The organism is Leucobacter sp. Ag1 (genome assembly GCF_000980875.1).
Classification (GTDB): Bacteria; Actinomycetota; Actinomycetes; order Actinomycetales; family Microbacteriaceae; genus Leucobacter; species Leucobacter iarius.
This window is the reverse complement of sequence record NZ_LAYO01000088.1, coordinates 1-56,693: the sequence shown is the minus strand read 5'-3', so window position 1 is coordinate 56,693 and position 56,693 is coordinate 1. Positions and strand designations below refer to the sequence as shown.

General features: G+C 69.9%; 48 protein-coding genes, 2 tRNA genes and 1 pseudogene (1 of these 51 running past the window's edge). 32 read left to right on the top strand and 19 right to left on the bottom strand.

Translation table 11 applies throughout. From position 1 onward, the window contains the following. On the bottom strand, positions 1–386 hold part of the coding region annotated (locus tag XM48_RS06795) for a DMT family transporter (protein ID WP_046455049.1) (this coding region is incomplete at its 3' end). Its footprint begins 185 nt before the window's first position; 386 of 571 annotated nt are visible. 39 nt (positions 387–425) lie between these two features. Here XM48_RS06795 and XM48_RS06790 point away from each other — a divergent pair. After that, entirely contained in the window at positions 426–926 is a 501-nt protein-coding gene (locus XM48_RS06790) for a MarR family winged helix-turn-helix transcriptional regulator (RefSeq protein WP_046455048.1), read from the top strand. A gap of 143 nt (positions 927–1,069) precedes the next feature. On the opposite strand, the gene XM48_RS06785 is transcribed toward XM48_RS06790, so the two are convergent. Together XM48_RS06785 and XM48_RS17835 are read right to left on the bottom strand one after the other, a co-directional pair. Further along, a complete protein-coding gene (locus XM48_RS06785) occupies positions 1,070–1,642 on the bottom strand; it encodes a DUF1697 domain-containing protein (protein WP_046455047.1) in 573 nt (190 codons plus the stop codon). Between the two features lie 33 nt (positions 1,643–1,675). Further along, positions 1,676–3,184 (bottom strand): CBS domain-containing protein, encoded by a 1,509-nt coding sequence (locus tag XM48_RS17835; RefSeq protein WP_156174953.1) that lies wholly within the window; start codon positions 3,182–3,184, stop codon positions 1,676–1,678. A gap of 133 nt (positions 3,185–3,317) precedes the next feature. On the opposite strand from XM48_RS17835, the gene XM48_RS06775 reads away from it, so the two are divergent. Beyond that, on the top strand, positions 3,318–5,177 hold the full coding sequence (locus tag XM48_RS06775; RefSeq protein ID WP_046455045.1) for an ABC-F family ATP-binding cassette domain-containing protein: 1,860 nt from the start codon (positions 3,318–3,320) through the stop codon (positions 5,175–5,177). Between the two features lie 45 nt (positions 5,178–5,222). Here the strand turns inward: XM48_RS06775 and XM48_RS06770 are convergent, their stop codons facing one another. Beyond that, positions 5,223–5,588 carry a MerR family transcriptional regulator gene (locus tag XM48_RS06770; protein WP_046455044.1) on the bottom strand — a complete coding sequence of 122 codons (366 nt, stop codon included), beginning with the start codon at positions 5,586–5,588 and terminating at the stop codon, positions 5,223–5,225. Between the two features lie 66 nt (positions 5,589–5,654). Between XM48_RS06770 and XM48_RS06765 the strand changes: the two genes are divergently transcribed. The 3 genes from XM48_RS06765 (at position 5,655) to XM48_RS06755 (ending at position 8,167) form a co-directional block, all read left to right on the top strand. Then, positions 5,655–6,854, top strand: coding sequence for an MFS transporter (locus tag XM48_RS06765; RefSeq protein WP_046455043.1), 1,200 nt, complete (start codon positions 5,655–5,657; stop codon positions 6,852–6,854). A gap of 84 nt (positions 6,855–6,938) precedes the next feature. Further along, positions 6,939–7,577, top strand: a complete 639-nt coding sequence (locus tag XM48_RS06760) for a ClpP family protease (RefSeq protein WP_046455042.1) — start codon at positions 6,939–6,941, stop codon at positions 7,575–7,577. Next, entirely contained in the window at positions 7,574–8,167 is a 594-nt protein-coding gene (locus tag XM48_RS06755) for a ClpP family protease (RefSeq protein ID WP_046455041.1), read from the top strand. The genes XM48_RS06760 and XM48_RS06755 overlap by 4 nt, the downstream gene beginning before the upstream one ends. A gap of 6 nt (positions 8,168–8,173) precedes the next feature. On the opposite strand, the gene XM48_RS06750 is transcribed toward XM48_RS06755, so the two are convergent. After that, positions 8,174–8,500, bottom strand: coding sequence for a helix-turn-helix domain-containing protein (locus XM48_RS06750; RefSeq protein WP_046455040.1), 327 nt, complete (start codon positions 8,498–8,500; stop codon positions 8,174–8,176). Between the two features lie 61 nt (positions 8,501–8,561). Beyond that, positions 8,562–9,128, bottom strand: coding sequence for a nitroreductase family protein (locus XM48_RS06745; protein WP_052961342.1), 567 nt, complete (start codon positions 9,126–9,128; stop codon positions 8,562–8,564). Positions 9,129–9,285: 157 nt separating this feature from the next. Here XM48_RS06745 and XM48_RS06740 point away from each other — a divergent pair, with 157 nt between their 5' ends. After that, positions 9,286–9,777, top strand: a complete 492-nt coding sequence (locus XM48_RS06740) for a Dps family protein (RefSeq protein ID WP_046455038.1) — start codon at positions 9,286–9,288, stop codon at positions 9,775–9,777. A 70-nt stretch (positions 9,778–9,847) separates the two neighbouring features. On the opposite strand, the gene XM48_RS06735 is transcribed toward XM48_RS06740, so the two are convergent. After that, the gene (locus XM48_RS06735) at positions 9,848–10,276 is read right to left on the bottom strand and encodes a hypothetical protein (RefSeq protein WP_046455037.1); all 429 of its coding nucleotides are present in this window, start codon (positions 10,274–10,276) and stop codon (positions 9,848–9,850) included. Between the two features lie 134 nt (positions 10,277–10,410). Between XM48_RS06735 and XM48_RS06730 the strand changes: the two genes are divergently transcribed. Further along, positions 10,411–11,175, top strand: coding sequence for a 3-hydroxyacyl-CoA dehydrogenase (locus XM48_RS06730; RefSeq protein WP_046455036.1), 765 nt, complete (start codon positions 10,411–10,413; stop codon positions 11,173–11,175). A 16-nt stretch (positions 11,176–11,191) separates the two neighbouring features. Here the strand turns inward: XM48_RS06730 and XM48_RS06725 are convergent, their stop codons facing one another. Both XM48_RS06725 and XM48_RS06720 read right to left on the bottom strand, forming a co-directional pair. After that, on the bottom strand, positions 11,192–11,926 hold the full coding sequence (locus XM48_RS06725; protein ID WP_046455035.1) for a hypothetical protein: 735 nt from the start codon (positions 11,924–11,926) through the stop codon (positions 11,192–11,194). A gap of 9 nt (positions 11,927–11,935) precedes the next feature. Continuing rightward, positions 11,936–13,558, bottom strand: a complete 1,623-nt coding sequence (locus XM48_RS06720) for a PucR family transcriptional regulator (RefSeq protein WP_046455034.1) — start codon at positions 13,556–13,558, stop codon at positions 11,936–11,938. Between the two features lie 86 nt (positions 13,559–13,644). On the opposite strand from XM48_RS06720, the gene lysA reads away from it, so the two are divergent. From lysA to XM48_RS06695, 5 genes are all read left to right on the top strand, one after another. Next, positions 13,645–14,934, top strand: a complete 1,290-nt coding sequence (gene lysA / locus XM48_RS06715; RefSeq protein WP_231580825.1) for a diaminopimelate decarboxylase — start codon at positions 13,645–13,647, stop codon at positions 14,932–14,934. 50 nt (positions 14,935–14,984) lie between these two features. Further along, positions 14,985–15,917 (top strand): ABC transporter substrate-binding protein, encoded by a 933-nt coding sequence (locus XM48_RS06710; protein WP_046455032.1) that lies wholly within the window; start codon positions 14,985–14,987, stop codon positions 15,915–15,917. A gap of 8 nt (positions 15,918–15,925) precedes the next feature. After that, positions 15,926–16,891, top strand: coding sequence for an amino acid ABC transporter permease (locus XM48_RS06705; RefSeq protein ID WP_046455031.1), 966 nt, complete (start codon positions 15,926–15,928; stop codon positions 16,889–16,891). Further along, a complete protein-coding gene (locus XM48_RS06700; RefSeq protein ID WP_084821038.1) occupies positions 16,884–17,660 on the top strand; it encodes an amino acid ABC transporter ATP-binding protein in 777 nt (258 codons plus the stop codon). Before XM48_RS06705 ends, XM48_RS06700 begins: the two co-directional genes overlap by 8 nt. A 200-nt stretch (positions 17,661–17,860) precedes the next feature. Then, positions 17,861–19,099: an acyl-CoA dehydrogenase family protein gene (locus XM48_RS06695; protein ID WP_046455030.1), complete on the top strand. Its 1,239-nt coding sequence runs from the start codon at positions 17,861–17,863 to the stop codon at positions 19,097–19,099. 187 nt (positions 19,100–19,286) lie between these two features. On the opposite strand, the gene XM48_RS06690 is transcribed toward XM48_RS06695, so the two are convergent. The 3 genes from XM48_RS06690 to XM48_RS06680 all read right to left on the bottom strand — a co-directional run bounded on the left by XM48_RS06690 (position 19,287) and on the right by XM48_RS06680 (position 24,000). Then, positions 19,287–20,726: an amino acid permease gene (locus tag XM48_RS06690; protein ID WP_046455029.1), complete on the bottom strand. Its 1,440-nt coding sequence runs from the start codon at positions 20,724–20,726 to the stop codon at positions 19,287–19,289. A gap of 197 nt (positions 20,727–20,923) precedes the next feature. Next, a complete protein-coding gene (locus XM48_RS06685; RefSeq protein ID WP_046455028.1) occupies positions 20,924–22,366 on the bottom strand; it encodes an amino acid permease in 1,443 nt (480 codons plus the stop codon). 77 nt (positions 22,367–22,443) lie between these two features. Further along, the gene (locus XM48_RS06680) at positions 22,444–24,000 is read right to left on the bottom strand and encodes an aminotransferase class I/II-fold pyridoxal phosphate-dependent enzyme (protein ID WP_046455027.1); all 1,557 of its coding nucleotides are present in this window, start codon (positions 23,998–24,000) and stop codon (positions 22,444–22,446) included. A gap of 75 nt (positions 24,001–24,075) precedes the next feature. Here XM48_RS06680 and XM48_RS06675 point away from each other — a divergent pair, with 75 nt between their 5' ends. After that, positions 24,076–24,996 carry a LysR family transcriptional regulator gene (locus tag XM48_RS06675; RefSeq protein ID WP_046455026.1) on the top strand — a complete coding sequence of 307 codons (921 nt, stop codon included), beginning with the start codon at positions 24,076–24,078 and terminating at the stop codon, positions 24,994–24,996. Between the two features lie 22 nt (positions 24,997–25,018). Here the strand turns inward: XM48_RS06675 and XM48_RS06670 are convergent, their stop codons facing one another. Then, the gene (locus tag XM48_RS06670) at positions 25,019–25,582 is read right to left on the bottom strand and encodes a TetR/AcrR family transcriptional regulator (protein WP_046455025.1); all 564 of its coding nucleotides are present in this window, start codon (positions 25,580–25,582) and stop codon (positions 25,019–25,021) included. Positions 25,583–25,731: 149 nt separating this feature from the next. Here XM48_RS06670 and XM48_RS06665 point away from each other — a divergent pair. From XM48_RS06665 to XM48_RS06655, 3 genes and pseudogenes are all read left to right on the top strand, one after another. Continuing rightward, positions 25,732–27,414: pseudogene (locus tag XM48_RS06665) on the top strand (amidase); the annotation flags it as partial. A 517-nt stretch (positions 27,415–27,931) separates the two neighbouring features. Next, positions 27,932–29,911, top strand: coding sequence for a hypothetical protein (locus XM48_RS06660; RefSeq protein WP_156174952.1), 1,980 nt, complete (start codon positions 27,932–27,934; stop codon positions 29,909–29,911). A gap of 64 nt (positions 29,912–29,975) precedes the next feature. Continuing rightward, entirely contained in the window at positions 29,976–32,741 is a 2,766-nt protein-coding gene (locus tag XM48_RS06655; RefSeq protein ID WP_046455023.1) for an Ig-like domain repeat protein, read from the top strand. A gap of 104 nt (positions 32,742–32,845) precedes the next feature. Here the strand turns inward: XM48_RS06655 and XM48_RS06650 are convergent, their stop codons facing one another. Beyond that, positions 32,846–33,391: a MarR family winged helix-turn-helix transcriptional regulator gene (locus tag XM48_RS06650; protein ID WP_046455022.1), complete on the bottom strand. Its 546-nt coding sequence runs from the start codon at positions 33,389–33,391 to the stop codon at positions 32,846–32,848. A gap of 91 nt (positions 33,392–33,482) precedes the next feature. Between XM48_RS06650 and XM48_RS06645 the strand changes: the two genes are divergently transcribed. The 4 genes from XM48_RS06645 (at position 33,483) to XM48_RS16875 (ending at position 36,456) form a co-directional block, all read left to right on the top strand. Further along, positions 33,483–33,554 (top strand) — tRNA-Gln (locus XM48_RS06645). A 30-nt stretch (positions 33,555–33,584) separates the two neighbouring features. Further along, positions 33,585–35,015 (top strand): bifunctional UDP-N-acetylglucosamine diphosphorylase/glucosamine-1-phosphate N-acetyltransferase GlmU, encoded by a 1,431-nt coding sequence (glmU, locus tag XM48_RS06640; RefSeq protein ID WP_046455021.1) that lies wholly within the window; start codon positions 33,585–33,587, stop codon positions 35,013–35,015. Then, the gene (locus tag XM48_RS06635; protein WP_046455020.1) at positions 35,012–35,989 is read left to right on the top strand and encodes a ribose-phosphate diphosphokinase; all 978 of its coding nucleotides are present in this window, start codon (positions 35,012–35,014) and stop codon (positions 35,987–35,989) included. The genes glmU and XM48_RS06635 overlap by 4 nt, the downstream gene beginning before the upstream one ends. A gap of 155 nt (positions 35,990–36,144) precedes the next feature. Next, a complete protein-coding gene (locus tag XM48_RS16875; RefSeq protein ID WP_052961341.1) occupies positions 36,145–36,456 on the top strand; it encodes a hypothetical protein in 312 nt (103 codons plus the stop codon). A gap of 54 nt (positions 36,457–36,510) precedes the next feature. Here the strand turns inward: XM48_RS16875 and gndA are convergent, their stop codons facing one another. Further along, on the bottom strand, positions 36,511–37,962 hold the full coding sequence (gene gndA, locus XM48_RS06625) for an NADP-dependent phosphogluconate dehydrogenase (RefSeq protein ID WP_046455053.1): 1,452 nt from the start codon (positions 37,960–37,962) through the stop codon (positions 36,511–36,513). A gap of 330 nt (positions 37,963–38,292) precedes the next feature. Between gndA and XM48_RS06620 the strand changes: the two genes are divergently transcribed. The 3 genes from XM48_RS06620 to mfd all read left to right on the top strand — a co-directional run bounded on the left by XM48_RS06620 (position 38,293) and on the right by mfd (position 43,270). Further along, complete coding sequence (locus tag XM48_RS06620) at positions 38,293–38,874, top strand: 50S ribosomal protein L25/general stress protein Ctc (protein WP_046455019.1); 582 nt, start codon at positions 38,293–38,295, stop codon at positions 38,872–38,874. Between the two features lie 134 nt (positions 38,875–39,008). Further along, entirely contained in the window at positions 39,009–39,599 is a 591-nt protein-coding gene (gene pth, locus XM48_RS06615) for an aminoacyl-tRNA hydrolase (protein ID WP_046455018.1), read from the top strand. After that, positions 39,596–43,270: a transcription-repair coupling factor gene (gene mfd, locus XM48_RS06610; RefSeq protein ID WP_046455017.1), complete on the top strand. Its 3,675-nt coding sequence runs from the start codon at positions 39,596–39,598 to the stop codon at positions 43,268–43,270. The genes pth and mfd overlap by 4 nt, the downstream gene beginning before the upstream one ends. Before the next feature lie 149 nt (positions 43,271–43,419). Here mfd and XM48_RS06605 read toward each other — a convergent pair whose 3' ends face one another. Further along, a complete protein-coding gene (locus XM48_RS06605; RefSeq protein ID WP_046455016.1) occupies positions 43,420–43,956 on the bottom strand; it encodes a hypothetical protein in 537 nt (178 codons plus the stop codon). A 266-nt stretch (positions 43,957–44,222) separates the two neighbouring features. On the opposite strand from XM48_RS06605, the gene XM48_RS06600 reads away from it, so the two are divergent. After that, positions 44,223–44,969 carry a MazG nucleotide pyrophosphohydrolase domain-containing protein gene (locus XM48_RS06600; RefSeq protein WP_084821037.1) on the top strand — a complete coding sequence of 249 codons (747 nt, stop codon included), beginning with the start codon at positions 44,223–44,225 and terminating at the stop codon, positions 44,967–44,969. A gap of 25 nt (positions 44,970–44,994) precedes the next feature. Here the strand turns inward: XM48_RS06600 and XM48_RS06595 are convergent, their stop codons facing one another. Together XM48_RS06595 and XM48_RS06590 are read right to left on the bottom strand one after the other, a co-directional pair. After that, complete coding sequence (locus XM48_RS06595) at positions 44,995–45,357, bottom strand: GntR family transcriptional regulator (protein ID WP_046455015.1); 363 nt, start codon at positions 45,355–45,357, stop codon at positions 44,995–44,997. Then, complete coding sequence (locus tag XM48_RS06590; RefSeq protein ID WP_046455014.1) at positions 45,354–46,406, bottom strand: hypothetical protein; 1,053 nt, start codon at positions 46,404–46,406, stop codon at positions 45,354–45,356. Before XM48_RS06590 ends, XM48_RS06595 begins: the two co-directional genes overlap by 4 nt. A gap of 180 nt (positions 46,407–46,586) precedes the next feature. On the opposite strand from XM48_RS06590, the gene hisS reads away from it, so the two are divergent. The 6 genes from hisS (at position 46,587) to XM48_RS06560 (ending at position 52,927) form a co-directional block, all read left to right on the top strand. After that, on the top strand, positions 46,587–47,885 hold the full coding sequence (hisS, locus tag XM48_RS06585) for a histidine--tRNA ligase (protein WP_046455013.1): 1,299 nt from the start codon (positions 46,587–46,589) through the stop codon (positions 47,883–47,885). A 104-nt stretch (positions 47,886–47,989) separates the two neighbouring features. Next, the gene (gene eno, locus XM48_RS06580; RefSeq protein WP_197074161.1) at positions 47,990–49,279 is read left to right on the top strand and encodes a phosphopyruvate hydratase; all 1,290 of its coding nucleotides are present in this window, start codon (positions 47,990–47,992) and stop codon (positions 49,277–49,279) included. Between the two features lie 21 nt (positions 49,280–49,300). Continuing rightward, positions 49,301–49,852, top strand: a complete 552-nt coding sequence (locus XM48_RS06575; protein WP_084821036.1) for a septum formation initiator family protein — start codon at positions 49,301–49,303, stop codon at positions 49,850–49,852. Then, positions 49,849–50,343, top strand: coding sequence for a DUF501 domain-containing protein (locus tag XM48_RS06570; protein WP_046455011.1), 495 nt, complete (start codon positions 49,849–49,851; stop codon positions 50,341–50,343). The genes XM48_RS06575 and XM48_RS06570 overlap by 4 nt, the downstream gene beginning before the upstream one ends. 187 nt (positions 50,344–50,530) lie before the next feature. Next, positions 50,531–51,871, top strand: coding sequence for an NAD(P)/FAD-dependent oxidoreductase (locus XM48_RS06565; RefSeq protein ID WP_046455010.1), 1,341 nt, complete (start codon positions 50,531–50,533; stop codon positions 51,869–51,871). Positions 51,872–51,964: 93 nt separating this feature from the next. After that, positions 51,965–52,927 carry an isoprenylcysteine carboxylmethyltransferase family protein gene (locus tag XM48_RS06560; RefSeq protein WP_084821035.1) on the top strand — a complete coding sequence of 321 codons (963 nt, stop codon included), beginning with the start codon at positions 51,965–51,967 and terminating at the stop codon, positions 52,925–52,927. Between the two features lie 12 nt (positions 52,928–52,939). Here XM48_RS06560 and XM48_RS06555 read toward each other — a convergent pair whose 3' ends face one another. Beyond that, positions 52,940–54,409 (bottom strand): helix-turn-helix domain-containing protein, encoded by a 1,470-nt coding sequence (locus tag XM48_RS06555; protein WP_046455009.1) that lies wholly within the window; start codon positions 54,407–54,409, stop codon positions 52,940–52,942. A gap of 115 nt (positions 54,410–54,524) precedes the next feature. Between XM48_RS06555 and XM48_RS06550 the strand changes: the two genes are divergently transcribed. Both XM48_RS06550 and XM48_RS06545 read left to right on the top strand, forming a co-directional pair. Further along, on the top strand, positions 54,525–56,372 hold the full coding sequence (locus XM48_RS06550) for a phosphoenolpyruvate carboxykinase (GTP) (RefSeq protein WP_046455008.1): 1,848 nt from the start codon (positions 54,525–54,527) through the stop codon (positions 56,370–56,372). Between the two features lie 194 nt (positions 56,373–56,566). Beyond that, positions 56,567–56,640 (top strand) — tRNA-Leu (locus XM48_RS06545). Positions 56,641–56,693: the final 53 nt, after the last annotated feature.

Here is a 56,693-nt window from a genome sequence, read left to right as displayed (position 1 = left end):
ACCGCGCCGATGAGCGTGGGGAGGTTCAGCCGCTGCCCGAGCATGGCCCAGCCGAGCAGCCCCAGCACGAGGGGCGAGGCCGCCATGATCGATGCGGCCACGGAGGACGGGAGCAGCTGCGCCGCGACGTAGACGAGCACGAAGAACACGCAGAAGTTGATGAGGCCGAGCAGCGGGGCACGCCACCACCAGGAACCGGTGGGGAGCTTGCGCACGAACAGGAAGAGCAGGATCCCGGCGGGCAGCGCGCGGAGCGCGGCGCCCCAGAGCGGCGAGTCGGCGGGCAGGAAGTGGTGCATCACCGGGTAGTTCGAGCCCCAGGCGATCGGGGCGAGCGCGGTGAGCGCGATCCACTTCGCGTGCGATCCGCGGGTTTTTGCTTCCATGGAAGGGAGTATAGCTTCCGAGGAAGGTATGATCGACGCATGAGCGAGCCCGCGCCCGACCACGTCGACCGGATCCTGGCGCAGTGGAGCGTCGAGCGCCCCGACCTCGATGTTTCGCCCGTCGGCGTGATCGGCCGCCTGCACCGCCTCGCCGAGCGGCTGCGCGACGAGCTCGTCGCCCTCTACCGCGAGTACGGGCTGGGCGAGGGGGAGTTCGACGTGCTCGCGACGCTGCGCCGCACGGGCGCGCCCTACGAGCTCGCGCCCGGCGAACTCGCCGCGCACACCATGGTCACCACGGGGGCCGTGAGCAAGCGGCTCGACCGGCTCGAGGCGATGGGCTACGTGCAGCGGCGGTCGAGCGACCAGGACGGCCGTGGGCGAGTGGTGGGGCTCACCGCCGCCGGTATCGCGGCCATCGACGAGGCGTTCGCCGCGCACGTGCGCAACGAGGCCCGGCTGCTCGACGGCCTCGATCCCGAGCAGCGGGCGCAGCTCGTCGGGCTGCTGCGGACCTGGATGCGCGCGCTCGACGACTGAGCGCGTCTTCGACCTCATCCTGAGCGATGCGGTCACCGGCGTCATCCTGCGCGACGCTCTGCCACTCCCGTCATCCTGCGCGACGAAGGAGTCGCAGGATCCTGCGACTCGCAAGCTCGCGCAGGATGACGGGAGAAGCGGTCTCAGCCGAGCTTGCGCAGCGTGTTGATGTTGCGCGTCGTCGTGGAGGTCTTGAAGCGGGCCCGGGCGATGTGCTTCGAGAACGGCGTATCGGTGCTCCCGCCTCGCGGGCAGCGCCAGTAGACGACGCCGGGGCCCGCGGCGAACCGCTCGGCGTTCCCGGAAGCCTCGGCATCAGGATCCGCGGCGCCCGGATCCGCCCCGGGCGCGCCCGTGAGCACCGCGTGCAGCGCGTCGGCGTCGGCAGCGAACACGACGTAGGCGTGGTGCTCCGGATCCTCTGCGAAGGGGTAGCCCGCGATGATCCCGTCGAGCTCGGCCAGCGGCACGAGCACGATCCAGGCGTCGTAGCCGAAGCGTTCGCCCAGGGCCCGTTCGATCCTGGCCTTGAGCTCCGTGCGCGCCGCGTCCGACGAACCGTCGACCTCGTCGGCGTCGAAGCACACGTTCCCCGAGGCGAGCACGGTGCGCACCTGCCCGAAGCCGAGCTCGCGGAAGAGCCCCGCCAGTTCCGCGCTGCGCACCGTGATGCCGTTGACGTTCACCCCGCGCAGCAGCGCGATCCATCGAGCCATGCCGTCATCATAGGTGAGCTCTGTCTTGTGCGACTAGCTCCTTGCGTGGGGTTCTCTGTCGACTATTCGAAGGATGCGGAGGAGTCTCTCAACTGGCTCGATCTGGTCTTCTTCCAAAGGATCCTGGGAGAAATGCATGAGTTGGTTTCGGACATTTGCTGTCAGCTTAGTAAGCGAAAGGACGCGGTCCTGCTCAACCCCGACCCACCCGAGTTTCTTCCAGAGAGCTTCATCTTCGAGGAGGTATGGGTAAGCGCCGAGAGTGAGGTCCTTGAGCTTTGAGCCTCTTGCGGGCGAAGTTTCGACATCTGCGTCGGTTAGGTGCTTTTGTGTTGCCCGGCGGAGGCGAAGTTCCACTTCTTCGATCAGCATGATTGGACGACGATCGCGACCAAACTCCTGAGCTAGATCGCTGATTGTGATTATTCCGCCGATTTGTTGAGCTTCGTCGAGGACAAAAACGTATCCTTGCTGCTCTACAAGATCTACGACGTCGAGTACGTTTTGATGTAGGTGAATAATTGGGGGAGAATCGATCAATGCATCGGCGACAATTTGCGGTGTTCTTTTGAGGCCTGCGATCGCGATCGAAGTCCAGGTCAAAGCGCCTCGAAGCGCCCCATTGTCAACAACCGCAAGTTGAGAGTAGTTATTTTCAAGCATGATCGTTTGGGCGAAAGATAACTTGTCGCCTGAGGATACCGAGTCTGGTTCTCGGGTGGCGGATGGCACGGCCGAAACGGGGTGAGTCACGCTGCTGCTGTCCGCGACGGTTCGGTGGCTGCTTGGTGCTGATTCCGTGTCCACATCTGAGGCTGTAGAAGCGTCTTCCGCGGTCGCGACGTTGCGGATGATGATTTCATCATCAATGAGGCCCTCCTCGAATGGAGGTGTGGTTGAAAGTCCCAGCTCCGCAAGTTGGTCCTGGAGCGTGGAGACTGTTCCGCTGGTGCGGCGATGAAATCCAGCTATAGATAGAAGGGATCGTATTGTTGTTGTAACAGGGGCGGAGCCTGGGAGTTCTTCGAGTGTTCCGGGGAGGGAGGAATCTTTGCCGACTGGGCCCGGATCTGAGCCGTGAACAAGTATGTGATTGAATCGCTTTGCTGCAGAATTTCGTTCCAATTCGCAGACTGTTAGTAGGGAGCCGATCGATGCGCGGAGGTCGTGTTGGAGAATCTGCTTCTCCAGATTTGGTTTTTCCCAGTCCACCTTGCGAGTGTGGCGAAATCCGGGCTCATTTTCCGCGAGATATTCGTAGTCAGATTTGACTACTCCAAGAGCAAACTTTCCGTCTTCGAGCTTGCTGGGCATGACGATCAGATCGCCGATGTGAATCTTTGAGACAAAGCGATCAAGTTGCCCCGTCCAGTTGCCAATTACGTAGTTTGATTCTTCTGGATACGACTCCGCAACTATGCTTCTGATGCGTTCGCGCTTGGTCGCGTTTTTTAGAGACGGAACTTCTTCCCATCCCGCGACCGTTCGTCCTTCTGCGAGGGCAAACTTCTCTCGATCGCCTGAGGCTCCGGCGCGTACCATCCAAGCTCTCATTGTGGTCCTTGTTGTACGAAGATCTACAAAAATCGAATCGGCTGGGCAAAGGCAATTCTCACCCTATCAAACCGACGACTTGAAAACTGGGTCGCCCTGCGCCGCGTAGACTGGCCCGGTTATGGCGCATCTTCTGGGGGCTGAGGCCCTGCACCTCGAGGTTCCGGCCCGAATCATCTTCGACTCCGTCACGATCGGCGTCGCCGAGGGCGACCGCATCGGCATCGTCGGCCGCAACGGCGACGGCAAGTCGAGCCTGCTGATGATGCTCGCGGGGCGCCGCGATCCCGATTCGGGGCAGGTGACGTCGCGCGGCGGCACCCGCATCGGCGTGCTCGAGCAGTCCGACGCGTTCCCCGAGGGCGAGACCGTCGGTCACGCGATCGTCGGCGAGACCCCCGAGCACGAGTGGGCCGGCGTGCCCCGGGTGCGCGAGGTCATCGCGGGGCTCGTGACCGATCTGCCGTGGGACGGCCTGATCGCGGACCTGTCGGGCGGGCAGCAGCGCCGCGTCGCGCTGGCCCGGCTGCTCGCCGGCGAGTGGGACATCCTCGCCCTCGACGAGCCCACCAACCACCTCGACGTCGAGGCCATCGCCTGGCTCGCCGATCACCTGAAGCGCCGCTGGCCGGCGAACCAGGGCGCGCTGCTCGTCGTGACGCACGACCGCTGGTTCCTCGACGAGGTGTGCAACACCACGTGGGAGGTGCACGACCGCATCGTCGAGCCGTTCGAGGGCGGCTACGCCGCGTACATCTTGCAGCGCGTCGAGCGCGACCGCCAGGCGGCCGTGGTCGAGCAGAAGCGGCAGAACCTGGCGCGCAAGGAGCTCGCCTGGCTGCGCCGCGGCGCTCCCGCGCGCACGTCGAAGCCCAAGTTCCGCATCGACGCCGCCAACGAGCTCATCGCCGATGTGCCCGAGATCCGCGACCGGGTCTCGCTGCAGTCGATGGCCGTCGCACGCCTCGGCAAGGAGGTCGTGAACCTCCTCGACGCCTCGGTGAGCTTCGGCGATCCCGAGACGGGCGCCGAGCGCGAGGTGCTGCACGAGGTCGAGTGGCGGCTCGCCCCCGGCGAGCGCACCGGGATCCTGGGGCGCAACGGCGCCGGGAAGTCGACGCTGCTCGGCCTCATCGACGGCACGCTCGAGCCGACCTCGGGCACCGTGAAGCGCGGCAAGACCGTGCAGGTCGCGATGCTCACGCAGCGGATCGACGAGCTCGAGGAGCACTGGAACGACCCCGTGCGCGTCGTGATCGACGGGCTGCGCACGAGCTTCACGGTGGGCAGCGGCTCGAAGGCGCAGGACCTCACGCCGGGGCAGATGCTCGAGCGCATGGGCTTCACGAACGCGCAGCTCTCCACCCAGGTGAAGGACCTGTCGGGCGGGCAGCAGCGCCGCCTGCAGCTGCTGCTGATCCTGCTCGGCCAGCCGAACGTGCTGATCCTCGACGAGCCGACCAACGATCTCGACACCGACATGCTCGCCGCGCTCGAGGATCTGCTCGACTCGTGGCCCGGCACGCTCATCGTGGTGTCGCACGACCGCTACTTCCTGGAGCGTGTCACCGACCAGCAGTACGCGATCCTGCACCGGCGCCTGCGCCACCTGCCGGGCGGTGTCGACGAGTACCTGAAGCTGCGCGCGGCCGAGCGCGCCGCGGGGGAGCGAGCGGGATCCGCGCCGGCCGCGTCCGGCGGCTCGTCCGCGGCTCCGGCCTCGGCGGCGTCCGCCGCGGGATCCGCCGTCCCGGCGCTCGCGGGAGCGGAGCGCCGCACCGCCGAGAAGGAGCTGCAGTCGATCGAGCGCCGTCTCGCGAAGATCGAGACCGAGGTCGCCGCGGTGCACGCGCGCATGGCCGCGCACGATCAGAGCGACTACGCGGGGCTCGGCGCGATCGGCGAGGAGCTGAGCGCGCTCGAGGCCGAGGCCGCGGAGCGCGAGGAGCGCTGGCTGGAGCTGTCCGAACTGCTGGAGTAGCGGCGCGGCCGGGGCCCTCCGCGCACGGCTCCGGCGCACGGTCGCCTAGCGGCTCGCAGCCGGCGCCTGCTCGCGCACGAAACGCGCCAGCGCCTGTTTGCTCGTGGTCAAGCAGTCGATCCGAGACTCGAGCTCGGCGATCTGCTCGCGCACCATACTGGCGAGGATCTCGTCGCAGCGCTCGCTCCAGGCGTCGGGGGAGTCCTGCCGGTCGAGCACGATCCGGATGAAACGGGTCGGTACGCCTGCGGCGCGCAGGTCGCGGATCGTGCGGACTCTCGCGGCGTCCGATTCGCTGTACTCCCGGTAGCCGTTCGCGCGTCGTTCGGGCGTGAGCAGCCCCTCGTCCTCGTAGTAGCGCAGCATGCGCGCGCCGATGCCCGTGAGGCGCGAGATCTCGCCGATCCGCATGCGAGCCCTCCCTCCACCGGCACGGTGCTTGACCTTCACATTGATGTCAATGTTTAGCGTACTCTCATGCACTCCGAAACTGCGCTCGATCGCACGCGAACCGCCCCACCCAGCCTCCCGTGGGTCGCACTCGCGGCGCTCACCGCCGCCGCGTTCGGCACGGTCACCGTCGAACTCATGCCCTCCGGCCTGCTCCCCGAGATCGGGCGCGACTTCGGCGTCGATCCGGGCGCGGTCGGCGCGCTCGTCGGCGCCTGGGCGATCACCGTCGCGGTGACGGCGCTCCCGCTGGTGCGGCTGACGGCGCGGATCCCGCGCGTCCGCCTGCTCGGCGGAGCGGTGGCGGTGGTGGCCGTCGTCGCCCTGCTGACCGCGTGGGCTCTCGCATACGACTGGCTGGTGGCGGGCCGGGTGCTCTCGGCGGCCGCGCACGGCGTGTTCTGGGCGGTGCTCGTGCCGACGGTCGCCGGTCTCGTGCCCGCCGAGCGGCTCGGGCGGGCCCTGTCGTTCGTGCTGGCCGGTCCGACGCTCGCGGGACTGATCGGGCTTCCCGCGGTCGCGGCGCTCGCGGGCGCCATCGGCTGGCGGGCGGTCAGCGGGTTCCTCGCGATCCTGCTGGCCGCGGCGGTGCTCGGGATCCACCGGACCCTTCGCCCGGCCACGACCCGAACCGCGCCGAGCGAGGGGCCCGCCCGGTTCGACCGCAGCGCGGTGCCGGTCGGGCTGCTCGCGCTGGCCGGCGGCCTCGTGCTCGTCGGCCACTTCGCCGCCTTCACCTACGTGACCGCCCTGGTGGTGCGGCTCGGCGGACTCGGCAGCGGAGCGGTTCCCGCCGTGCTGCTGCTGTTCGGTGCCGCGGGTGCGGTGGGCGTCGCGCTCGCCGGCCCGCTCGCGGACCGAGTTCCGCGGGCGGCGCTGGTCGGGACCGCGCTCGGCGTTGCGTTCGGGCTGCTCCTGCTGATGCTCGGTTCCGGGCGGTCGGCGATCTTCTGCCTTGGCGTCGGGGTGTGGGGCGTCGCGGTCGGCGCCTTCCCGCCGATCCTGCAGGCCGCGGTGCTGCGGGCCTCATCGGTCCGGTTCCGTCCGCTCGCCGGCGGGGTGCTCGTCGTCGTGCTGAACGCGGGGATCGCGCTCGGGGCCTGGGCGGGCGGCGCCTTGCTGGGCGGAGGCGTCGCGCAGCTCGCGCTCGCCGCACTGCTCGCGGCCGGTGCCGGAGCGCTCGCGCTCGCGGGCGCCCTGACCGCCGACCGGGGCGGGACGAGCTAGGGATCCGGATCCGCGCCGCTCTCAGCAGTGCTGCCGAGAGCAGCATCCGCTCCGCGGGATGCCGCGCCGGAGCAGGCTGACGGCATGAGCGAATCACCGAAACCACCCGTGTTCACCGAGCCGTTCCGGCGCGAGTTGTTCGAGCGCCGGATCCTGGTGCTCGACGGCGCCCTCGACGACGACAACGGCGTGCTCCTCGCGACGCAGATCGCGGCACTGTCGGCCGCCGATCCCGTCGCCGACATCGCCCTCTGGATCCACTCGCCGGGCGGGTCCGTTCCGGCCATGCTCGCGATCCGCGACATCATGCGGCTCGTGCCGAACGACGTCTCGACCCTCGCGCTCGGCATCGCCTACAGCGCGGGCCAGTTCCTGCTCACCTCGGGCACGAAGGGCAAGCGGCGGGCGCTGCCGCACGCGCGGATCCTCATGCACCAGGGATCGGCGGGGATCGGCGGATCCACCGTCGAGGTCGAACTGCAGGCCGGCGACCTGCGCCACACCCGCGACACGCTGCTGCGCCTCACGAGCGAGGACACCGGGCAGCCGGTCGAGCGGATCTTCGAGGACTCGCTGCACGACCACTGGTACTCGGCTGAGGAGGCGCGCGACTACGGCTTCATCGACGGGATCGTCGAGAGCTTCGCCGAGATCATGCCGCGCGGGGCCGGAGCTCCGGGGCTCGGATTCGGCGCACCGGTCGGGGCGGAGGTCGCGCGATGAGCGGCAGCTACACGATCCCGAGCGTCATCTCCGAGAGCCCCCGCGGCGACCGGATCATGGACGTCTACTCGCACCTGCTCACCGAGCGGATCATCTACCTCGGCACCCCGATCGACTCGGGCGTCGCGAACGCGATCATCGCGCAACTGCTCTACCTCGATTCGTCGAGCCCGGGGACCGACATCCAGCTCACGATCAACTGCGAGGGCGGTGATCCGAGCGCGATGCTCGCCATCGCCGACACGGTGCAGTACCTGCGATCCGATGTGACCACGATCTGCGTCGGGCAGGCGATCGGCGTCGGCGCGGTGCTGCTGGCGTCGGGCGCCGCGGGGAAGCGGCTGGCGCTGCCGCACGCGCGCGTGGTGCTGCATCAGCCCGGCAATCAGGGGCGTCGCGGCACGATCCCGGATCTGATCCTGCAGGCCGACGAGGCGGTGCGGATCCGAGCGGAGCTCGAGGCCGTGCTCGCCGAGCGCACCGGGCAGTCGGCCGGGCGGTTGCGCACCGACACGGATCACGACCGGGTGTTCACCGCGAGCGAGGCGCGCGACTACGGCCTCGTCGACGAGGTGATCACGCGGCGGTGAGGGGGCTCAGGCCGCGAGCGCGAATGCGGTCCGGACGGAGACTCCGGCCGGTGCGGTCTCGGCCGCGCGCAGGTTCTCGGCGACCGCGGTCGCGAGGTCGATGATGGTGACGCCCAGCGCGCCGGCGACGGCGGCGATCATCTCGCTCGACGGATCCTTGACGCCGCGCTCCATCTCGGAGAGGTACTGCGGCGAGACCCCGGCGTCCGCGGCCGTCTTCCCGAGAGTCTCGCCCCGCTCGTGCCGGAGCCGGCGCAGTTCATCGCCGAGCATGTGCCGCCAGAGCGGCAGCGGGGCGGTGCGTTCGCGGGTCTCGGGTGCGTCGTCGCTCATGCCTGGATGCTAACCGTGGCAGGTGCGCGGAGCGCTGGTGTTCTGCTCTGAGCAGAATCGCTCAGCCGAGCCCGCCCAGCACCTCATCGACGCGCAGCGGCTTGCGCGGCTTCTGCTTGCGATCCTTCTCGGGGATCCCGCCGACGTAGAGCCAGCCGAGCAGGTACTCGTCGGGGGCCAATCGGTGCGCGCGGTGCACGGGCTCGGTCCGAGTGAGCGTGCCGGTGCGCCAGATGACGCCCCAGCCCGCCTCGTGCAGCAGCAGCGACAGCAGGTGGGCGACGCCCGAGGCCACCGCCTCCTGCTCCCAGACGGGCACCTTGCCGCTCGGTCGCGGCTTCACGACGATCGCGAGCACCAGCGGTGCGCGCCGCGCCTTCTTCGTGTACTTCTCGAGCTCCTTCTCGCCGCCGCCGTCGGCCGCTGCGAGACCGGTCGCGATCGCGTCGCGGTCGTCTCCGCGCAGTTCGATCAGGCGCCAGGGGCGCAGCCCCGAGTGGTCGGCCACGCTCGACAGCGCGGCCACCAGCTCGGCCAGCTCCGCGGAGCTGGGACCTTCCTCAGTGACGCTCGAGTGCGAGCGTCGATTGCGCACTGCTTCGAGCGCGTCAGCGCGTTGATCCGACACGGTTCCTCCTCGGTTCGAACGCCCGTTCAGGGCTGATCAGGCAAGCCTTTCCTTGCTTGTGGCGGCGCGAAATCTGAGTAGCGTGGTGGGCAACGGAGGGATCCGGACCACCGGATTCCCGCCCCGTGCACTCGGAGAAGGAAAGGACCCCGATTTCATGACTCCCACCCAGAACCCCACCGTCACCGTCGCCAAGGGCGACCTCGACCGCGCGGCGGGTGTCGAGCGCTACCTCGGCCCGGTCGTCCGCGATCTCGTGGCACTCGCCGTCAACGGTAAGCAGGCGCACTGGCACGTGCGCGGCGCGAACTTCATCGGCGTGCACGAGTTCCTCGACGAGGTCGTGGCGCACGCGCAGGACGGCGCCGACACCGTCGCGGAGCGGATCGTCGCCCTCGGCCTGCCGGTCGACGCGCGCATCGGTTCGGTCGCCGCTCAGACCACCACGCCCGAACTGAGCGCCGGGTTCCAGCAGTCGGCCGACACGGTCCGCGCGATCGTGGCGCAGCTCGACGCGGTCATCGCCACGGTCTACGCCGCGGTCAAGGGCCTCGACGACATCGATCCCGTGAGCCAGGACATCGCGATCGCGGTGGCGCAGGAGCTCGACAAGGATCGCTGGTTCCTGTTCTCCCACTACGCGGACTGATCCTGATCGGTGCCGCTCGGGCACCGTGCGACCTCGGGTCGCGCACACCACCGGAACGGCGGTCGATGCTTCACAGCGTCGGCCGCCGTTCTGCTGCGGAGGACCAGATCTCGGCGAGCTCGGCCTCGATGCGGGTCCAGAACTCGCGGACGTTCGGCAGGTCGCGACCGCCGGTCCACATGAGGAAGTGGCGGCCGCTCATCGGGTCGCCGCGCAGCCACTCGTCGAGCCAGGCGTCGACGGCGCCGGTGAGCGCAGCGCCGCGCACGGCCGCGGGGGAGAGACGGGTTACACCGACGCCGGAAGGAGCCGCGATGGGCTCGGCGAGGTCGGCGGGATCGGCCTCGACGAAGATGTGCCCGTAGCTGTTCTCGGGCAGCGCCGCGCACCACGCGCGGAGGCCGTCGAGATCGTCGCTGCCGCTCGCCCCGAGCACGCAGTCGAGGTAGTTGGGGTCGATGAAGATGAACTCATCGGAGGGCAGCGGGTCGAGGTTCACGTGTTCATCTTAGGTCACCCTGTACATCATCAGATGTTCTTCGGGCGAATGCCCAGTCAGTCGCTCCTCCCTACCGGCGCACCCTGCGCGGGAGTACGCTCCGAACAGGCCGCGATTCCGAAGGAGGATGCGTCATGCAGATCGAGAACGGGGTGGCGCTCGTCACCGGAGGGGCGTCGGGGCTCGGCCTCGCGACGACGCAGCGACTGCTCGCACAGGGCGCCCGGGTCGTGGTGGTCGACCTGCCCGGATCCGCTGGGGAGCGGCTCGTCGCCGAGCACGAGGGGCGCGTGCGCTTCGTCCCCGCGGACGTGCGCGACGAGGATCAGGTGCGCGGCGCGGTCGACGCGGCCGCCGAATTCGGCGCGCTCCGGCTCGTGGTCAACTGCGCCGGCGTCGCCGACGCCGCGAAGGTCGTCGGCCGCTCGGGTCCGTTCCCGCTCGAACTGTTCCGACGGGTCGTCGACATCAACCTGGTCGGCACCTTCAACGTGCTGCGGCTCGCCGCCGAACGGATGCGCGAGCAGGACCTCGCCGACGCCGAGGAGCGCGGGGTCATCATCAATACGGCCTCCGTCGCGGCCTTCGAGGGCCAGATCGGTCAGTCGGCGTACGCCGCATCGAAGGCGGCCATCGTCGGCATGACCCTGCCGATCGCGCGAGAGCTCGCGGAGCACCGGATCCGGGTTGTATCGATCGCGCCGGGCATCTTCGAGACGCCGCTGCTCGCCGGCCTGCCCGAGGAGGTGCGCGCCTCGCTCGGTGCCCAGGTGCCGCACCCCGCCCGGCTCGGACGGCCCGAGGAGTTCGCACTGCTCGTCACGCAGATCGTCGAGAACCCCATGATCAACGGCGAGACGATCCGGCTCGACGGCGCGATCCGCATGGCCGCGCGCTGAACGCGCCGCGCATCGCCTATTCCTCGATGATTCTCCGCGCGGTCACGTCGGCGGTGGGCAGGATCTCGACCTCGCGCTGCTCGGTGAGCACCTTGAGGAACCCCGGTTGCACCTCGAGCACCCAGCCCTCGATCGCACCGGATCCGGTTTCGATCCGCTCCTTCGACACCCACGGGGTGTCGACGAGCACGGCGAGCAGCAGCACGCCGATCACGGCGATGCCTCCCACGCTCCGCATGACGCCCGCGACGATCCGATGACCCACGCCCCGCGTCCAGATGAGCCGCGCGGCGACCAGGATCCCGCCGAAGGCGAGGGCTCCGATGCCCACCCACCACGAGTGGAAGGTGCGGATCCAGACGTAGGCCACGGTGACGAGCGCCACCGCCGCGAGCACCCGGCCGAGACTGGGGAGGCCGACACGGCCGCCGATCGGCCACAGCACGTGCAGCAGCGCGAGCGGGAGCAGGAGCGCGATGAGCGCCCCCGTCAACTCCGGACGTGCGAACAGCGTGCCGAACGCGATGGGCAGGGCGTCGCCGAAGTCGAAAGAATCGGCGACGGCACCCGCCGTGCCCCAGTTCCACTCCGAGACCGCGAGCAGGCGCAGCAGCAGGAAGAGCGTGGCGATGCCGGCCGTCGTGCCGACCACCGCCCCCGTCTTCGCGGCCGCGCTCGCCGCGGGCGATTCCGTCTCGGCCCGCGCCTCCGCCGCTCCCGGGTCGGCGGATTCCGTATCTGAGGCGGCCATGGGGGAAGCCTATCCCCGTCGATCCGTCGCCGAGGTGCGCAGCTGCACCCAGAGCGCGAGCGTGCGGTCGGCGTCGTCGAGGTCGAGCCCGTACCGGGCGACGGCCTGCCGCACCCGATAGCGCACGGTCTGCTCGTGCAGGTTCAGTCGCGCGGCGACCCGCGGGGCGCTGCCCTGCTCCTCGAGCCAGGCCAGCAGCGTCGTGCGCGCGTCGGTCGCATCGGGTTCGAACAGCGCGTCGGCGTCCTCCGTCGAGAGCCGGGCACCGCGCAGCGCCGTCCCGCACTCGTGCAGCACCAGCTGCGCCTGAACCTCTCGCGTGGTCGCGATCTCGAGCCCCCGCTCCCGGGCGCACTCCGCCACCAATCGCGCGCGCTCGTGACGCCCGGCGAGCGAGCGACGGAACCGGCGCGGCTCGTCGAGGCCGACCCGGCACTCCGCCCCCGTCAACCGCCGCAGCTCGGGCAGCAACCGCGCGAACGAACGCCCCACCTCCTCGGGCGATCCGCTCGGTACGAGCGCCATCACGGCGCCGTCGAGCGCGACGCACACGCTGCCGGGGAAGTACACCGAGAGGTGCCGCGCGGCCCCGGCCCGGATCTCGCCGAGTTCGGCATCGCTGGAGCGCGCACCGCTGGGCAGCAGCGCCGCGAGGACCACCTGCTGGGTCGGCCGGAAGCCGAGCACCGTCGGATCGTTCTCCTGCGGCGCACCGTGCAGCGCTCGCCGCAGCGCGGCCTCGCGCGAGCGGGTGTCGCCGTGGTCGAAGCGCCAGGCGTCGACGAGGTAGTCGGCCGCGAGCAGGGCGCCCTGCTCGAGCACCTCCTGCTTCGCCGGCGAAAGCGGAATGGAGAGATCCTCGCCGTCGGGGTCGATCGCCCAGATGGATCCGAGCGGGATGCTGCCCGCTCGGATCGCGATCGCCGCTCGCGGGGCCTCGGTGTCGCTGCGGGAGAACCTCGCGACGCCCTGCGCGGCGAACATCTGGCGGTAGCGCACCTCGTTGATCGACTTGTCGGGGACCCGGCGATAGAGGATCCCGTTGGCCCGCAGATCGTCGATGGCCTGATCGGGCATCGCCGAGTAGGCGAGGATGTTGCGCCGGTGATCCTCGATCGCCACCGAGCCGCGGAACACCCCGGCGATCGAGTTGGCGAGCGAGAAGAGCTTGTCGCCCGAGGTCGGGCCGAGCTGCAGGCCCGATCCGTGCTCACCGAGCAGGCGGCTCACGAGTGCATCGAACTGGCGCCAGTCGACCTGCGGGTGGAGCTCGAAGAGGGGGATCCCGTGGCGTGCGCACGAGGTGGCGAGCGGTGCATCGGCCGGGACCGTGCGGGCCACGATCCCGCTCGCGCGCGAAGCGGCGGCGGCGTCGCAGAGCTCCTCGACGCGGTCGTCGGGCAGCATCGCGTGCGAGGTGAGCAGGAGCAGCTGACCGGCGGACTGCTGCGCGACGGCGTCGGCGTCGAGGAACGCGACACCCTGCACGGGCGGGGCCGTTTCGCGTTCGGTGGGCTCCGGCTGGACGACCGGGCGCAGCGTCGCGGGCCCGAGCTGCGCGAGCAGCTCGGCGAGCGGCAGGCCGCTCGAGAACGGCGAGGTCGCGATGATGCTCGAAATCGATGATTCCACGTTCGTACTTTAGCGAATCCGATAACGAACCGACGGGTTCGCGCTCCTACATTCGTACCGTCACCGAAAACGAAGGAGTGTGGGGCGTGAGTGGTTTCTACGACCGGCGGATGGCGAGGATCTTCCCGAAGTTCTCGGAGGTACGCGTCGATGGAACGCTGGAGATCGGCGGTTGCTCCGTTCCCGAGCTGGCCGACGAGTACGGCACCCCGCTCTACGTCATCGACGAGCAGGGGCTGCGCGAGCGCATGCGGGAGTACCGCGACGGCCTCGCCGCGCGCTGGCCGAACAGCCAGGTCACCTTCGCCTCCAAATCGCTGCCGGTGCTCGCCGCCTACGGGATCGCCGAGGCCGAGGGTCTGGGCATCGACGTCGCCGGCGCGGGCGAACTGCTGCTCGCGCTCGAGGCGGGCGTCGATCCGAAGCTCATCCACCTGCACGGCAACGCCAAGAGCGACGAGGAGCTGCGGCTCGCGATCGAAGCCGGCATCGGTCTGATCGTGGTCGACGGCGAGGCCGACATCGAACGCCTCGACGCGCTGCTGGATCGGCCGCAGGACGTGCTCGTGCGCGTGATCCCCGGGGTGGATCCCCGCACCCACCGGTCGGTCTCGACGGGCGGCACGAAGTCCAAGTTCGGCCTGCCGATCCCGCAGGCGCAGGCGCTCATCGAGCGGCTGCGCGATCACCCCACGATCCGCGTCCGGGGCGTGCACATGCACATCGGCTCGCAGATCCTCGACCTCGAACCGTTCGCGCGGGCCGTCGAGGCCATCGCGGGGATCGGGGAGTTCGAGATCTACAACCTCGGCGGCGGGCTCGGCGCGGAGTACCACGACGGGCAGGAAGCCCCCTCGATCGACGCCTACCTCGATACGCTCACCGAGGTCGCGCGCCGCCTGCTGCCGGCGGAGAGCCGGATCCTGATCGAGCCCGGACGCTCGCTCGTCGCCCGCGCCGGCGTCACCGTGTACCGGGTCAACAACGTGAAGCGCACCGCCGCGACCTTCGTCGCGGTCGACGGCGGGCTCGCCGACCAGATGAACGCCGCGCTGACCGCGACGAAGTTCACGCCCGTCATCGCCGAACGCGCGGACCGGGAGCCCGACACGACCGCGCAGCTCGTCGGCCGGCAGTGCGAATCGGGCGACCTGCTGGTGGACGGTGCCCGCCTCGCCTCGCCCGAGACCGGGGACACCGTCGTACTCGCCGCCACCGGCGCCTACGGCTACACCCTCTCGAACAACTACAACGGCGCTCTCAAGCCCGCGGTCGTGCTCTGCCGGGACGGCGACGCACGCGTGGCCGTCCGCCGTCAGAGCTACGCCGAGTTCCTGGCCCCGCACCTCTCGGGCGGGCCCGGAGCCTGGGCCTGACCCCCTCCGATATTCATCACGCAACGATTCCCCGAGGAAGAGGAACCACCATGAAGAAGACCATGACCATGACCGTGATCGCCGCCGCGGCGGCCGCAGCCGCGATGCTCGGCCTCAGCGCATGCTCGGCGAGCGACGCGCCCGCCGCCTCCGCGAAGGCCGAGAAGCTCACCTCCGGTGTCGACCAGGCCGCCGCGAAGGCGCTGCCCGCATCGATCCGGAAGTCGGGCGTGATCCGCGCGGCCGCCGGGATCCCGTACCCGCCGTTCATCATGATCGAGAACGATCAGCAGGTCGGGCTCGATCCCGACCTCGCGCAGGCCCTCGGCGAGAAGCTCGGCGTGCGGATCCAGATCTCGCACCAGGCGTTCGAGACCGTGATCCCGTCGCTGCAGGCGAAGAAGTTCGACATCATCATGTCCGGCATGAACGACACCGTCGAGCGGGAGAAGACCCTCAACTTCGTCGAGGAGCTGCACGCCGGCTTCACGATCGTCGTGAAGAAGGGCAACCCCGCGAAGATCGGCACGCTGCTCGACCTGTGCGGGCACAAGGTCGCCGTGCAGAAGTCGGCGACGCAGGGACAGATCCTGCGCGACCTCGTCACCGAGTGCACCGCGAAGGGCAAGTCCGGGATCGAGGTGCAGGAGCTTCCGACCGCGCAGGATCCTCAGACCGCGCTCAAGGCCGGGCGCGTCGACGCCTACGTCACCGACGCGCCCGTCGCCGCCTACACGGTCGCGACCGCGGGCGACGGCAAGGACTTCGAGGGCGTCGCCGATCCCGAGAACCCGGCGGGCTTCAGCCCCGTCTACACCGGCATCGGAACGCTCAAGAGCAACACCGAACTGACCGAGGCGCTGCGCCTCGCCATGCAGGCGATCATCGACGAGGGCGTCTACCAGAAGATCCTCGACAAGCAGCACCTCGGCCACCTCGCGGTCGACCAGGCCATCGTCAACGGCGCCGGCGCGGAAGGCTGAACCGAGCCATGAGCACCCCCGCAACGACGGCACCGGAGCGCGACAGGAGCTTCGACATCGAAGCCCTGCCGCTCCGGCGGCCCGGCCGCTGGATCTGGGCGATCGTCCTGGTCCTCTTCGCCGCCTGGTTCACCCAGGCGCTCGCGACCAACAAGAACATCGACTACTCGGTCGTGGGCAAGTATCTCTTCGACCGCGACATCGTGCTGGGCGTCGGCCTCACGCTGGTCATCACCGCCGTCTCGATGCTGATCTCGACCGTGCTCGCCGTCGTGCTCGCCGCGATGCGTCTCTCGGGCAACCCGGTCATGGTCGTGTTCTCCTCGTTCTACGTCTGGCTGTTCCGCGGCACGCCGCTGCTCGTGCAGATCGTGATCTGGGGCTACTTCGGCCTCATCTTCGAGAAGATCTCGATCGGGATCCCGTTCACCGACGTGGTCTTCTGGCAGCAGGACACCAACACGCTGCTCACCCCGCTCGTCGCCGGCATCATCGCGCTGACGCTGAACGAGGCGGCCTACTCGGCCGAGATCGTGCGCTCCGGCATGCTGTCCGTCGACTCCGGGCAGAGCGAAGCGGCCGCATCGCTCGGCATGAGTCCGCTCGCCACGTTCGTGCGGATCCTGCTCCCGCAGGCGATGCGCGTGATCATCCCGCCGCTCGGCAACGAGCTCATCTCGATGGTCAAGAACACCTCGCTGCTGTCGCTCATCGCGGTCATGGAGGTCTACACGCGGGCCACCCAGATCTCCGCGCAGAACCTCAAGCAGGTCGAGCTGCTCATCGTGGTGAGCCTCTGGTACCTGCTCATCGTCTCGCTGCTGTCGATCCCGCAGTACTACTTGGAGCGTCATTTCGGCAGGGGAGTCGAGCGCAATGCACCCGCCACCCCGCTGCAGAAGGCGAAGGAGTTCACCGGTGCGATCGCCGTGCAGCTCCAGGGCAGGAAGAAGGGAGCGCGGAGCAATGGCTGAGCTCAACGATCAGGCGCTGGTGCAGCTGCGCGGAGTGCGCAAGCACTTCGGCCAGCTCGAGGTGCTGAAGGGCATCTCCATGGACGTCCACGCCGGACAGGTGACGGTGCTGCTCGGCCCGTCGGGATCGGGCAAATCGACGCTGCTGCGGTGCATCAACCACCTCGAATCGATCGACGGCGGCCGGATCACGGTCGACGGCGAGATCGTCGGCTACCGCGAGGCGGGGGACCACCTGCGCGAGATGCACCCCCGCGAAGTCGCGCGCCAGCGCCGATCCATCGGCATGGTGTTCCAACGCTTCAACCTGTTCCCGCACAAGACCGCGCTCGAGAACATCATCGAGGCCCCGCTGGTCGTCTCGCGGCGCGGTAAGGCGGAGGCGATCGCGAACGCGCGGGAGCTGCTGCGCCGCGTCGGTCTCGACGCCTGGGCCGACCACTATCCGTCGCAGCTCTCGGGCGGGCAGCAGCAGCGCGTCGCCATCGCCCGCGCGCTCGCCATGAAGCCGAAGCTCATGCTGTTCGACGAGCCGACCTCGGCGCTCGACCCCGAGCTCGTCGGCGACGTGCTCGACGTGATGAAGGAGCTCGCGGCCGAGGGCATGACCATGGTGGTCGTGACCCACGAGATCGGCTTCGCCCGCGAGGTCGCCGACGAGGTCGTGTTCATGGACGGCGGCGTGGTGGTCGAGAGCGGACCTCCCGCCCAGGTGATCGAGCAGCCCGAGCACGAGCGCACCCGCGGCTTCATCCGCAGCGTGCTGTAGTCGCGGGCGAGATCACGCCGCGAGAGGGGATCCCGCTCCGCACCGGAGCGGGATCCCCTTTGTCGGGAGTGCGACGAGGAATCGGGCGCGGAAGCACGTTCGGCAGTGCCGGACCTCCATCCCGCTTGCCCGGGCTCCTCGGGATTCGAGAGGCTGATCCCGTATCCGCGCCGCCGCGGGCGGCGCAGAAGGGAACACCGATGTCCGATCCGCGCCCCAACGCCCGCCCCGAACGCGTCTCCCTCGGCACCGCCGAGCCCGAGTACGACCTCTGGCAGCCGCTCGACCCCGACCAGGCCGGCGTCTTCACCGGGCTCTCCGCCGACGAGCAGTCCTACCGCGACCGCGCCCGCGCGTTCGTGCAGGACGAAGTGCGGCCCATCATCGACGACTACTGGAACCGCGCCGACTACCCGGTGCACCTGATTCCCCGACTCGGCGAACTCGACCTGCTGCGCGACGGCATCGACGTCCCCGGCTTCCCCGAGCAGAGCCTGCTCGCCGCCTGCCTGGTCACCATGGAGCTGAGTCGCGGCGACGGATCCATCGGCACCGTCGGCGGCGTGCAGGGCGGGCTCGCGCTGCGCTCCATCGCGATGCACGGCTCCGAGGAGCAGCGCGCGAAGTACCTCGAACCGATGGCCCGCGGCACCCTGCCCGGTTCGTTCGCCCTCACCGAGCCCACCCACGGCTCCGACTCCGTCAGCCTCGAGACCCGCGCGGTCTCCGACGGCGACGACTACGTGATCAGCGGCCACAAGAAGTGGATCGGCAACGGCAGCATCGGCGGCGTCACCATCACGTGGGCGCGCGGCGACGACGGCCAGGTGCAGGGCTTCATCGTGCCGCAGGACACCCCCGGCTACCGAGCCAGCACCATCGAGGGCAAGCTGTCACTGCGCGCCATCTGGCAGGCGCTCATCGAGTACGACGGCGTGCGCGTCGGCCCCGAGCTCAAGCTGCCCGGCGCCCGCTCGTTCCGCGACACCTCGAGCGTGCTGCAGGCCACGCGGCTCGGCGTCGCCTGGGCCGGGCTCGGCCACGCCACGGCCGTCTACGAGACCGCCGTCGCGTACGCCAAGCAGCGCGTGCAGTTCGGGCGCCCGCTCGCCGCGTCGTCCATCGTGCAGAACCGGCTCGCCGAGATGCTCAGCCAGCTCACCTCGCTGCAGACGCTGCTCGTGCAGCTCACCCGTGTCGAGGCCGCCGGCGAACTCACCGGGCCCAGCGCCTCGCTCGGCAAGTACACCTCGACCCGCACCGCGCGCTCCATGGCGGCGAACGCACGCGACCTGCTCGGCGGCAACGGGATCCTGCTGCAGAACCGCGTCGCCCGGCACTTCGCCGACATCGAGGCGCTGCACACCTACGAGGGCACGGAGACAGTGCAGGCGCTGATCCTCGGCCGCGAGATCACGGGGCTGTCCGCGTTCGCCTAGCCTCCGGGGCGCGATCGGAGTCCGCGGCAGAGCGGACTGCGTTCGCGCGCCGATCCATCCGCGTTCGAGCCCGGGCCCTGATGCTGGCGCATCGGGGCCCGGGCTCGAACGCTCCCGCCAGGCCCGGCCGGGCGCGCGACCCGCAGTCCGCTCCGCCGCGGACTCCGACCGCTTCAGCCTGCCCGTGTTACGCGTCCTCGCCCGTACCCGGGATCTCGACGGCTGCCGTCAGCGGGCGACCCTCGCGGGTGAGACGGCGCTTGGTGAGCTGCCACATCCCGGCGAGCACCACGAACCAGATCGGGGTGTACATCAGCGGCAGGCGTGTGTCGTCGGCGAGCGCGAGCGTCACGAGGATGAACGCGAAGAACGTGAGCACGACCCACGGCACCACGCGGGGGAGCGGCGTCTTGAACTTCGACGAGGCGTGCCGGTCGGGGTGCTTGCGCAGGTACTGGATGAAGCTGATCGCGATCATGCTCCAGATGAAGAGGATGAACGTCGACGCGACCGAGGTGACGAACGTGAACGCCTCGATGACGCTGTCGCCGAGGAGCAGGATCGGCACGGATGAGAAGACGAAGACGGCCGAGAAGAACACGGCGCGGCGGGGGACGCCGCGGTTGTCGGTGAGCGCGAAGGCGCCGGGCGCGTGGCCGTCGTGGGCGAGCGCGTGCATCATGCGCGTGCCCGAGTAGAAGCCGGAGTTCGCGCTGGATGCCGCCGAGGTGAGCACGACGAGGTTGATCGCGAAGGCCGCGGCGCCGAAGCCCGCGTACGCAAAGGTCGTGACGAACGGGCTCTTCTCGGGGTCGAGCTTGTCCCACGGGGTGATCGCCATGATCACGGTGAGCGCACCGATGTAGAAGATGAGCACGCGGACGACGATCGAGTTGATGGCGCGCGGCAGGTTGCGGTGCGGATCCTTCGTCTCGGCGGCCGCAGTACCGACGAGCTCGACGCCGATGAACGAGAAGATGCCGAGCTGGAAGCCGAGCAGGAAGCCGCTCGCGCCGAACGGGAACATGCCGCCGTGGTCCCAGAGGTGGGCGAGGGAGGAGCTGGTGCCGGTGTCGGGGTTCTGGAAGCCGGTGACGAGCAGGATGACGCCGGTGACGATGAGCGCGAGGATCGCGACGATCTTGATGATCGAGAACCAGAACTCGAACTCGCCGAAGAAGCGGACGGGCTGCAGGTTGAGGATCGTGAGCACGATCGCGGTGACGAGCGCGGGCACCCAGTTGGGGATGTCGGCGTTGATGTACGCGACGTAGCTCGTGATCGCGATGATGTCGGCGACGCAGATGACGACCCACGTGATCCAGTAGGTCCAGGAGACGAAGTAGCCGGCCCACGGACCGATGAGGTCCTTCGCGATGTCGCCGAAGGTCTTGTAGTTGAGGTTCGAGAGCAGCAGTTCGCCGAGGGCGCGCATGAGGAAGAACATCATGCAGCCGATCACGGCGTAGATGAACAGCACCGAGGGGCCGGTGAGGCTGATGACCTTGCCCGAGCCCAGGAACAGGCCCGTGCCGATGGCGCCGCCGATGGCGATGAGCTGCAGGTGGCGGTTCGTGAGCCCGCGTTGCAGGTTCTCGTGCCCGGCGCTCGTGGTGGTCTCCGACATTCGGTCGCTCCTCCGTGATCGGGTGGGACTCGGCCGTGCCCGGGGTCGGGGCCGGCGCCGGATCTGTTGGTACACGGATACCGGAAGTGGGCACGAGTGTACTCGGGGCCGGGGACATCGCCGACGCGACGGGCGAGGCGAGTCGAAATCGTTGCGGATCCCGACTCGCTCCGCCCGTCGCGTCGCGGGCCTGCGGCCTAGTGCTCTTCGTCGAGCGGGTGCGTCACCGTCGGAACCGACGCGGTGAGCGGGCGGCCTTCGCGCAGCAGCTTCCGCTTGCGCAGCTGCCACAGCACGGTGAGGAGCGCGAACCAGAACGGCATCGCGAGGAACGGCAGGCGGGTGTCCTCGCCGTAGAGCAGGGTGCCGGCGATGAACACGAAGAACGCGAGCACCATCCACGGGGCGACGCGCGACAGCGGCATCTTGAACTTCGAGGCCTCGTGGCGCTCGGGGAACCGGCGCCGGTAGACGATGTAGCTGACCACGATGGATCCCCAGGTGAAGAGGATCAGCGTCGCGCACATCGACGAGACGTAGGTGAACGCCGCCACCACGCCGTCGCCGGCGAACAGGAGGGGGATCGCGGCGAACAGGAATACGGCGGTGAAGAACACCGAGCGGCGGGGGACGCCGCGCGCGTCGGTGAGCGAGAAGCTCTTCGGCGCGTGCCCGTCCTTCGAGAGCCCGAACAGCATGCGCGTTCCGGAATACAGTCCGGAGTTGGCGCTCGATGCCGCCGAGGTGAGCACGACGAGCTGGATCGCGGCGGCGGCGATGCCGAAGCCGGCGAGCGCGAAGGTCGAGACGAACGGGCTCTTCGACGGGTCGATCTCGTCCCAGGGGGTGACGCTCATGATCACGGCGAGGGCGCCCACGTAGAAGATGAGGATGCGCACGACGATCGAGTTGATCGCCTTCGGCAGGGTCTTGCGCGGGTTCTGCGTCTCGGCGGCCGCGGTGCCGACCAGCTCGACGCCGATGAACGAGAAGATGCCCATCTGGAAGCCGAGCACGAAACCGCTCGCGCCCATGGGGAACATGCCGCCCCGATCCCAGAGGTGGGTGAACGACGCCTGGGTGCCCTCGGGCGAGGTGAAGTTCGTGAGCACGAGCACCACTCCGACGGCGATGAGGGCGAGGATCGCGACGATCTTGATGATGGCGAACCAGAACTCGGTCTCGCCGAAGTACTTGACCGGCTGCAGGTTGAGCACCAGGAGCGCCGCGGCCGCGATGAGCGCGGGGAGCCAGTTGGGGATCTCGGGGTTGAACCACTGCACGTACGCCGTGATCGCGATGATGTCGGCGACGCAGGCGATGACCCACGAGAACCAGTAGTTCCACGAGACGAAGAATCCGGCCCAGGGGCCGAGCATGTCCTTCGCGATGTCGCCGAAGGTCTGGTAGTGCAGGTTCGACAGCAGCAGCTCGCCGAGGGCGCGCATGATGAAGAAGACGAAGAAGCCGATCACCATGTAGACGAAGATGATCGACGGGCCGGAGACGCTGATCAGCTTGCCCGAGCCGAGGAAGAGTCCGGTGCCGATCGCACCCCCGATCGCCATGAGCTGCAGGTGGCGGTTCTTGAGACCGCGCTGCATCTCCTGCGGAGGCGGGTTCGAGGTGGTGGCGGACATGGCGGACACTCCTTTGTGATGGGGTGGGGAAGAGCGGTCGAGGGGTGGACCGTCCTTCCGGAGGTCCACCGGAGGGGTCAGCGGGCCACGACGCGGAAGGTGTCGAGCGCGGGGTCGTTCGCGCCGCGCACGTAGCCGGTCGGCGTGGCAGCGGTGCCGCGCAGGAACGCTACCGCATCCGCGCTCAGCACCTCGCCGGGGAGCACGTTCGGCACGCCGGGCGGGTAGGCCGCGAGCGAGTCGGCCGAGACGCGGCCGACGGCTCCGGCGGCGTCGACGACCTCGACGTCGGCGAAGAACGCCTCGTCGAGGCCCATGGCGCGCTCGCAGCTCGGCGGCAGCGAGATGGGGCGCTCCGGTTCGATCTCGGCCTCGGGCAGTGCCTGCAGCGCGGTCCAGAAGCGGTCCACGTCGAGGGGCGAGGTGGCGCCGACGAGCAGCAGCAGCGCCGACGGGGTCGAGAGCTCGCAGTAGATGCGGTGGTCGCGGAGCAGCTGGAAGTGGGCGTCGCCGCCCGTGATCCCGGCGCCGCGCGTGTCGATGGCGACCTTGAACGGATCGTTCGCGATCGCGTCGGGGCTCGCGAGGATGTCGGGCGTCGCGTCGCGGAAGCGGCGATCCGCCTTCACCAGGGCGCGCACGGCCTCGGCCGAGGCGATGGCCTCGGCGACCCGCTCGGGGTGGGTGACGATGTGGCGGCGCGCTTCGTCGAGCGAGGCGAGCAGCAGCGCGCTCGTGCTGGTCGACTGGTAGGAGCGCACGACGCGGTCGACGAGCGATTCGAGGGCCTCGGCGTAGGGGCCGTGGCCGAGCTGGATCATCGCCGACTGCGTGAGCGATCCCACGGCCTTGTGCGTGCTCGAGACGACGAGGTCGGCGCCGAGACGCGCGGCGTTCGTCGGCAGGCCCGGGTGCAGTCCGAAGTGCGAGCCCCAGGCCTCGTCGACGACGAGCGGGACGCCGTGGCGGTGGGCGACGTCGGCGATCGCAGCGATGTCGGCGACGGCGCCGAAGTAGCTGGGGGAGACGATGTAGACGGCGGCGCTCGCGGGGTTGGCGGCCAGCGCCTCCTCGACCTGCTGCGCGGTGACGCCGTGGTTGCAACCGAGGCCGGCGTCGACGGCTCCGTGCACGAAGTGCGGGGTGAGGCCGACGTGGGTGATCCCGTCGATCACGCTGGAGTGGACGCTGCGCTGCACGACGAGCTCGGTGCCGAGGCCGCGCACGACGGTCGTTGCGACGTGGTTGCCGCCGGAGGCGCCGGTCGTGATGAACCAGGTGCGCGAGGCGCCCCAGGCTTCGGCGGCCAGTTCCTGCGCCTCCATGATGGGTGTGCGGCGGCCGGGGGTGACGAGCTGCCAGGTCTGCTGGTCGACGCCGCTGAACAGCATCGGGAAGTCCATGCGGAGGGCCTGCTCTCCGACGATCGAGGCGACGCCGGGAGCGTTCTCGGCCCGCGCCTGGTGGCCGGGCACGTGGATCCGCTGCCAGTCGATCTCGGAGAGGCTGCGGAGCGCGTCGACGTAGGGGGCTCGCGACTGCCGTTCGGCGAACGACGGATCGACCGGCGCCTCTGCGGGGGCGGGGACGGTCGTGTCTGCGCCGGAATCGGCGGCGGGGGAGGTCGTGAGCATGATCTCGACCGTAGCCCCGCCGATGTCTCCGATGGAATATCAAGTATTCGCCCGCTGTGTCATAGTCTGTATGACATGCTGAGCCTCCAACAGATCCGGGTGCTGCTCGCGATCCGCGAGCACGGGAGCCTGACCCGTGCCGCCGAGGCGCTGCACTACGGCGTGCCGACCGTAGCGCATCACCTCGACGCGCTCGAAGCGCACCTCGGGCTCCGCGTGGTCGAGCGCCGGCGGGCCGGCACGGTGCTCACTCCGCTGGGCGTCGAGTACGCCGAGGAGGTCGAGCGCGCGGTCGTCCACCTCGATCGCGCCGAACGGATGGTCGCCGACCGGCGGGAGTCGGGCGTCTCGATCCTGCGGGTGGGCACGTTCGCCTCGGTCGGATCCCGACTGCTGCCGGCCGCGATCGCGCGCATGCAGCAGCGGCACTCCGTGCGGGTGGAGGCGGTCGAAGCCGAGCCGACCGAGGTCGTGCGCATGCTGCGCAGCGGCGAGGTGCACGCGGGGCTCATCTACGACTTCTCGGACGAGCCGGCGTTCATCTCGCCCGATCTGCGGCTCGAGCCGCTGCTGAGCGAGCCCTATCGCGTGATGGTCGGCCGGTCGAGCCCGTGGGCGGAGCACGCGGTGCTCGACTTCGCTGAGCTCGCCCAGGTGCCGTGGGTGTGCAGCCGCAGCAACGACGAGGCCCCCGACCGGGTGCTGCGCCGCACCTGCCGTGCGGTGGGGCACGAGGTGCGGGAGCTCATGCGCACGGACGACCTGTACATGATCCACGGGCTCGTGGCCGAGGGATTGGGGCTGGCACTCGCCACCGCGGCCGCGGTCGATGCGGACTTCGACGTCGCGCTGCGGCCCGCGGTGCAGGATCTCGGCGAGCGCCGCGTCTCCTTCGTGACCCGCAGCGAGCATCCGCCGGCGGCGACCGCGTGGCTCGGTGCCGAGCTCAAGCGCGTCGCGGCGCGGCGCGAGCACCCGGCCGGTCGGATCGCGTAGCGTCCCTCCGGCGGCCGCCGGCTCAGTCCGCGCGGATCCCGACCCGGGCGGCCGCGTCGCGCATGGCGTCCTGCGCCTGCGCGGCGGTGATCTGGCCGGTGAGCCAGCGCCCCGAGAGTCCCTCGACGAGCGCGGTGAGCAGCAGCGCGACGGGTTCCGGGTCGGCGCTCTCGGGTCCGAGCGATTCGCGCACCAGCTCGACGACGTGCTGCTGCCAGTCGGCGGTGGATCGCGCGACGGCGCGGGCCTGCCCGGCGTCGAAGACGGCGCTCGCGCGCAGTTCGTTCCAGGCCACGGAACCGTCGCGGATCCCCGCGTCGTCGCCGAACTCGGAGGTGAGCAGCGCGATCAGCCGCGCGGGGGCGGGCTGTTCACCCGGGGTCTCGGCGCGGATCGCGGCGCTCTCGTTGACGTGATCCAGCGCGGCCTCGAGCAGCCCGTCGCGGTCGCCGAAGTGGTAGGCGAGCAGGCCGATCGAGACACCGGCCTCGCGGGCGACCTCCTGCATGCGGAAACCGCGGAGCCCCGAGCGCGCGATGACCCGCTCGCAGGCGGAGAGGATCCGTTCGCGGGTGTCCTCGGCCATGATGCGCTCCTTCCGGTGCCCGGGACTTGACACGTTAGCAGCAGGAACTGAAAATGAATTCAGGACGCCCGGTGCGAAGCGCGGTGCGATCCGTCCGCACGTTCCTCCGCGGTGCCACCGCGGGAACCGACCGCAGAAACGAGGAAGTCATGCCGGCACCGTCGGACACGTTCGCCCTGCTCGAGGCCAGCATCGAGCAGGTGCTCGAAGCGCTCGCATCCGGGCGGATCACGAGCGTCGAGCTCACCGCCCGCTACCTGAGCCGCATCGGCGCCTTCGACCGCGACGGCGCGCGGCTGAACGCCGTCCCCCTGCTGAACCCCGAGGTGTTCGCGCAGGCGGCCGAGTCCGACCGCCGCCGCCGCGACGGCGAGGCGCGCCCGCTCGAGGGCGTCCCGTTCACCGTCAAGGACTCCTACATGGTCAAGGGACTCACCGTCGCATCGGGATCCCCGGCGTTCAAGGACCTCGTCGCCCAGTGGGACGCGTTCTCGGTCGCGAAGCTGCGCGAGGCCGGCGCCGTGCTCATCGGCAAGACCAACATGCCTCCCATGGCCGACGGCGGCATGCAGCGCGGCGTCTACGGCCGCGCCGAGAGCCCGTACAACCCCGACTTCCTCGCCGCGGCCTACGCGTCCGGCTCGTCCAACGGATCCGGGGTCTCGACCGCCGCCAATATGGCCGTGTTCGGCATGGGCGAGGAGACCGTCTCGTCGGGTCGCAGCCCCGCCTCCAACAACGGCCTCTGCGCCTACACCCCGTCCTGGGGCGTGCTGTCGATCCGCGGCAACTGGCCGCTGTTCCCGGCGCGCGACGTCGTCGTGCCGCACACCCGATCCATGCCCGACATGCTGCGCCTGCTCGACGTGCTCGTGCAGGACGACGACGTGACCCGCGGCGACTTCTGGCGCAACCAGCAGGTCGTCGAGCTGCCGAAGCCCAGCGCGCACCGACCGGCGTCCTACCTCGATGTGCGGGATCCCGACGCGCTGCGCGGCAAGCGCTTCGCGGTGCCCCGCATGTATCTGGGGGAGGACCCGAACTTCCCGATCGAGGTCCGCGCATCGGTGCTCGAGCGCTTCACGGCGGCCCGCGAGCGGCTCGAGTCGCTCGGCGCGATCGTCGAAACCACCGATTTCCCGCTCATCGAGCGCTACGAGGGCGACCGCCCCGGGCAGGAGAACGTCGGCGAACTCGGCGTGCTGCCCGAGGGCTGGATGGACACCGAGTTCAACCACTTCCTCGCCTTCGGCTGGGACGACTTCCTGCGCGCCAACGGGGATCCCGCGATCCCGTCGCTCGCGACGGTCGATCCCGACCGGATCTTCCCGCAGCCGGCCGGATCGATGCCCGACCGCTACGAGGAGGTCGAGGACTACGAGAACCGCTACCGCGTGACCGTCGGGCTCGCGAAGGAGGGCATCTCGGATCCGCGCGAGCGGAGCGACTTCGCCGACGGCCTGCGCGCCCTGGTGCGGCTGCGCGAGGACCTGTTCGAGAACTGGCTGACCGAACGCGGTTTCGACGCCGTGATCTTCCCGGCGAACGCCGACGTCGCCGCCTGGAACGCCGACATCGACCAGGAGGCAGCGGACCGCGCCTGGGCGAACGGCGTGTTCTTCTCGAACGGCAACTACGCGCTGCGCCACCTCGGCATCCCCTCGATCACGGTTCCGATGGGGCAGATGAGCGACATCGGCATGCCCATCGGCCTGACCTTCGCGGGGCGCGCGTACAGCGATCCCGTGCTGCTCGGCTACGCCGCCGCGTTCGAGGCGGCCGGGTCGATGCGGCCGGTTCCCGCGTTCGCGCCGGAGTTGCCCGCGGATCGGATCCCGGCGCGCGACGGCATCGACGCCGGCGCCTCGGCGCCCGAGTTGACGGTCGAGCTCGCGCTGGATCCCGAGCTCTACCACGAGGGCGCGCAGCTGCTGCTCGTCTCGGGCGAGGTCCGCGGTGCGCGCTCGATCGAGGCGACCGTCAACGGCCAGCCGGTGACCGTCGAGGTCTCGGGGGAGCGCTGGGCCGCCACCGCAGTGCTTCCCGCCGTCGTGCCAGTTCCCGAGATCGGCGGCAACCCGCGGGCCTCGCGCGCGCTCGTCGTCGCCGTCGCGCACGGTTCCGCGGGCGACGCCGCGGCCTACTCGGAGGTGTAGACCTCTCGGCGCGGAGCGCACAAGAACGGCATCGCCTTCGGGCGGTGCCGTTTTTTGCTGCGCCCGAATGCGGTGGGAGGTGTCGAGCGCGAGAATTCGCCAACATCGGATGTTTATTAGGTGAGCCTTATCTAGATATGATGAATCGCTCGCCACCGTCGGCCGAGCGAATCTGATCTCGAAGGAACCGGAAATGGTGAAGCTCCCAGGTGGTCGAGCGCGGCTGGAACGCCGCGAAGAACGGCGCGATCGGCGCAGAGCGATGCGGATCGCTCAGGGCCTCGTCTGCGCGTTGATCGCGTCGCTGATCGTGACGGTCGCGGTCCCTGTCGCGGCGAACGCCGCAGCTCGGCAGAGCATCGCCTCGATCAGCCCGACGGTGGGCTCGGATCGCGTCGTCGCGTTCACGATCACCTGCGGCGCCTCATCGACCTGCTCGGGCACCGCGACGGCGAAGCTCAGCACCGGAGGGTCGAAGCAGCTCTCGTACCGCATCGCGAAGAAGTCGTCGAAGACGCTCACGTGGACCCTCGGAACCGCGGACCATCGGAAGTTCGCGGCCAAGGGGCGGGCGACGCTCACCGTTACCGGACGCGCGGCGAAACCGGCGAAGGAGACCTTCTCGAAGAGCTCGACAGTGACGCCGGCGACCGCGCAGCTGACGCTGCTCAAGGCCTCTTACGACATCGCCGGCGATCGCGAGGTGCCCCTCGTGCTGAACTGCGCAGCGGCGACCGGCTGCACTGCCTCGGCCCGGCTCCTCCTCGGGAGCACGGAGGTCGCGCAGCAGACGATCCGGGCCAAGCGCGGTGCGGTCACGGCGAAGCTGCGCCTCCCCGCGACGAACTACGAGCAGCTCGCCGCCGACGGCGGACGGTACTCGATCCGAATCCTCGAGTCGGCGCCGAAACGGGTCGAGACGACTCGCGCGCTGTCGCTCCGCGTCGCTGAGAAGCCCGCACCCGAGCGCGGACTCTCCAAGGCCTACGTCGAGCGGAACTGGACCCCGACCGCCTACGACACCTGCCCGGCGAAGCTCCACGCCTCCTACCGGGTGGTCGGGCCCGACGGGAAGTACTACCCGACCTGGCACCCTGCTCAGGTGATCGACCCGGCCACGGGGCGGACCTGCACGTTCGGGCACGAGCACGGCGCCGACCCGGAATCGTCGGAGATCTTCGACTGGGTCTCGTCCTTCACCGCGCCGAAGGACGTCGTCCCGACCGAGCCGACCGGCCTGCCGTTCGGCTACACGAGCGAGGAGCTCGACAACTACGTGCAGCACGACCACGGCGACATGTCGATGCGCCACGAGGACAACGGCGGGCACAAGGTGTTCGTCGCGAACAACGTGAAGATGCTCGACGCGGATCGCAACTGGCTCCGTCTGGGTGACGGCACGCAGCTCACCTGCGATTTCCTCATCAAGCAGCACCAGGGGAGCTGGTCGCCCGACGCCATCTCGAACAACGCGCACGAGATCCTCTTCGCCGCGCGCTGCGACGACGGAACCGAGCTCATCACCTCGATGCTGTCGCGCTTCGGGAACGCGAACGAGATGTTCTCGACCTGCGCCCCCGACTCGCCGGTCCCGACCGTCGGCAGCACCCTTCCCGCCGGAGACGGCGGCAAGCGGATCATCCCGACGACCGAGTGCGTGAAGCGCAATCCCACGGACTGGTCGCTGTACGAACTCTGGGAGGGCGAGAACTCGCTCGTGACCGCTGACGGAGCGGTCCTCGCACGATTCGATCCCTGGTTCGGAGTGCGGAACCCGAGCCGCCTCTCCGATTCCCGGGTGAGCACGGCGACCTCCAACGGGATCAGCAGGCCGGTCGACCTCGCGTGGCTCACCGAGGGGGCGGTGACGGACTACCTCTGGGCCGGTCTCGCCGAGCAGGAGCGCTTCGATTACAGCGACCCGCGGTCGCCGTTCAACGGTGCGCGCCGAGATTTCTATCTCGGCGACCTGCAGGTCTCGGACCCCGGTACGAAGAACGGGATCGTGTTCACCGACCCCTACGGCGGATCGGCCGGTCCGGAGCGGCGGGTCGGGTCGATCGCTCAGCTGATCAAGCCGGGATCCGTGCTCGGAACCGTGAAGCTGTCCCGGCAGAAGTTCGACGTGAAGGCCGATTTCGGCAAGGACAACGGCGTTCACGCCCCCAACTGAACCGCGCAGCGCGCGGCCGGAGGGCCGCGGCGCGCCATACCCCCAGTACTACGAGAGGACCACTGTGGAAAGAACACTGACGAAGGCGGGAGCGTGTTTCAGCGCCGCCGCGCTGATCATCGGATCGGCGCTCGTCGCGACCCCCGCTTCGGCAACGGAACCCGCGTCGAAGGCGCCGGCCGTATCCGAACTGCGCTGGACCGGAGAGGCCGGCGGCGACTTCGGCGCGGCCGTCGGCCGGACGTCGTGCGACGTCAACGGGGACGGCATCGCCGATGCCCTGGTCGGCGACTGGTGGTGGAAGCGGGGGACGACCGCGAACGCCGGCGCCGCATACGTGCTGCTCGGCGGAGCCGCCCCCGTCGCCGGTCCTGTCGGCACCGGCGAGGCCGTCGGCGCGATCCGGATCGACGGCCCGAACACCGGCAACGCCTTCGCAGGAATGAGCGTCTCCTGCGCGAACGATGTGAACGGGGACGGGATCGACGACGTGCTGGTCGGATCCAACCGCACCCAACGTGTCTGGGTCGTGCTCGGCGCCCGCGACTTCGAGCCCGTCGACGTCGACGCCCTCGGAACACGAGGCTTCGAGGTCACCAATTCGGACGCCGTCGCCGAGAACCGCGCACCGGGAGGGAGCGCCAACTTCGGCTACGCCGTCACCGGCCTCGGCGACGTGAACGGCGACGGCCTCGCCGACTTCGCGATCGTCGACAACCTCTACGACCGCCCCGCGAACCCGGCGACCGGTGCGCCGGCGCTCAGCAACATCGGACGGGTCTGGGTGATCGCCGGCTCGCGGAACGTGAACACGATCGACGTCGCCGGTGAAGCGGCGGCCGGACGGGTTCTGCAGACGATCGACGGCAGCGGGGGACAGCTCATCTCGGCCGACGACGTCGGCGACGTGAACGGCGACGGCCTCGCCGATCTCGTGATCGGCAGCTATGGCGCGACCCCGTGGGGAGCTGCCGCGCCCGTGGCCGGTGCTGCGTACGCGATCTTCGGCTCCAAGGAACGGCAGCACATCGACGTCGGGGCTCTCGGCGGACACGGATTCGCGGTCTTCGGCGGGCAGCGGGGCCGCGACCGGCTCGGCACGTCCGTCTCGAAGCTCGGCGACCTGAACGGCGACGGCCTCGCCGACTTCATCGTCGGCGGCGACGGCGTTCCCAACGCCTCCACCGGGCCGCGCGCAGGCGGTGCCGCAGTCGTCTACGGCTCCGCGTCCACCCAGACGGTGTTCACGGCGCCGGGCGCTGCCGAGGGGGCCGTGTACAGCTGCTCCGACAGCGCCCCGAACACCACGGGGACCTGCGCTGCCGACCGGGTCGCGCGCGGGTACTGGATCGACGGCGCGGCCGACGGAGACAAGTTCGGCTGGTCGGTCGCCGGTATCGGGGATATCTCGGGCGACGGCGTCCCCGAGGTGATCATCGGCGCCTGGGGGCATGACTCGGGCGGATCCAACGCCGGGGCGATCTACGCCGTGTACGGCGCCCCCGGTTTCAACGGCACCCTGCGAGCGGGCTCGCTCGCATCGGCCGAGGGATTCCGCATCGACGGCGCGGTCGCCGGCGCCCAGCTCGGCCGGGCGGTCGGCAGCACGGCGGACTTCGACGGGAACGGCGTCCCCGACATCGTCGGCGGAGCCAACGGAACCGACTACGCCTCGGTGTTCCTGATCGGCGAGGCCGTCACCAAGCTCTCGCTCGAGGCCGGAGAGGCATCGGTCGCGTCCGGAGGGACGTTGACCGCGCGAGTCACCGCCCGGGCCGGCGCGGGCACGGTCGCCGGAAACGTGGCATTCACGCTCGACGGGACGGCGATCCCCGGGTGCGGTGCCGTTCCGGTGTCGGGCGGAACCGCGATCTGCGCGGCCGAGTCCTTCGCCGTGGGCGGATCCCGTACGTTCGGCGCGAAGTTCGCGGATCCGGACGGCGCGTTCCATTCCTCGTCCGCGGAACGCGCCGTCGACATCGCGAAGCTCGCGGCGAAGACGACGCTCGGCGGAGATAGGACGGGCGCGGTGCGCGACGAACTCGAGTTCACCGCGTCGGTGACTTCGGGAGCGACCGGCGAGGTGGCGTTCTTCGCCGGGAGCACCCGGATCGGCACCGCCGCCATCGAGGACGGCACGGCCACGCTCGATTACGTGCCGGAACAGACGGCGAGTTTCCTGCTGACCGCGAAGTACCTGGGCGACGATCGCTTCGCGCCGGCGGCCTCGAAGGCCAAGCGCGTCACAGTCTCGCCGGTTCCCGTGTACCTCGGTGCGGTGCGGCCGAGCCATTCCCGAGTCGTGTACGGGGTGCGATCCACGGTGACGGTGCAGGTCTCCGGCGCGACCGAGGGAACCGTGCTGTTCTCGGCCGGGAGCCGTGAGCTCGGCACGGCCAAGGTGCAGCGGAACGGCGCGGCAACGCTCGTGCTGCCTCGACTGAACGTCGGCGGCTATCGCGTCTCGGCGCAGTTCCTCGGGGACGACGTCTTCGCGGATTCCGCCAAGCGGACCGCAAGCCAGTCGATCGCCGTCGTGAAGGCATCGGTCTCGAAGATGACGGTCGTGACCAAGGCCGCGAAGAAGAAGTCGCGGCCCTCCGCCGTGATCACGATCGGCAAGCTGGACAACGGAACCTTCCCCTCGGGCAAGGTCGTCGTCGCGTTCGGCGCATCGAAGCGGACCGTCTCCATCGCCGCCGCTAACCGGGGCGTCGTCTCGGTGCAGGCTCCGAAAGCGCTGACGGCGAACACGAAGGTGACCGCGACGTTCCTCGGGAATGCGAATGTGAGCGCGAAGTCGGCGTCGACCACTCAGCGGGTCAAGTAGGCCGAAGGACGCGGGGCCGGTGCTCGGGAGTTCCCGGCACCGGCCCCGTCGTCATCTGCCGGCGGAACCGGCTGTCGCCGGCGGGACCGCGGTTCGTGGCTCCGTCAGACCGCGTCGCGCGCCGGATCCGCCTCGCCGCCCGCCGCGATCGGCCCGAAGCGGTCGACGCTGAGCGCGAGCCGGCGCAGCAGCGTCGCGAGCCGATCCCGCTCCGCGCGCGGCACGCCCCCGAGCAGCTGTTCCTCGGCGTCGCTCAGCCGGGTCATCGCCGCGTCGACCAGGGTCTGCCCCTGCGCGGTCATCTCGACGAGCACGCCGCGACCGTCGTTCGGGTCGGTGAGCCGGCGCACCAGGCCGCGCTCCTCGAGCCGGTCGATGCGGTTCGTCATGGTGCCGCTCGACACCATCGTGTGCTGCACGAGCAGCTTCGGGCTCTGCCGGTACGGGGCGCCGCTGCGCCGCAGCACGGCGAGCACGTCGAACTCCCAGGAGGCGAGCCCGGACCGCTCGAAAGCGTGCGCGCGGGCGCGATCCAAGTGCTTGGTGATGCGCGTCATCCGCGAGAAGACGGCCAGCGGGGCGAGATCCAGATCGGGGCGCGCCGACTGCCACTCGCCGAGGATGCGGTCGACCTCGTCCTGTTGCTTCATGGATCCATTATCGCGGTGCGGAGCCCGTGCGCCCGGCCGTCCGCGGGGCGTCGCCGCATCTGACAGAATCGAGGGGTGCCGCACGGCACGTTCCGCCTTGGTGTAATGGCAGCACGACAGCCTTTGGAGCTGTGAGGTCAAGGTTCGAATCCTTGGGGCGGAGCGGTGATTCGATCAGGAGGCCACCCATCTCATGACTAACCAACTCGCAGTCGTCATCCTCGCGGCGGGGCAGGGCACTCGCATGAAGTCCGCGACCCCGAAGGTGCTGCACCCGATCGGCGGCCGCTCGCTCATCGCCCACGTGCTCGACACCGCGGCGGGGCTCGATCCGCAGACGGTGGTCGCGGTGGTGCGGCACGAGCGCGAGCGCGTCGCCGCGGCGATCCTGGATCACGCGCCGCACACCCGCATCGTCGACCAGGACGCGATCCCCGGCACGGGCCGCGCGGTCGAGCAGGCGGTCGAGGCGCTGCCCGCCGACTTCGACGGCTCGATCGTGGTGCTCTCGGGCGACGTCCCGCTGATCGACGTGCCCACCCTGCAGCGCCTGGTCGACGGCCACGTCGGCGACGGCCGCTCGATGACCCTGCTCTCGGCCATCTACGAGAACCCGACGGGGCTCGGCCGGATCCTGCGCGGCGCCGACGGGCTCGTCACGGGCATCGTCGAGGAGAAGGACGCCGACGAGGCGCAGCGGCGCATCACCGAGATCAACGGCGGCATCTACGTCTTCGCGCGCCGCGCGCTCGAGCGGGCGCTCGCCGGCATCGACACGAACAACGCGCAGGGCGAGAAGTACCTGACCGACGCAGCAGCGGCGATCCTCTCCGAGGGCGGCGCGGTCGAGGCGGTCGCGACCGACGACCCCTGGCTCATCGCCGGGGTCAACGACCGGGCGCAGCTGTCCGACGCCGGCGTCGAGATGAACCGCCGCATCGTGCGCGCGCACCAGCGCGCCGGCGTCACGATCCAGGACCCGGCGACCACCTGGATCGATGCGAACGTCTCGATCGAGCCCGACGTCGAGATCCTGCCGGGCACCTTCCTGCGCGGAGCAACCTCGATCGCGACGGGCGCGATCGTCGGCCCCGACACGACCCTGGTCGACTGCGAGGTGGGCGAAGGCGCCCGGATCCGCCGCAGCGAGGCCACGCTCGCCGTCTTCGGCGCGGGCGTCGAGGTCGGGCCCTACTCCTTCGTCCGCCCCGGCACCGAGCTCGGTGCGAAGGGCAAGATCGGAGCGTTCGTCGAGACGAAGAACGCGAAGATCGGCGAGGCGAGCAAGGTGCCGCACCTGAGCTACGTGGGCGACGCGACCATCGGTCGCGAGACCAACGTGGGGGCGGGAACCATCGTGGCGAACTACGACGGTGTGAACAAGCACCAGACCGTCGTGGGCGACGCGGTGCGCATCGGATCGAAGAACGTGCTCATCGCTCCGGTTACGATTGAGGACGGCGTCTACACGGCGGCCGGCGCTCTGATCCGCAAGAACGTGCCCTCGGGCTCGCTTGCCATGACCGTGGCGCCGCAACGCAACATCGAAGGCTGGGTGGCGGAGCATCGCCCAGGCACGAACACCGCAGCAGCGGCTGAAAAGAACGGGGAACAGCAGGCATGAGCGCGATCGAGATGGCGGGGCAGAAGAAGCTCGTCCTCGTCTCCGGGCGGGCGCACCCGGAACTCGCCGAAGCGGTCGCCGCGGAGCTCGGGGCGAGTCTCGTCCCGACCGACGCGCGCACCTTCGCCAACGGCGAGCTCTACGCGCGATTCGATGAGAGCGTTCGCGGTTGCGACGCCTTCGTCATCCAGTCGCACACCAACCCCATCAACGAGTGGCTCATGGAGCAGCTCATCATGGTCGACGCGCTCAAGCGCGCCTCGGCGAAGCGGATCACCGTCGTCGCCCCCTTCTATCCGTACTCGCGCCAGGACAAGAAGGGCCGCGGCCGCGAGCCGATCTCGGCCCGCCTCGTCGCCGACCTGTTCAAGGCCGCCGGCGCGAACCGCATCATGACCATCGACCTGCACGCCCCGCAGATCCAGGGCTTCTTCGACGGCCCCGTCGATCACCTGTTCGCGATGCCGGTGCTGCTCGATCACTTCCGCAAGACCATCAACCGCGACGACCTCACCGTCGTCTCGCCCGACATGGGCCGCGTGCGCGTCGCCGACGTGTGGAGCGACAAGCTCGACGCGCCGCTCGCGATCATCCACAAGCGCCGCGACCCGCTGGTGCCGAACCAGGTGTCGGTGCACGAGATCGTCGGCGACGTGAAGGATCGCTGGTGCGTCGTGGTCGACGACATGATCGACACGGGCGGGACCATCGCCAAGGCCGCCGAGGCGCTCAAGAAGAACGGCGCGCGCGGCGTGACCATCGCCTGCACGCACCCGATCTTCTCGGGCAAGGCCGCCGAATACCTGTCGCAGGACTTCATCGATCAGGTCGTCGTGACCGACACGCTCCCCATCCCCGAGGAGAAGCGCTTCGAGAAGCTCACCGTCGTGTCGATCGCCCCGCTGCTCGCGCAGGCGATCCACGAGGTGTTCGAGGACGGCTCGGTGACGAGCATGTTCGAGGGCGCCGCCTAAGCGCCCCGAACGCAGAACGGGCCGGAACCCGCGAGGGTTCCGGCCCGTTCTGCGTTTTCGGGACGGTATTGCGCGCATTCAAGCCCGATCGCTTGACAGCTCAGAGCACACACCTGACATGCTGGCTGCGTACCCATCGAACCGAGGAGGAACGCATGACCGAACCCCAGCTCTGGACTCTCGCCGCCGGACTGCTGACGGCGCTGACGGCGATCGTCGGCTTCAGCGCGCAGACGATGCGCGCGATGTCGAAGACCGTCACGGTGCAGATGGAATCCGTGCGCGAGCTGATGGCCGAGCGCTTCTCGAACGTCGACCGGCAGTTCGATCAGGTCGACCGGCGCTTCGATCAGGTCGACCGGCGGCTGGAGCACCTCGACCAGCGCGTCGGCAGGGTCGAGACGCGCGTCGACGACATCGACCGCGATGTGCAGACCATCGCGAAGCGGATCTTCCCGAAGGACTGACGGGCGCCGGCCGATCCGGCGGAGGACGTCACTGTGCTCCGCCGGATCCGAGCCTCACTCGCCGGTCTGCGTCTCGCTGCGGTCGCCCGACCACTCGGTGTGGAACACCCCGGGGCCGTCGATGCGGCGGTAGGTGTGCGCCCCGAAGAAATCGCGCTGGGCCTGGATCAGCGACGCGGGCAGACGCGGAGCGCGGAGCGCGTCGTAGTAGGCGAGCGACGACGAGAAGCCCGGCGCCGGAACGCCCGAGAGCGCTGCCGTCGAGACCACCCGACGCCACGCCTGCTGCGCACGCCCGGCCGCTTCCGAGAAGAAGGGGGCGGTGACGAGCGAGACGAGCGACGGATCCGCCTGGTAGGCCTCGGCGATGCGTCCGAGGAACCGAGCGCGGATGATGCAGCCGGCGCGCCAGATCTTGGCGACCGCACCGCTGTCGATGTGCCAGCCGTACTGGGACGCCGCCGTGCGGATCACGTCGAAGCCCTGCGAGTAGGCGATGATCTTCGACGCGTAGAGCGCCTGGCGAACGTCCTCGACGAACGCGTCGCGATCCTCGAGCGCGATGGGGGAGCCGGGGCCCTCGAGGTGCGCGCCCGCGAGGCGCTGCTCGGGGTGCGACGACAGGCCGCGGGCGAAGACGGCCTCGGCGATCCCGCTGATCGGGGTGCCGAGGGAGAGCGCGGCCTGCACGGTCCAGGTGCCGGTGCCCTTCTGGCCGGCCTGGTCGAGCACGACGTCGACGAAGGGGCGCCCGGTGCGGGCGTCGACCTGACGCAGCACCTCGGCGGTGATCTCGATGAGGTAGCTCTCGAGCTCGCCCGTGTTCCACTCGGCGAAGATCTCGGCGATCTCCGCGGGCTCGAAGCCGGCGCCGCGGCGCAGCAGGTCGAATGCCTCTGCGATGAGCTGCATGTCGGCGTACTCGATGCCGTTGTGCACCATCTTCACGAAGTGGCCCGCGCCATCGGTTCCGACGTGCGTGACGCAGGGCTCGCCGTCCTCCTCGGCGCGTGCCGCGATGGACCTGAAGATCGGGCCGACGGTCTCGTAGGACTCGGCGGATCCGCCCGGCATGATGCTCGGTCCGTTGAGCGCGCCCTCCTCGCCGCCCGAGATGCCGGCACCGACGAAGTGCAGACCGCGCTGGCGGAGCTCGAGCTCGCGGCGGATCGTGTCGGTGTACTGGGCGTTGCCGCCGTCGATGATGATGTCGCCGGGCTCGAAGGCGTCGGCCAGCTCGGAGATGACCGCGTCGGTGGCCTTGCCCGCCTGCACCATGATGATGGCGGTGCGGGGCCGGGTCAGCGCGGCGGCGAAGTCGGCGACGCTCTCGGTCGCGACGAAACCGGCCTCCGGGTGCGCGGAGACGAGGGTACGGGTGCGCTCGGGGGAGCGGTTGTAGACCGCGACGCGGTTGCCCTCGCGGCTGGCGAGGTTGCGCGCGAGGTTGGCTCCCATGACCGCGAGGCCCACCACTCCGACGTTTGCCGATGGGGTGCTGGTCATCTTCTGGATCTCCATTCCGCGCGCGTACCCGACGCGCCGCGTTCGTCGCTCTACCGCCCGATCGGTCCGCGCTCGGGAGCGCGGAACCGGCTGCGCCGATGGTCCGTGGGCGGACTCCAGACTACAAGGCGCCCCGCGCGATGCCCCGCGCCGCGTGCGAATTCCGTGTAAACTGTGGAGCTGTACTTCGGCGAGGGATGCGCGAGCATCCGTGATCGACGCGGGACGGACTGCCTTGCGGGCCTTTCTGACGCGCCATTCGGCGAGACATGACCATTCCGGCGGCCCAGCCCGCCTCGAACGGGCGCGAGCCCGCAAAGGAGAACCACGATGACCGAGGCGAACGCCCTCGTCGGCACCCCCCGCGACAACTTCGGCAAGGGTGCGGCCCGCAAGCTGCGCGCTGCCGGCCAGACCCCCGCCGTGATCTACGGCCACGGCACCGAGCCGGTGCACGTCTCGGTCGAGACCCACCCGCTGAGCCTGATCATCCGCCAGGCCAACGCGCTCATCAGCCTCGAGCTCGAGGGCAAGAAGACCCTCGTGCTCGTCAAGGACGTGCAGAAGGATCCGGTGCGCCAGATCATCGAGCACGTCGACCTGGTCATCGTGAAGAAGGGCGAGACCGTCGAGGTCGAGGTCCCCGTGCACGTCGTCGGCGAGTCCTTCTCGGGCACCAACGCCCTGCAGGAGCTCAACACGCTCCGCCTGAGCGTTCCCGCGACCTCCATCCCCGAGAACGTCGAGGTCTCGGTCGAGGGTCTCGAGGCCGGCACCCAGATCCTCGCCGGTGCGGTCGAGCTCCCCAAGGGCGCCAGCCTGCTCGACGCTGCCGAGCAGCTCGTCGTGCACATCGTCGCACCGCGTGGCCCCAAGGGCGACGACGAGGGCGCAGACGAGGCCGCCGAGTAATCTCGGTCTCTCTCCAGAGCACTGCGAGCCCGCTCGGGCCGCCCGCGTACGCGCGGCGGCTCCGGCGGGCTCGCGCCGTTCTCCGCGACCGGCGGGGCACGGGACACACCCAGAACACCTAAGGAGCAGCAGCGGTGGCGCAGGACAACTGGCTGGTCGTCGGCCTCGGCAACCCCGGAGCCCAGTACGAGGCGACGCGCCACAACGTGGGCCAGATGGCGCTCGACGTGCTCGCCGCCCGCATCGGTGCGGGCTTCGGGTCGCACCGCAGCAACGCGCGCGTCGCCGAGGGCTGGCTGCGACCGGGCGGGCCGAAGCTGATCCTCGCGAAGCCGAACAGTTACATGAACACCTCGGGCGGCCCCGTCTCGTCGCTCGTCTCCTACTTCGGGATCGAGCCGGATCACGTCATCGTGCTCCACGACGAGCTCGACATCCCGTTCGACACCATCAAGCTCAAGCAGGGCGGCGGCCACGGCGGCCACAACGGTCTGCGCGACATCGCGAAGGCGCTCGGTACGCCGGAGTTCCTGCGCGTGCGCATCGGCGTCGGGCGACCGCCCGGGCGCCAGGATCCCGCCGACTACGTGCTGAAGCCGTTCGCCTCGACCGAGCGCGACGCGCTCGCCGTGCTGCTGGAGGACGCCGCCGACGCGGCCGAACAGCTCGCCGACGAGGGGCTGCTCGCCGCCCAGCAGCGCTTCCACGGGAGGGATGCGAAGTGACCCTGCACGGGATCGATCGGCTGCTCGAGCACGCGCCGTCGTTCGCGTCGGCGCTCGACGCGGCGAGCGGCGACGCCGAGTTCTCGGTGGTCGAGGGGCTGCGCGCCCCGCTGATCGCCGGACTGCTGCGCCGGCGCCGGGTCGCGGGCGACCGCGGCGCGCTGCTCGTCATCGCGGCGACGAGCCGCGAGGCGGACGCCCTGCGCACCGCGCTGCAGTCGATCGTCCCCGATGCGGTCACCGCGGAGTTCCCGGCCTGGGAGACCCTGCCGCACGAGCGTCTGAGCCCCAGCGTCGAGACGGTGGGGCGCCGGGCGCTCGCGCTGCGCCTGCTGCGCGAGCACGACGATTCGCGTCCCCTGATCCTGGTCGCGTCGATCCGCGCCGCGCTGCAGCCGGTCTCGCCGCACGCGGCCTTCGCCGAGCCCATCGTGCTGCGCGCCGGTGCCGAGCCCGAGGTCGCCGGTGCCCGCGGGCTCGAAGCCATCGCCCGCGAGCTCGTCGCCCGCGCCTACACCCGGGTCGACATGGTGACCCGGCGCGGCGAGTTCGCCGTGCGCGGCGGGATCCTTGACGTCTTCCCGCCCACCGCCGAGCAGGCGGTGCGCGTCGACTTCTTCGGCGACGAGGTGGATCAGATCCGCCGCTTCGCCGTGTCCGATCAGCGCAGCGCGGGCGACCCGCTGCCCGGGATCGAGCTCTGGCACGCGCGCGAGCTGCTGCTCACCGACGCGGTGCGCGAGCGCGCCGCCGAACTGCTGCCGAAGTTCCCGGCGCTCGGCTCGCTGCTCGAGAAGATGAGCCAGGGGATCGCGGTCGAGGGCATGGAGAGCCTGCTGCCGCAGCTGGTCGACGGGCTGCGTCCGCTGACCGCGCTGCTGCCCGAGGGCGGATCCGTGCTGGTCGCGTCGCCCGAGCGGGTCGCCGGACGTGCGGTCAGCCTCGCCGACACCAACCGGGAGTTCCTCGAGGCGGCCTGGTCGGCGGCGACCGCGGGCGCCGACGCCCCGGTCCCGGTCGAGGACAGCGGGATGCTGTCGGTCGCCGAGCTGCGGGCCGCGGCCGGGCGACGCCCCTGGTGGACGGTCTCGAGTTTCGTGCAGGGGCCCGAGGATCCGGGCGCGGGCGTGCTCGACGGCGGGGCGGCCGAGGCCGGCTCCGTCGATGGCGCCGATCCGTCCGTCATCGCCGTGCACGGAGCCCCGTTCCCGCGTGCCGCGGGGTCCGCCGATCCCACCGGCGCGGCGATCCGCCTGTTCGCGGAGCGCCTGCGGGACGGCTGGACCGTCGTCGTGACCGCGCAGGGTGTCGGCCTGGTCGAACGCGCGCGCGACATGCTCTCGGAGGCCGGAGCGGCCGCCCGCATGCTCGACGAGCTGCCCGAGCGTCCCGAACCGGGAGTGATCCACCTCGTGCCGGGCACCGCCTGGACCGGGTTCGAGAGCGCCGAGGCGAAGCTGCTGCTCGCGACCGAGGCCGAGTTCTTCGGTCGGGCCGTGTCGAGCCAGGCGGCGAGCGGGCAGAAGCTCGCGAAGCGGCGCGGCAAGAACGTCGTCGACCCGCTGAAGCTGGTGGCCGGCGACTACGTGGTGCACGAGACGCACGGCATCGGCCGGTTCGTCGAGCTGACGCAGCGCATGGTGCCGACCGGCATCGGCCGCGACGCGGTGAAGGCGCTGCGCGAGTACCTCGTGCTCGAGTACGCCTCGACCAAGCGCGGCATGCCGAAGGACAAGCTCTACGTGCCCACCGACCAGCTCGACCAGCTGTCGCGCTACGTCGGAGGCGAAGCGCCCCCGCTGTCCAAGATGGGCGGCAGCGACTGGGCCAACGCGAAGAAGAAGGCCCGCAAGGCGGTGCGCGACATCGCGGTGGAGCTCGTGAAGCTCTACTCGGCACGCGTGGCGTCGAAGGGGCACGCCTTCTCGCCCGACACCCCGTGGCAGCACGAGCTCGAAGAGGCGTTCCCCTACGCGGAGACCCTCGACCAGCTCACCACGATCGACGAGGTCAAGCGCGACATGGAGCGCGAGATCCCGATGGATCGCCTGGTCGCGGGCGATGTGGGCTTCGGCAAGACCGAGGTCGCGGTGCGCGCCGCGTTCAAGGCGGTGCAGGACGGCAAGCAGGTCGCCATGCTCGTGCCGACGACGCTGCTCGTCAGCCAGCACCTCGAGACGTTCCAGAACCGCTTCGCCGGCTTCCCGGTGCGGATCCGCCCGCTCAGCCGGTTCCAGAGCGAGAAGGAATCGAAGGACACCATCGAGGGTCTCGCCGCGGGCACGGTCGACGTCGTGATTGGCACGCACCGGCTGCTCGCCGAGGGCGTGGCCTACAAGGACATCGGCCTGCTCATCATCGACGAGGAGCAGCGATTCGGCGTCGAGCACAAGGACGCGCTGAAGAAGCTCAAGACCAACGTCGACATCCTCGCGATGAGCGCGACCCCGATCCCGCGCACGCTCGAGATGGCGGTCACCGGCATCCGCGAGATGTCGACCCTCGCGACGGCGCCCGAGGACCGGCACCCGATCCTCACCTTCGTCGGCCCCCGCAGCGACAAGCAGATCACCGCGGCGATCCGACGCGAGCTGCTGCGCGAGGGGCAGGTGTTCTTCGTGCACAACCGGGTGCAGTCGATCACCCGCGTCGCGGCGCAGATCTCCGAGCTCGTGCCCGAGGCGCGGGTCGCGGTCGCGCACGGCAAGCTGAGCGAGCACCAGCTCGAGCAGGTCGTGCAGGACTTCTGGGAGCGCAAGTTCGACGTGCTCGTCTCGACCACCATCATCGAGACCGGCCTCGACATCGCGAACGCGAACACGATCATCATCGACGCGGCCGACAAGTACGGTCTGAGCCAGCTGCACCAGCTGCGCGGTCGTGTGGGGCGCAGCCGCGAGCGCGCCTACGCCTACTTCCTCTACGATCCCGACAAGCCGCTGACCGAGCACGCCCATGAGCGCCTCGACACGCTCGCGACGAACAACGAGCTCGGTTCGGGCATGCAGGTCGCCCTGAAGGATCTCGAGCTGCGCGGCGCGGGCAACCTGCTCGGCGGCGAGCAGTCGGGCCACATCGCGGGGGTCGGCTTCGACCTCTACCTGCGCATGATCGGCGAGGCCGTGAACACGTTCAAGGGCGAGGAGACGACGGGGCCGAGCGAGCTGGTGCTCGAGCTGCCGGTCGACGCGCACATCCCCGAGGAGTACGTCGAGAGCGAGCGCCTGCGCCTCGAGGCCTACCAGAAGTTCGCGGCGTCGGCCCACCCGCAGGCCCCCGAGGACCACGTGGCGCTCGTGCTGGAAGAGCTGACCGACCGCTACGGCGCCCCGCCCGAGGAAGTACAGCGTCTCGCCTCCGTGTCCGCGCTGCGTCGCCGGGCCGCGAAGCTGGGCCTCGCGAAGGTTGTCGCGGCCGGTCCGAACCTGCGGATCGAGCCGGTCGAGCTCCTCGACTCGCGCCGCATGCGCATGAACCGCATGTACCCGGGGTCGCGCTACACCGAGTCGACCAAGACGCTGCAGATCCCGCTGCCCGGCGGGACCGCCTCCTCGCGCAGCCCGCTCGCGGGTGTGGGGCAGAAGCGCATGGGCGACGAGGGTGACATCGTCGCCTGGACGGGCCGCGTGCTCGGCACGCTGCTCGAAGCGGATCCGCCGGCCGCCGGCTGAGCGGGTTCGTTCGATCCGTCGGCTGAGCGAGCTCGCGCGTCGAAATCCGACTACGTTCGCCGGAAACGCGGAACGGGCGCCGCCGGGAGGAATCCCGTGCGGCGCCCGTTGCGGGTGCGGCGAGGCCGGGGCCTCGCTCGGCGGCCGGATCAGCCGGCGTTGCAGACCTTGTTGATCTCGGAGACGGCGCCGGTCATGTCCTTCTGCGAGGCCTCGAGATCCTTCTGGACCTTCGAGAACTCGGCCTGGGCGGCCTCGCTCTTCTTGCGGAGCTCCTCGATCTTCTGCATCGAGGCGGGGTCCGACATGTCGAGGTTCTTCAGGTCCGCCAGGCCGGCGAAGACGGACATGTCGATGCCCGCGAGCGACTTCTTCACGGATTCGAAGCCGGCCACCATCTTGTCGTACTGCGGCTTGACCTTGTCGTTGGTGATCTTCGACTGGGTGTCCTTGAGTGCCTTGGACACCGGATCGAGCGCGGCTGCGAAGTCGACCTTCTCGCCCTCGGTGAGCTTCGACATGCTGTTCGCGATATCCGAGTTCGACTCCGAGATCTTGCTGTCGGTGGTCTTCACCAGCTTGCAGGCGTCGGCAACGCTCTGGCCGCCGGCGCAGGCCGCCATGCTCACGGTGAGCGCGATCGCTGCGGCGATGCCGCCGATACGGGGAAGGATGGCCTTCGTCATCAGGTGACTCCTGTCTGGAATGTCTGCGGGGGGATGAGCGCGAGATCGCCTCGGCCCGGACCGTTTCCGGCCTCTGCGAGCCTAAGTCATGTGAAATCCCCGGATGTGGGATATCGCTGCTGGGGTCAGGGAATTGTGACCGCAATGAAATGTTTGTTTTCACATAAATGATCAATTGAATATTCAATCTTTTGTGGGCATGCCCTGATCAGTGCGAAGAATTCGGGACTCGGTGGCGCTCCGGTGCGCCGCGATAGGGTTCGAGCATGAGCGAGAGCGGAGCTGAGGTGTTCGGCACGGATGGGGTCGAGGCGGCGGAGGCAACGGTGCCGGTCCCTGCGTCGGATCCGGTGGCCGCGGTGCGGGAGACCGTCCGCAGGCTCGTCGCCGACGGCGGGTGCGCCTGGCACGGAGTGCAGACGCACGCCTCGCTCGTCCCGTTTCTCATCGAGGAGAGCGCCGAGGTCGTCGATGCGATCGAGCGCGAGCTGCCGGCCGACGAGGTCCGCGGAGAACTCGGCGACGTGCTGTACCAGGTGCTGTTCCATGCGGCGCTCGCGGAGCGGGACGGCGAGGGGTACGACCTGGACGCGATCGCGAGCGGGCTGAACGAGAAGCTCATCGCGCGGCACCCGCACGTCTTCGGGGATCGCGGATACCTGAGCGTCGAGGAGCTGCACGCCGAGTGGGAGCGGCTCAAGGAGGACGCCGCGGGGGAGCGGCGCGGCTCGCGCGGGGCGCTCGAGGGGATCCCTGCCGGGATGCCGACGCTGGCCCGAGCGGCGAAGGTCGTGGAGCGGCTGAAGCGCGCCGGTGCGCTGGATCCCGCGGCGGAGCACCCGAATGGTCGAGTGCGCGCGGAGGAGGCCGTGAACGGTGCCGAGGCCGAGGCGGAACTCGGTGATGCACTGATCGATCTGGTGGTGCGCGCGAACGCGCTGGGTGTGGATCCGGATCGCGCGCTGCGTCGCGCGGTGGACCGACTCGCCGCTCGGGCTCTGCCGGGGGAGTGAGGCGCGGACGCGCCTCCTCGTCGGCTCAAGCGTTTCCGGCGCCGGGTTCCTCGGGGTCGGCCCAGAGCGTGCGCAGCACCGCGACCGCGTCGTCGAGCGAGGTTCCCGCGCTCTGGCCGGCCTCGGCGAGACGCCGCGCCGCCTCGACCACGGGCTGCGGCGCCCGTGAGGCGCCCGGAGCGACGCGGGTGCCCGCGGCGGTGCGCGTGATGACCAGCCCCTCCGACTCGAGCTGCTTGTAGGCCTTCGCGGCGGTGGCCTGCGCGAGGCCGAAATCGCGCGCGGTCTGCCGCACGGTCGGCAGCCGCTCGCCGTCGCCGAGCCGGCCCGAGCGGATCGCTCCCCGGAACAGCTCGGCGAGCTCGTCGGCGGTTCCCGGCGCGGTCATCGCTGCTCGCCTTCCGCGCGGACGGTTCCTCTGTGGACGCCGACGGGGCTGCTGGCAACCGCCCTCGCTTCCGCTCGCCGCCCCGAGACGAAGGATCGAGCGAGGTCGACGGTGAGGCGCATGAGCACCGCCGCACCGATTCCCTGCACGATGTAGCCGGCCCAGTGGAGCGGTCGTGCGACATCCCGGTAGCCCGTGCCGATGGTGACGAGCTCTCCGGGGGAAGCCGCGAGACCATCGACGCCGACGATGATCTCGCCGACGAAGCCGACGAAGGCCCAGACTGCACCGAGCGTCAGAAGGATCCCGCCCAGCGCGAAGAGCGTCATGGTCCTGGCCGCGGCCTCGCGCGATACGCGAACTTCAGCAGCGAGGGCATCGACGGGAGCCGGACGGTTGGCCCCCGCGCCCAGTGCGAGCGGTAGCGCGATCGCGCAGAGCAGGAGGGCGACCAGGGTGAGCAGGTGGTTCGGCCAGCCGGCTCCCCAGTAATAGCCCATGCCATCCTGGAACCGGCCGAATGCCGGAAGATCGGTTGGGATGGAGCCGATGCCGTAACGGTCCCCGTCGCTCGGGACCGACACTCCGATCAGGATCTGCCACCCCGCGGTGAGGAATCCGAGCGTGCCCGTGATCGCCGTGATCCAGAGCAGGGTCCTCGGCGTGAACTCCCACCAGCGGCGGCGAGGGGTGATCGCGCGGTGGCCTGGCGCCGGCACTCCGGCCAGGCGGAGGGGGAGCACCACGACGAGCAGCAGGGCGGCGGTAGCGAAGAGCGGGAGCGGGCGCTGCCACCACGCGTCCCAGTCGACGTGCATCGGGTCGCTCGCGGCGATCCAGCTGGTCGTCGTTCCGATCCCGAGCACCAGGAGCGCTGAGACGATGCCCCACAGGAAGAGGGGCAGCGCCGCCTGCTTCCGGGAGGGGAGCTGGACCGTGCTGCGCGGGCGGATCCATGACAGGGCGAAGAAGGCGGTGCCGAGCGCGAGGGCGACCTCGACCGGGAAGAGTTCCTTGGCTGAGTGGAGCAGCTGGATGAGCGTGTCCATATCGGTCCTTTCGGGGCGGTCCGCGAGCCGGAGGTGCTCGTTGATCGTCTTGTGCTGAGAAAGTAGCACAACTTGTGCTGCCTGCGCAGATCAAGATTTCGCCCAGAGTCTCCTCGCGTCCCGACCGCCCGCAACACGCCGCGACGCGGAAGCCCGCGCCGAGATGGAAGAATGGTCCGTATGGCCTCACAGGTGAACCCGCCCCGCGGCATGCGCGACTTCCTTCCGGCAGACAAGGCGAAGCGCGAGCACGCCTTCAGCGTGATCAAGCGCGTCTACCGCGATCACGGCTTCGACGAGATCGAGACGCCCGTCGTCGAGGATCACGCGCGCCTGCACGCCGGACTGGGCGGCGACAACGAGAAGCTCAGCTTCTCGATCCTCAAGCGCGGCCTCGGCGCCGAGGCGCTCGCCGCCGCGGCCGAGACCGGCGACGCCGAGCAGCTGGCCGATCTCGGCCTCCGCTTCGACCTGACCGTGCCGCTGTCGCGCTTCTACGCGAGCCACCGCGCCGAGCTGCCTCCCGTGTTCCGCTCGATCCAGATGGGTCCCGTCTGGCGCGCCGAACGTCCGCAGAAGGGGCGCTACCGCCAGTTCGTGCAGGTCGACATCGATGTCATCGGCGAAGCCGGCCTGCTCGCCGAGGTCGAGCTGCTCTCGGCGACCTCGCGGGTGTTCGCCGAACTCGGCCTCACCGGCTGCGTGTTCCGCGTGAACGATCGCCGGATCCTCTTCGGTCTGCTCGACCACTGCGGCTTCGCGCCCGAGACCCACGACCGCGCACTGATCATCGTCGACAAGCTCGACAAGATCGGGGCCGAGGGCGTCATCGGCGAGCTCCGCGAACTCGATCCCGAGGCCGCCGAGCGACTCGGCGCCGTGCTGGCCGCGGTCGAGCCGCGCCTCGCGGGCGACGGGATCCCGCTCACCGCGGAGGCGATCTCCGCGGTCCTGCCCGCGGGAGCCGCCGCCGAGGGCGTCGCGAACCTCGCCGAGATCGGCGCCGCGCTCGAAGGCGTGCTGCCCGAGGGCGTCGAGCTGCGCTTCGACCCGACGCTCGTGCGCGGCATGGGCTACTACACGGGCACCATCTTCGAGGTGGCGCACCCGGGCTCCGGCAGCTCGGTCGGCGGCGGCGGACGCTACGACGGCATGATCGGCCGCTTCCTCGGCCAGGACGTGCCGGCCGTCGGCTCGTCGATCGGCTTCGAGCGGATCGTCGACCTCATCGAGCTGCCCGCGTCGACCGGCCCCGAGGCCGTCGCCCTCGTGCACGACGCCGACGCGGCTCCCGCCGACCTCGCCTCGCTCAAGGCCGCGCTCGTCGCGCGCGGCCACCGCGTGCGGCTCGAGCGCCGGCAGAAGAACATGAAGACGCTGCTGGCCCGCGTGGCCGAGCAGGGCTTCACCCGCTTCGCGAACGTCCGGGCGGGGGAGCGCGACGTCGACGCGCTCGAACTGCGCGAACTCTCCGCGTAGCCACAGCATCTCCGGCGCGTCCCGGCGGGGCTCGCCGGTAGACTCGATCCCGGTGCCGGCTCCCGGTACCGTTCAACCCCCACGGCGAATGCAAGGAGTGCATGGTGGCATTTATCGATGCGGTGATCGCACGCGAGATTCTCGACTCGCGAGGCAACCCGACCGTCGAGGTCGAGGTCGGCCTGACCGACAGCTCCGTGGGGCGCGCAGCCGTCCCGTCGGGCGCATCGACCGGGGCCTTCGAGGCCTACGAACTCCGCGACGGCGACGCCGATCGCTACCAGGGCAAGGGCGTGCTGAAGGCCGTCGACGCGGTGTTCGACCGCCTCGGCCCGGCCATCGACGACTTCGCCGCCGACGACCAGCGCCTCATCGACATGGCGCTCATCGAGGCCGACGGCACCGACAACAAGAGCGCCCTGGGTGCGAACGCGATCCTCGGCGTCAGCCTCGCGGTGGCGCACGCCGCCGCCGAGTCGGCCGGTCTGCCGCTCTACCGCTACCTGGGCGGCCCGAACGCGAGCACGCTCCCCGTGCCGCTCATGAACATCATCAACGGCGGCGCGCACGCCGACACCGGCGTCGACATCCAGGAGTTCATGGCGGTGCCGCTCGGTGCCGAGACCTTCTCGGAGGGGCTCCGCTGGGGCGTCGAGGTCTACCACGCGCTCAAGTCGCTCCTCAACGAGAAGGGCCTTTCGACGGGCCTGGGCGACGAGGGCGGCTTCGCTCCCGACCTGCCCACCAACGCCGAGGCGCTCGACCTGATCGTCGAGGCCATCGAGCGCGCCGGCTACGTGCCGGGCCGCGACGTGGCCGTCGCGCTCGACGTGGCGTCGTCGGAGTTCTACGAGAACGGCGTCTACAAGTTCGAGGGCCAGGATCGCACCGCGGCCGAGATGAGCGCGTACTACGCCGATCTGCTCGACCGCTACCCGCTGGTCTCGATCGAGGATCCGCTCGACGAGAGCGACTGGGACGGCTGGAAGCACCTCACCGACGAGATCGGTGCCCGCGTGCAGCTCGTCGGCGACGACCTGTTCGTCACCAACCCGGCGCGTCTCGCCGAGGGCATCGAGAAGGGCACCGCCAACTCGATCCTCGTCAAGGTCAACCAGATCGGCACGCTCACCGAGACCCTCGACGCCGTGCAGCTCGCGCAGCGCTCGGGCTACACCGCTGTCATGTCGCACCGTTCGGGCGAGACCGAGGACGTCACCATCGCCGACCTCGCCGTCGCGACCGACTGCGGCCAGATCAAGACCGGTGCACCTGCCCGCTCCGATCGCGTCGCCAAGTACAACCAGCTGCTCCGCATCGAGGAGGAGCTCGGCGGCGCTGCGCGCTACGCCGGCCGCGCCGCGTTCCCCCGCTTCACCGCGGACGCGAACTAAGCACCCGGACCGGATCCTTCCATGGCGAAGCGCGAAGCCCAGGGGGCCGGGGACTGGTCCTCGAGCCTCCGCTTCAGCGCCTTCACCGTGATCAACATCGCGCTCGTCGTCATCGGCGCGTTCGCGATCAGCCCCATCCTGTCGACCTTCGTGCAGCAGCAGCGCCAGATTTCGGAACTCCGGGAGAGCGTGAAGCAGCATCGCGAAGCGGTGAACGAGATCGATGCGGAGCGGGCCAAATGGAAGGATCCGGTCTACGTGCGCTCCCAGGCGCGCGGCCGACTGTTCTACGTGATGCCGGGGGAGACCCAGCTGAGCGTGATCAGCGACGTCGTGCTGCCCCCGGAGCGCACCGACGGCACCAGCTCGAAGCTCACCCGGATCGACCGGAACTGGGCGAAGTCGCTGGTGTCGTCGACCCTCGGGGCCGGAACGACCGCCGCGACCCCCGAGCAGCTGAGCCCCGATGCGCGGGCGCAGCAGAAGTCGGGCACCGGCTCGAAGCAGACCGCTCCGAGCCCGACCGCCAAGACCACCGAGACCCCCGAGACCCAGGAGAAGCAGGCACCGTGAGCAGGCCCCCGTACCCCGCACCGACCGAGGCCGATATCGCTGCGGTGAGCGAGCAGCTGGGCCGCGAAGCCCGAGGCGTCGTCGGCATCGCCGCGCGCGCGGCCGACGGCAGCCCCGCGGTCGTGGCCACCTCGCCGCGACTGCCCGACGGCTCCCCGTTCCCCACCTTCTACTACCTGTGCCACCCGGAGGCGGTCGCCGCGGCATCGCGTCTCGAGGCGACCGGCGTCATGGTCGAGTACAACGAGCTCCTCGCCGAGGACGAAGCGGTGCTCGCCGCCTACGGCGAAGCGCACCGCGCCTACATCGAGGATCGCGACCAGCTGGGCGAGGTGCCCGAGCTCGCCGGCGTCAGCGCCGGCGGCATGCCCAACCGGGTCAAGTGCCTGCACGCCCTCGTCGGCCACGCGCTGGCCGCGGGCAAGGGCGTCAACCCCATCGGCGACCTCGCGCTCGAGCGTGCGGGACTCGCTCACTGGCAGAACACCTGAACCTTCTGCGGCGCAAACGCTGATTCGCACCCGCTTCTGTGCCTTCCGCGCACGAAAACAGCAGAAAGCGCACCACCCACCCGTTTCCCGGGAGTAGACTGAAAACATCGGGCGGACGTCGCCCGGTTTTTCTGTGCCCGTTTCTACTCGGGTGCTCATCAGCTATGCGTCCCAAGGAGACTGCTTCGTGGCGAAGAAGATTCTGATCGTCGGCGGCGGCTACGCCGGGTTCTACACGGCATGGAAGCTCGAGAAGATGCTCCGTGCCGGTGAGGCCGAGGTCACCATCGTTGACCCGCTGCCCTACATGGCGTACCTGCCGTTCCTCCCCGAGGTGGCATCGGGCTCCATCGAGCCCCGTCACGCGGTCGTGGCGCGTCGCCGCCACCTGAACCGCACCGCGAACATCGCGGGCAAGGTCACGGGCATCTCGCACGCCACGAAGACCGCCACGGTCACGCCGACCGAGGGCGAGCCCTTCGAGTTCGCGTACGACCACATCGTGGTCACCACCGGTTCGGTCTCGCGCACCTTCCCGATCGCCGGCATCGCCGACAACGCGATCGGCATGAAGACCATCGAAGAGGCCGTCGCCGTGCGCGACCGCATGGTCGGCAACTTCGAGCGCGCAGCGTCGCTGCCCGCCGGCAGCCCCGAGCGCGCGAAGCTCCTCACCGTCACCGTCGTGGGCGGCGGCTTCGCCGGCATCGAATCGATCTCCGAGCTGCGCTCGTTCGCCACCTCGCTGCTGCGCCGGTACCCCGAGATCACCTTCGACGAGACGAAGTTCCACCTCATCGAGGCCATGGGACGGATCATGCCCGAGGTGTCGCAGGAGACGGCGAACTGGGTCGTCAAGGACCAGACCCGCCGTGGCGTCGATATCCACCTCGACACGCAGCTCAGCTCGGCCGTCGACGGCAAGATCGAGCTCTCGACGGGCGAGAACTACGAGTCCGACCTCATCGTCTGGACCGCGGGCGTCATGCCCCGCCCGTTCCTGCGCGGCACCGACCTGCCGATCGGCCCCCGCGGCCACGTGATCGCGAGCCCCAACCTGCGCATCACGTCCGAGGACGGCTCGGAGCTCGACGGCGCATGGACCGCCGGCGACACCTCGCAGGTCCCCGACATCTCGGCGACCCCCGGCCCCGGCGGCTTCTGCGTGCCCAACGCGCAGCACGCCGTGCGCCAGGGCAAGCTGCTCGCCAAGAACATCGTCGCCGACCTGCGCGGCGAGGGCGTGCGCGAGTACAACCACAAGAACGCCGGCGCGGTCGCGGGCCTCGGCCTGAACACGGGCGTGTTCCAGTCGGGCAAGTTCGCGATGAAGGGCTACTTCGCGTGGCTCGCGCACCGCTTCTACCACGGCCTCGCGATCCCCACGTGGGAGCGCAAGTGGCGCGTGTTCGGCGGCTGGGTCGGGCACTTCTTCCTGGGTCGCGATGTCGTGAACATCGAGGCCGTTCAGGAGCCGAAGGCGATCTTCCAGGAGTTCGCGAGCCGTCCGAAGCCCGCAGCAGAGTAATCCTCAGCTCCACCGCAGCGCCCCGCCGAGCCATTCGCCCGGCGGGGCGCTGCCGCGTCCGGGGGTGCTGCGCGGACTCCCTAGACTGAACTCATGAACCAGGCTGCCGGGGCACTGCTGGGCTCCGGGCGGTGGGTGCGTGAGAACGCCGCCTCGCGCACGATCGGCCGCGCGTACTTCGGGCTGCAGGCGATCGCCGGCGCGGTCTGGTGGATCGCGGTGTTCGCCGTCCCCGCGGTGCGCCGGGCGACGCTGGGCAGCATCGATCCGGTGCTCATGGCGGCGGCCGACGTGCCGCTGTTCGTGCTCGCCTCCGTGCTCGTCGCGCTCGGGGCCCGCTGGGCGGCCTCGGTCGCCGTTCCGTGGACCCTGTTCGTCTCGGCGGCGATGGTCATCATCGCGACGGCGACGGGAACCGCCGGATGGGGCGCGCTGCTCATGAGCGCCGCCGGGATCGGGAGCGTCCTCGCCTGGTTGCTGCTGCGCTTCGGCAGGATCCCCGCCGACGCCGCGCTCGCAGGTCCGCTCGGCTTCGGCACTGCGCGGCGCGGGACTCCGCCGCTCCGGCAGCTCGTGCGGACCCTGCTGCAGATGTCGGTGTTCTGGATCCTGTTCCTCGGGGTGATCCCGCTCGGGATCGCGCTGCTGGAGTGGCGCTGGGGGCTGCGGCTGGAGTTCCCCGTCGCCGTGCGCCTGCTCGGCGCCGGGATCCTGCTGCTGGCGAGCGCGCTCGGTGTCTGGTCGGCGTTCGCGATGGCGCTGCGCGGCGACGGCACGCCGCTGCCCTCGGCCGCGGCGAACCGGCTCGTGCTCACAGGTCCCTACCGCCTCGTGCGGAACCCGATGGCGCTGGCCGGGATCGTGCAGGCGTTCGGGGTCGGGCTCTGCGGCAGCTCCTGGCTGGTCGCCGTCTACGCGCTCTGCGGGATCCTCTACTGGAACGAGCTCGTGCGCCCGTTCGAGGAGGACGACCTCGCGCGCCGTTTCGGTGCGGAGTTCGAGGCGTACCGGGCCCGGGTGCGGTGCTGGGTGCCGCGGCTGCGCCCCGTCGGGTGAACGGGGCCGGGCTCAGCCCTCGTCGGAGTGCCGCGACAGGAACTCGTACATCTCGGTGTCGTCGACGCCGGGGAACGATCCGGTCGGCAGGGGGGAGAGCACGTGCGCGTGCATGCGCGCGCTCGGCCAGGCCTTCCCCTCCCAGCGTTCGAGCAGTCCGCCCTCGGCGGTGCGGCAGCACGACGGATCCGGGCAGGTGGACGAGGTCCGCGTGGTGGTCTCCCGACCGCGGAACCACTTCGCGTCGTCGAACGGCACCCCGAAGGTGATCGAGAACGGGCCCTGCTCGGCATCGCCGGTCTGCGCGCTCGCCCAGAACGTGCCCGCCGGGGTGTCGGTGTACTGGTAGAACTCGCTCGTGCGGTTGGTCCGGTTGAACGCGGTACGCCCGGCCCACTTGCGGCACAGCGGCTGCCCCTCGACCGAACCGGACTCGTCGGCGGGGAACGGCAGGCCGTCGTTCTCGTAGCCGCGCTGCAGCGTACCCGCGCCGTCGGCCCGGTAGAAGTGGACGCGCAGGCCGAGGTGCTCGGTCGCGAGGTTCGTGAAGCGGTGCGCGGCGGCCTCGTGCGTCACGCCGAAGGCGTCGCGCAGATCCTCGATCGCGAGGTTCCGCTCGCGTTTGGCCTGCTGCAGGAACTCGGCGGCGCGGGCCTCCGGGATCAGGCAGGCCGCGGCGAAGTAGTTGATCTGCAGCCGCTGCTCGAGGAACTCGGCGTAGCTCGCCGGCGGCCGGTGCCCGAGCACGCGGTGGCCCATCGCCTGGAGCGCGAGGGAGCGCAGCCCGTGACCGCCGGGGATCGAGGCGGGCGGCAGGTAGATGCGGCCGCCCTCGAGATCGGTGATGCTGCGCGTGTTCGGCGGTAGGTCGTCGGCGAAGATCAGGGTGAAGCCGAGCGACTCGGCGAGCACGGCCACCTCGCGGTGGCGCAGCGCGCCGTAGCGGGGGCCGAGGCGGCTCATCAGCTCGTCCGCGGCGCGCTCCAGCTCGGGCAGGTAGTTGTCGCGCTCGCGCATCTGCATGCGGATGCGCGTGTTGGCCCGGCGCGCCTCCTCGGGGGTCGCGGCCGCGGCGCGCGAACGGCGCAGCAGCTCCCGGTGCAGCCCGACCAGCGATTCGAGGGCGTCGTCGCTGAGCGACTTCGGCATGCGGACCCGGGGGAGCTGCAGCTGCGCGTAGAGGGGGAGTGCCTGCGCGCGATCCAGCTCGATCTCGAGCGCGCTGCGGCGATCCGGGGCCTCGGCCTTGAGCAGCTCGGCGGTATCGACCTCGAGGGCCTGCGCGATGCCCTGCAGGAGGGACAGCCGAGGCTCCCGCCGGCCGTTCTCGATGTGGGAGAGCTGGCTCGCGACGACCCCGACGCGTTCGCCGAGCTGATCGAGGGTGAGTCCGGCTGCGACGCGGAAGTGCTTGATGCGCTTGCCGAGCAGGAGGCGCTGGCTCGCGCTGTCGTCGGTGATGGAATCCGAGTGGGGGGCCATTCCTTGACTATACGGCAAGAAGTGCGATTCTTTACAGTCGAAAGTGACGGTTCGGTGTCCGAAGGGCGTCCGAGAATGGGTCTACCACCGTTTCTTACCCGAGGAGTACGACGTCATGGGCAGCGCCACGACTCTCGCGCCGGAAGCCACGATCGCCGAGCTGGTCCGCAGCAACGCGACCACCGATGTGGCCGAGGTGCTCACCTGGGTGACCGAGGTCGCCGAACTCACCCGTCCCGAGGCCGTCGTCTGGTGCGACGGATCCCAGGAGGAGTGGGCGCAGCTCACCTCCGAGATGGTCGAGGCGGGCACCCTGCTCCCGCTCAACAAGGATCTGCGTCCCGGCAGCTTCCTCGCTCGCTCCCACCCGGGCGACGTTGCGCGCGTCGAGGACCGCACCTTCATCTGCTCCGAGAACGAGGCGGATGCGGGCCCCACCAACAACTGGCGCGCGCCGGCCGAGATGAAGGCCGAGCTGCAGCCGTTCTTCGCGGGCTCCATGCGCGGCCGCACCATGTACGTGGTGCCCTTCTCGATGGGCCCCGTCGGCGGTGCGATCTCGCAGCTGGGCGTCCAGCTCACCGATTCGCCCTACGCCGTGCTCAACATGCGCATCATGACCCGCATGGGCCAGGACGCGCTCGACGGCATCACCGCCGGCAGCGAGTGGGTCCGCACCGTGCACTCGGTCGGCGCTCCGCTCGAGCCGGGCCAGCAGGACGTCGAGTGGCCCTGCAGCGACACGAAGTACATCACGCACTTCCCCGACACGCTCGAGGTCTGGTCGTTCGGATCCGGCTACGGCGGCAACGCCCTGCTCTCGAAGAAGTGCTTCGCGCTGCGCATCGCCTCGGTGATGGGCCGCAACGAGGGCTGGCTCGCCGAGCACATGCTGCTGCTCAAGCTGACCGACACCGCGACCGGCAAGGACTACCACCTGTCCGCCGCGTTCCCCTCGGCCTGCGGCAAGACCAACCTCGCGATGCTCCAGCCGACGATCCCCGGCTGGAAGGTCGAGACCATCGGCGACGACATCGCCTGGCTCCGCCCCGGCAAGGACGGTCGCATGTACGCGATCAACCCCGAGGCCGGCTTCTTCGGCGTCGCACCGGGCACCGGCGCGTCGACCAACCCGGTCGCGATGGAGACCCTCTGGGGCAACACCATCTTCACCAACGTCGCGCTCACCGATCAGGGCGATGTCTGGTGGGAGGGCATGACCGATGAGGTCCCCGACCACCTGATCGACTGGCAGGGCAACGACTGGACCCCCGAGTCCGGCCGCCCGGCGGCGCACCCGAACTCGCGCTTCACCGTGCCGATCCAGCAGACCCCGACCCTCGCCGACGACTGGTACGAGCAGGACGGCGTCCCGCTCGACGTGATCCTCTTCGGCGGTCGCCGCGCGACCAACGTGCCGCTCGTGGCGCAGTCGCTCAGCTGGGAGCACGGCGTGTTCGTCGGCGCGACCATGGGCTCGGAGAAGACCGCCGCTCAGGAGGGTTCGGTCGGCGAGCTGCGCCGCGATCCCTTCGCGATGCTGCCCTTCTGCGGATACAACATGGCCGACTACTGGGGCCACTGGCTCGAGATGGGCGAGAAGCTCGGTGAGAAGGCTCCGAAGATCTTCCAGGTGAACTGGTTCCGCAAGGGCGCCGACGGCCGCTTCCTGTGGCCCGGATTCGGCGACAACTCGCGCGTGATCGACTGGGTGATCCGCCGCATCGCCGGCGAGGTCGAGGGTCGCGAGACCGCGGTCGGCACCGTGCCCGCCGAGGGCGAGCTGAACCTCGACGGCCTGGATCTCCCGGCCGCCGACCTCGACGAGCTGTTCGCGATCGACCCGGCCTCCTGGCTGGCCGAGGCGGAGCTGACCGAGGAGTTCTTCGCGCAGTTCGGCGACCGCGTGCCGGCTCGCCTGCACCAGGAGCTCGAGACGCTGCGAGGGCGCCTCTCCGCCTGATGATTTCGGTCGGCCTCCGGTCGACCGCCACAGCTGTGGGGTTCGGGTTCTGCCCAGCTCGAACCCCACGACCTACCGTGAGCCCCGAGTTCTGCCCAGCTCGGGGCTCACTCTTTTGCGCGGGTGGGCGCCGGGCGGGCCCGGGTGACCGTGCGCCGGGCGCTCCCACGCGCTGTGGCACGATGGAGGTTCGCCCCCCGATAGCCCAACTGGCAGAGGCAACCGACTTAAAATCGGTTCAGTCAGGGTTCGAATCCCTGTCGGGGGACTCGTCTACCGCGCGAGTCCGCGCACGTACGCCGCGATCCGGGCGGTGCTGCG

What these genes read in the sequence shown, in the direction of transcription:
- XM48_RS06790 (WP_046455048.1), top strand. Translation starts at nt 426, where the DNA reads ATGAGCGAGCCCGCGCCCGACCACGTCGACCGGATCCTGGCGCAGTGG.
- XM48_RS06785 (WP_046455047.1), bottom strand. Translation starts at nt 1,642, where the DNA reads ATGGCTCGATGGATCGCGCTGCTGCGCGGGGTGAACGTCAACGGCATC.
- XM48_RS17835 (WP_156174953.1), bottom strand. Translation starts at nt 3,184, where the DNA reads ATGGTACGCGCCGGAGCCTCAGGCGATCGAGAGAAGTTTGCCCTCGCA.
- XM48_RS06775 (WP_046455045.1), top strand. Translation starts at nt 3,318, where the DNA reads ATGGCGCATCTTCTGGGGGCTGAGGCCCTGCACCTCGAGGTTCCGGCC.
- XM48_RS06770 (WP_046455044.1), bottom strand. Translation starts at nt 5,588, where the DNA reads ATGCGGATCGGCGAGATCTCGCGCCTCACGGGCATCGGCGCGCGCATG.
- XM48_RS06765 (WP_046455043.1), top strand. Translation starts at nt 5,655, where the DNA reads ATGCACTCCGAAACTGCGCTCGATCGCACGCGAACCGCCCCACCCAGC.
- XM48_RS06760 (WP_046455042.1), top strand. Translation starts at nt 6,939, where the DNA reads ATGAGCGAATCACCGAAACCACCCGTGTTCACCGAGCCGTTCCGGCGC.
- XM48_RS06755 (WP_046455041.1), top strand. Translation starts at nt 7,574, where the DNA reads ATGAGCGGCAGCTACACGATCCCGAGCGTCATCTCCGAGAGCCCCCGC.
- XM48_RS06750 (WP_046455040.1), bottom strand. Translation starts at nt 8,500, where the DNA reads ATGAGCGACGACGCACCCGAGACCCGCGAACGCACCGCCCCGCTGCCG.
- XM48_RS06740 (WP_046455038.1), top strand. Translation starts at nt 9,286, where the DNA reads ATGACTCCCACCCAGAACCCCACCGTCACCGTCGCCAAGGGCGACCTC.
- XM48_RS06730 (WP_046455036.1), top strand. Translation starts at nt 10,411, where the DNA reads ATGCAGATCGAGAACGGGGTGGCGCTCGTCACCGGAGGGGCGTCGGGG.
- XM48_RS06725 (WP_046455035.1), bottom strand. Translation starts at nt 11,926, where the DNA reads ATGGCCGCCTCAGATACGGAATCCGCCGACCCGGGAGCGGCGGAGGCG.
- XM48_RS06710 (WP_046455032.1), top strand. Translation starts at nt 14,985, where the DNA reads ATGAAGAAGACCATGACCATGACCGTGATCGCCGCCGCGGCGGCCGCA.
- XM48_RS06705 (WP_046455031.1), top strand. Translation starts at nt 15,926, where the DNA reads ATGAGCACCCCCGCAACGACGGCACCGGAGCGCGACAGGAGCTTCGAC.
- XM48_RS06700 (WP_084821038.1), top strand. Translation starts at nt 16,884, where the DNA reads ATGGCTGAGCTCAACGATCAGGCGCTGGTGCAGCTGCGCGGAGTGCGC.
- XM48_RS06695 (WP_046455030.1), top strand. Translation starts at nt 17,861, where the DNA reads ATGTCCGATCCGCGCCCCAACGCCCGCCCCGAACGCGTCTCCCTCGGC.
- XM48_RS06690 (WP_046455029.1), bottom strand. Translation starts at nt 20,726, where the DNA reads ATGTCGGAGACCACCACGAGCGCCGGGCACGAGAACCTGCAACGCGGG.
- XM48_RS06685 (WP_046455028.1), bottom strand. Translation starts at nt 22,366, where the DNA reads ATGTCCGCCACCACCTCGAACCCGCCTCCGCAGGAGATGCAGCGCGGT.
- XM48_RS06680 (WP_046455027.1), bottom strand. Translation starts at nt 24,000, where the DNA reads ATGCTCACGACCTCCCCCGCCGCCGATTCCGGCGCAGACACGACCGTC.
- XM48_RS06675 (WP_046455026.1), top strand. Translation starts at nt 24,076, where the DNA reads ATGCTGAGCCTCCAACAGATCCGGGTGCTGCTCGCGATCCGCGAGCAC.
- XM48_RS06670 (WP_046455025.1), bottom strand. Translation starts at nt 25,582, where the DNA reads ATGGCCGAGGACACCCGCGAACGGATCCTCTCCGCCTGCGAGCGGGTC.
- XM48_RS06660 (WP_156174952.1), top strand. Translation starts at nt 27,932, where the DNA reads ATGGTGAAGCTCCCAGGTGGTCGAGCGCGGCTGGAACGCCGCGAAGAA.
- XM48_RS06650 (WP_046455022.1), bottom strand. Translation starts at nt 33,391, where the DNA reads ATGAAGCAACAGGACGAGGTCGACCGCATCCTCGGCGAGTGGCAGTCG.
- glmU (WP_046455021.1), top strand. Translation starts at nt 33,585, where the DNA reads ATGACTAACCAACTCGCAGTCGTCATCCTCGCGGCGGGGCAGGGCACT.
- XM48_RS06635 (WP_046455020.1), top strand. Translation starts at nt 35,012, where the DNA reads ATGAGCGCGATCGAGATGGCGGGGCAGAAGAAGCTCGTCCTCGTCTCC.
- XM48_RS16875 (WP_052961341.1), top strand. Translation starts at nt 36,145, where the DNA reads ATGACCGAACCCCAGCTCTGGACTCTCGCCGCCGGACTGCTGACGGCG.
- gndA (WP_046455053.1), bottom strand. Translation starts at nt 37,962, where the DNA reads ATGACCAGCACCCCATCGGCAAACGTCGGAGTGGTGGGCCTCGCGGTC.
- XM48_RS06620 (WP_046455019.1), top strand. Translation starts at nt 38,293, where the DNA reads ATGACCGAGGCGAACGCCCTCGTCGGCACCCCCCGCGACAACTTCGGC.
- XM48_RS06605 (WP_046455016.1), bottom strand. Translation starts at nt 43,956, where the DNA reads ATGACGAAGGCCATCCTTCCCCGTATCGGCGGCATCGCCGCAGCGATC.
- XM48_RS06600 (WP_084821037.1), top strand. Translation starts at nt 44,223, where the DNA reads ATGAGCGAGAGCGGAGCTGAGGTGTTCGGCACGGATGGGGTCGAGGCG.
- XM48_RS06595 (WP_046455015.1), bottom strand. Translation starts at nt 45,357, where the DNA reads ATGACCGCGCCGGGAACCGCCGACGAGCTCGCCGAGCTGTTCCGGGGA.
- XM48_RS06590 (WP_046455014.1), bottom strand. Translation starts at nt 46,406, where the DNA reads ATGGACACGCTCATCCAGCTGCTCCACTCAGCCAAGGAACTCTTCCCG.
- hisS (WP_046455013.1), top strand. Translation starts at nt 46,587, where the DNA reads ATGGCCTCACAGGTGAACCCGCCCCGCGGCATGCGCGACTTCCTTCCG.
- XM48_RS06575 (WP_084821036.1), top strand. Translation starts at nt 49,301, where the DNA reads ATGGCGAAGCGCGAAGCCCAGGGGGCCGGGGACTGGTCCTCGAGCCTC.
- XM48_RS06560 (WP_084821035.1), top strand. Translation starts at nt 51,965, where the DNA reads ATGAACCAGGCTGCCGGGGCACTGCTGGGCTCCGGGCGGTGGGTGCGT.
- XM48_RS06555 (WP_046455009.1), bottom strand. Translation starts at nt 54,409, where the DNA reads ATGGCCCCCCACTCGGATTCCATCACCGACGACAGCGCGAGCCAGCGC.
- XM48_RS06550 (WP_046455008.1), top strand. Translation starts at nt 54,525, where the DNA reads ATGGGCAGCGCCACGACTCTCGCGCCGGAAGCCACGATCGCCGAGCTG.